The following is a 57671-nucleotide window of genomic DNA, read 5'->3' as shown; positions in this document are numbered from 1 at the left end:
CACCGTAAACCAGGCCATCTTCTCCGCTCTGCATCCCGGCACGGCGGTCATGCTGGATGTGGCCATTACGGTCGCCAACAACGGCGGAGGATCTTACACGATCAGTTGGACGCCGCCGGCTGGCGTCACGAAATACCGGCTGAAACATTTCAACGGAAAACAGATTGTTGACGACCTGGGCTGGAACGCGCAGACGCAGACTTCAACCTTCGCGCAGACCAGCTTCAATCCGTTCTGGTCGTCCCCGGCGACGCGCCAGCAACCGGCGGCGGGAGCCAGCAGCATCACAGTAACGCTGGACGATCTCACCGGCGCAGCCCTTAGCGCGACGGGCGAAAACTTTGCACTCAAAGCGGTAACGACTTCAGGCACGGCTGATACCACGCCGCCAACAATTTCCATTACGGCGCCGGTGAATGCGGCCACCGTATCGGGGACGGTAACGGTATCAGCGACAGCGGCGGACAACGTGGGCGTGCTAGGTGTTCAGTTCCTTTTGGACGGCGCAAACCTGGGCGTGGAAGACACCACCTCGCCTTACAGCGTGACCTGGAATACCACCACCGCCACACCCGGCGCACACACGCTGACGGCGAGGGCCCGCGACGCCGCGGGAAACACCGGATCATCGTCGGTGACGGTCACCGTAAACAACCCAGACACCACGCCGCCGACGGTATCCATCTCAGGTCCGGCCAGCGGCGCCACGGTTTCGGGGTCGGTAACCATCTCCGCCAGCGCGTCGGACAACGTAGGCGTGGCTGGCGTGCAGTTCCAGTTGGATAGCGTGAACCTGGGCGCGGAAGATACGGCTGGACCGTACAGCACAGTCTGGGACACCACCAAAACTACGAATGGCACGCACACGCTGGGCGCCATCGCCCGGGATGCAGCCGGCAACAAGACCACGGCCACACTTAGCGTGACAGTCGCCAACAGCCTGACTCCGCCGGGGACCGCCGGAGGAGTGGGTGTGGACGTGAACACCAAATATTCGGTGGAGTTGAAAGAACTGGCTCCGCTGGTGTCCTGTGCGACCTGCTGGTTTGCAACCGCCAATGATTTGATGGCCGGTCAAACGCTGGAAATCCGCGTGCGTCCGGCAACCAACCCGCAAGTAGCGGACCAGGTAATCCTGAAGCAAGGCACGGTGGATGGGACGGTAGCCAGCGTGGGCACCAACCAATTCGTGCTAACGCCGGCGGCAGGAAACCTGTGGCCGGCGTCGGTAGCGGTGGTTACCAGCAGCACGGTGACTCAGTTCGTGGGCTTTGCCTCTTCCAACGGACCTATCACGGCGGGCCAAAAAGTTTCCGTGCGCGGATTGTTGTTCAAGTCCACTCCCACGGGTGTGCAGCTGATCGCGAGCGCGGTGGAACTGAGGCCGTAAAACAAATTGTGGGTCGGTGCATCGCACAGCGTTGGACTGCTGAGCGTTGAACCAAAGATCGTTGAATTAGAGATCGTCAACTTGCAGAACAAGTCATAAGGGGTGTACAGATGGGAAGCTTTGCAAAGTGGATTTCAGGCGCAAGTTTACTGGGGATGGCGCTTATTCTCGGCGGGTGCGGTTCAACGGGCTCCAATTCTTCGACACCGCCGCCGACGCCTACCCCCGGCGCCTCCAACCTGACCGTTTTCATGAAAGACGCAGCCGCGGACAACGTCCTGGCGTTCAAAGTTGACGTGACCTCGGTCAGCGTTACGGATTCCACGGGAAAAAGCACCACGCTTTCCACAACCCCCATGACCTTTGAACTGCGCCACCTGGAGCTGGCGCCAACGCTGATGGTGGAAACCGGAAACCTGGCGCCGGGCGCCTACAGCAGCGTAAATCTCACGCTGGCCAACCCTGGACTGGTGGTGAATTCCGCCGGCACGCCCACGCAGGTGAGCAATCCGCAAATGACCAGTACTTCGGTTTCCATCCCATTGAGTAATGTTTCTCTGCCCTCGGGCGGAACGCAGGGGCTGGCGCTGGACTTCAGCCTGCAAAAATCCATCACCCAGAATGCTGCTGGAGGCTGGGTAATCACGCCGAGCATCACCGGGGCCGCCGTGTCCCCCGGTTCCTCCGGCTTGCAAATGGTGGATACGGTCGGAAAGATCTCCGCGCTGCCGGGAAGCCCCGCCAATTCGTTCGATTTCCAGGCGACCAATGGCTCCGGCAGCGTGCGCATTATGACGGATGCCAGCACAGTGTTCGACGCCACCATCGGCAAGTTCTCAGCTTTGACGACCGGGGAGTTTGTGGAAGTTGAGGGAGTGCTGCAAAACGATGGCACTTTCCTGGCAAAATACATTGAGCTGAGCGCACCCAATCAGTTGCTCAGGCTGGGCGGGGTTGTCTCCGCGGTGCAGAAAGACGCGGCTGGCAATCCAACTTCCATCAACCTGGTGGTACAGAACTAGTGGTGAACATGAAGCGCATAGCAGTAACACTCGCAATTCTAGTGGCCGCGTTGGCGGCCAACGGCCAGAGCTGGCAGTCCATCCCTCCCACCGGCAACCCGCTGCCTTTCTACACCTTGTGGACCAGATCAGTTTACGATTACCAGCACAAAACGCTCTTGCTCACGCAGGGCGATAACGGGCACGGCTCAGGAATCTACGCTGATTCGGTGTGGGGTTTTAATCCCACCAATGGCGCATGGACGCAATTGTGGGTGAGCGATGCCCCCACGCAGCTCTGCCCCGGAGACACAGCCACGCGTCCGAATCACCGGCACACCTACAACCAACTCACCTGGGACACCTTGCGCAACCAGTTGAACGTCTCGTCGGGCTCCTGCCAGGGCGCATTGGGCTATGACTGGTATTCATTCACGCATAGCGGAACTGCGAATTCCGGCTCCTGGACGGCAGCAGCTGGGACTACTCCTAATCCCACGAACCGGCAGGAAGCAGCGATGGTCTACATGGCAAATGTCGATCGAGTGCTGCTTTATGGAGGATTCGCGGGCGCTAACGCCACCACGTCTGACGACACGTGGGAATACAATCCGGCCACCAATACCTGGACGCAGATCTGCACAGGCTGCGCGCCCGGCGCGCGCCATGCTCACATCCTGGTGTATGACGACACTACGGGTAAAGCCATCCTTTACGGCGGACAGCGCAGTTCCGGCGGCGCGAACATTGCCGCAACCTTCATTTACGATCCAACCAAGCCCGCAGCCAGCCGGTGGACGGCCGCCAGCCCAACGGTGGAAGCGCCTGCCTCCGCTTACACCTGCCATGGGTATGACAAGCAGCGCGGCCGCGTCCTGATCTACCCGACGCAGGGCCACGTTTACTCATACACCATTGCTTCCAACACCTGGGTTGACCTGGGCATCGTGGGCGGGCCCAATCCCGATCCCGGCGCCGGCGACGGCACGGCAGATACATTCTGCGGCTACGATTTTGATCACGACTACTTCGTGTTCTTCTCTTATCCAGGACCCGGGGGCGGTCCGCTGCTGACTTCGGGCATCAACTTTGGACATCCCACGAACTCTCCGCCGGACACGACTCCGCCTACGGTCTCCATGACCGCGCCGGCCAGCGGAGCCAGCGTGTCTGGATCGGTGACGGTTTCAGCGACCGCGGCCGACAACGTGGGCGTGGCGGGCGTGCAGTTCCAGTTGGATGGAGTCAACCTGGGCGCGGAGGATCCGGCGTCACCGTACAGCATTACGTGGAACACCACCAGCGCCACCAACGGGCCGCACACCCTCACGGCAATTGCGCGGGATGCAGCGGGCAACAAGACGACTTCTGCAGCGGTTTCAGTCACGGTAAACAACGTGGCGCCTCCGCCGGACACCACGCCGCCTACCGTTTCCGTGACGGCTCCGTCCAATGCCGCTACGGTGTCCGGATCGGTAACAGTTTCCGCGACCGCGTCTGACAACGTGGGCGTGGTGGGAGTCCAGTTCCAACTTGATGGCGTTGCTCTGGGCGCGGAAGATCTAACGTCGCCTTACAGCGTTGCTTGGGACACAACGAAAACAGCGAACGGCACGCACACGGTGAGCGCTGTGGCACGCGATGCTGCGGGGAACAAAACGACTTCATCGGTCACGATCACGGTGGCCAACACCACAACACCTCCGGGCTCAGCCGCCGGAGTGGGTGTGGACGTGAACACCAAGTACGTGGTGGAACTCAAGGAACTAGCGCCGCTGGTGGCGTGCGCGAGTTGCTGGTTCGCCACGGCGAACGATTTGATAGCAGGACAGACGCTGGAAATTCGCGTGCGTCCTGCGACCAATCCGGCCGTCGCAGACCAGGTCATTCTCAAACAAGGCACGCTGGATGGCACGGTAAGCAGCGTCGGCGCAAACCAGTTCGTTATAGCGCCGGCTGCGGGAAATCTGTGGCCCGCGACGGTGACGGTAACCACCGGGTCGGTGACCATCTTCAGCGGATTTGCCGGGCCCACGGGTCCGGTGCAGGCCGGACAGAAGGTTTCTGTCCGGGGACTGCTGTTCAAGTCCACGCCCAGCGGAGTTCAGCTTGTCGCCAGCGGCGTGGAGCTGCGGCCATAGTCACCCTCTGCGCGAGTCAACAGCGGCATGCATTTTGGAGTTGAAGTTGTCCATGAAAAGAAATCTGCTTGGTTCCCTTGTCATCCTCGCGCTGACAATTCTCTCTCAAACCGCTAGTGCGGCCACGCGCCAGGTGGGTCCAGGAAAGACCTTTGCCACGCCGTGCGCCGCGATTGCCGCCGCCGTGGCGGGCGACATCATTGAGATTGATTCCAGCGTGACGTATGTGGGAGACGTATGCGCCTGGAGCACGCCCAATCTCACCATCCGCGGCGTGGGCGGACAGCGCGCGCACATTGACGCCGGCGGGCAAAACTCCCAGGGCAAAGGAATCTGGGTGATTTCCGGCGCCAATACCACAGTGGAGAACATCGAGTTCAGCGGCGCCACCGTGGTGGACCAGAACGGCGCCGGCATCCGCCAGCAGGCTGATAACCTGACGGTCCGCAACTGCTATTTTCACGACAACGAAGAAGGCATCCTCACGGACTCCTCACTCACCAGCACCATCATCATTGAGTTTTCAGAGTTCGCGTTCAACGGTTTTGGCGATGGGCAGAGCCACAACGTCTACATCGGCAACATAGGAACGCTGATCTTTCGCTACAACTATTCGCACCACGCCAAGATTGGGCATCTGCTGAAGACCCGCGCGGCGCAGAATTTTGTGCTCTACAACCGTCTCAGTGACGAAGCCACCGGCACGTCCAGCTACCAGATTGATATTCCGAACGGCGGACTGTCCTACATCATCGGCAACGTTATTGAGCAAGGTCCGCTGAACGACAACTCCACGCTGGTGGCGTATCTGGAAGAAGGCACCAACCCAGGCAACCCCAGCAATCAGATGTTCGTGATCAACAATACCTTCGCCAATGACGCAGCCAGCGGGACATTCATTTCACCCGCCCTGGCGGCTGCCCCGGTGGTGATCAAGAACAATATTTTCTTCGGCCCGGGGACGCTGACCAATCAAGCGTCAGCGATCAAAGCCAACAATTTTGTGGGAAACCCAAACTTTGTGAATGCCGCCGGGTTTGATTACCACCTGCTGACAGGGTCGCCGGCAATCAACGCCGGCGTAGACCCCGGAGCGGACGGCGCAAACTCGCTGGTTCCGGTGTTTCAGTATGTCCATCCGGCGTGCGCCGAAGGGCGTGTAGCCCAGAGCACGATTGATATTGGCGCGTATGAATTTGGCGGCGGCACAGGCATTGCGCCGCCCAACGGAACTTGCAGCACGGCCACGGGGCCGCTGGTGTCATTGTCCGCGGCAAGCCTGATTTTTTCCGCCCAGCTTCTGAATACTTCGAGCGCAGCCAAAAGCTTCTCCATCACCAATAGCGGAAATGCGCCGCTGAGCATCTCGAGCGTCGCCGCCTCCGGCGATTTCTCACAAACCAATAATTGTGTTTCAGTGGCGGCGGGATCGAGCTGCACAGTGAACGTCACGTTCAAGCCGACTGCGGCGGGGACGCGCACCGGGTCGGTGACCATCACCGACAACGCCGCTGGAAGCCCGCATTCGGTGAGTCTCTCCGGCACAGGCACTACCACGGCTCCGCCTCCGGACTTCTCCCTTTCGGCCCCATCAGCCTCAAGCACCGTCACGGCCGGGCAGCCGGCCACCTACAGCCTGACGATTTCCGCCAGCGGCGGGTTCAATCAAGCAATCGCGCTCTCATGCTCGGGCGCTCCCACCGGAAGCAATTGCAGCCTGTCGCCAACGTCCGTCAATCCCAATGGCGCAACGGCGACGGTGAACGTTACCGTGACCACTACGGCGCGGGCCGCTACGGCGTTCCGCATCCAAGATTTTCCCGGCAACTTGCCTGCGTCGCCTTTGTGGCTGCCCGCGTTGCTGGGACTCGTTGCGATTCTTGCCTTTGCGGGAAAAAGCAAACGCCGGTTTGTTTTCGCGGCGCCTGCTTTTGCCCTCTTCTTATTCACCGTAGGTTGCGGATCAACTTCCAGCAACACAGTTTCAGCTGGCGCGCAGGGCACGCCGGCGGGCACTTACACGCTCACCATCACCGGCACGGCCGGGGCCCAGAGCCACAGCATGACGGTGACCATGGTAGTGAAGTAACACCCACAACACGCATGGACACGCGAATCGCTAGACGCTGATGCGGGTAGTGGGTCAGTCCAACTGACCCACTATCTGGACACGGAGCTTTCCTTTCCCCGCGATGCACTCCAGTCGCAAGTATTTGGCCAAATCTCACTTCTGCGGAAACCATCAGAGAAGGCCTACTTTACCTCCGCTCCCACTGCAGCGATTTGCACTTTCACGTGCTAACCTCATTGCTTCATTTGCCCGGCGCTGTATCTGACAAAGAGTACACATTTATCGAATACTAAACATTTACTTCTCTTACAACTAGACGCTACCTCATTACTCTTTTTGCGAGACCTTACGGCTCACTAAGCCCTTATGAAACTCAATTGCACCTACACCGCAGAGATTAGAGTTAGTTAATCTATGAGATGAACTTCTAGATAGAACGGTTTTTTGAATATTTTGCCCCACAACTTGTGCAGGCAAGGCTTCATTTACTTTCTCGGCAGGCACACTTGTCACATCTTGCCTATCTAACATAATGAAGGTGTGGTAGCTGAATCAGATGCGCCTTGCCCAGTTAGCACGGGCAACCTCACACTCCCACGGTTCGTGCAGCACGGCTCCGCATTACCAGCTTTCCGTTGCTCATATTGCAGCGAATCGTCACGCTGCTTGAAAACTCGTAAAGAAAGGAAAGTGCCATGCTGGTATCCACTTCAAGACTACAACCGATATGTAAATATTTGATGGCGGCGTTGGCGATCATGTTCGCTGCCACCGCTGTTTTGGGCCAATCGTGGCAAACGATAAGCCAGACAGGGTTTCCCAAGCCTTCCTATACTATCTGGACAAACACCGTTTACGACTATCAAAACAAGACTCTTCTACTCACTCAAGATGATTCAGCAGCCGGCTCCTGGATTTGGGCGGACGCAATGTTCAGCTTCAATCCCACCAATGGTCTGTGGACCCAACTATGGGTCAGTGATGTACCCAACCAGATGTGCCCTGGGAACACGGTTGTGCGGCCTAATCATCGTGAAACCTACAATCAGATCACCTACGACACACTTCGAAACAAGACATACATAACTTCGGGCTCTTGCGATGGAGGACTCGAGTATGACTGGTATTCGTTTACCCACAACGGGATTATGGGTTCCGGAAGCTGGTTCCAGTCAACTACAGCAGTTCCTAACCCCAACATCCGGCAAGAATCGGCCATGGTCTATATGCCCAACGTGGATCGCGTTCTGCTTTATGGGGGATATAAGGGAGTCGCCGGAGTCACCTCGGCGGAAGCGTGGGAATATAGCCCGGCCAACAATACCTGGACACGAGTGTGCAGCACTTGTGCTCCCGGAGCGCGTCACGCCCACATCATGGTCTATGACTATGCCAGCGGCAAGGTAGTCCTGTACGGCGGAGAACGCAGTTACAACGGTGCAGACATTGCCCAAACATATCTCTATGACCCAACCCAGCCGGTTGCCAGCCGGTGGACCGCCGCGAATCCCCATCCGGAGGCGCCCGCGTCAGCTTACACCTGCCATGCCTACGATAAGCAGCGTAACCGCATTCTGATTTACCCAGCGCGAGGCCACGTGTACGCATACACGGTTGCGTCAAACGCCTGGACAGACCTGGGCATCACGGGAGGCCCGAATCCAGCTCCCAGCCCAGGTGGGAGCGTTGACACCTTCTGCGGCTACGATTACGACAATGATTGGCTTGTTCTGTTTTCCTACCCCGGGGTGGGTGGCGGGCCGCCTTTGACCTACGGCATTAACTTTGGCCATCCTCCCAACACGGGCGGCCAATGATGCGAATCTGAATCTTGGAAGCGAGTCGCGGACTCACAGCCGAGCAGATCGAGAGCGCAATCCTTGAGCTGCTCTTACTTTTTCAGCCTTTCACCCCCGCCGCCTGTATGCTTGGGAAGACAGAAGGCAGCCCAAGTGAGCATTCTTGATGCAGTCTCCAATGTTCTGATTGCCAATGAGGTGCCGGGCCCGTGTGATCTGATCTTTGTGCTGGCCGGCAGGCCGGAGAGAAAAGATTACGGACTGGAACTCTTCCAACGCGGGCTTGCGCCGCGATTGATTCTCAGCGTGGGCCGGTTTGAAGTTCGCCAGACGGCCGCAGCCTTCGAACTTCCTGAATTGATCAGCATGCGGGACAAAACGCAGCCCTTCCAGCGGCATTTCTGGATGGATTTCACCAAGGGAAGCCGCCAGGTCCGTCTGGCAGGGCTCAAGCGGCACAACACATTCTGGGAGTTGTCCGCCCTTGCCGGCTATCTGGCTCCGGAGCCGCCGCGCAGCATTGCGCTGGTGAGCACTTCAATCCATCTTCGCCGCATACGATTCTGCTGCCGGCGAATTCCGTTCTTCCAAGAGAGGACCGTTTTCTTTTTGGCTGTCCCGGAAGAGGCCAGCTCGTTTCAGCGTGACACTTGGTGGAAACGGAAAGGCCACTGGTCTTATGTGGCGCAAGAATACGTCAAGCTGGCAGGATACCACCTACTCTACTGAAGCGGGAGGGCGTAGACCAAGACACTGGCCTGGACAGGACTGCCTTTCTCCAGCCACAACCTTCATGAAAAGGCCTTGCCATTGCATCCCCTCATGACAATGGCAAGGCGCTCAGAACAAACTAACTCGTACAGTCGTTACTAACAATCACGTAACCGACAATCAGGGTGTAACAACAAAGATGTCGTCGAATTGCATGTGCTGGTTGCTCACATCCAGAGCGACGGCGCCGCTGGTCAGGTTTGAGTCGGTGGCCTGGATGATGGTGAGACCATCGTAGATCACCGAAATGGACGATCCGCTGAAGCTCAACTTCAGGCTGTGGAACACATTGGGATCCATGTTGGCCACGGTAAATGATCCGAGCGCGGTCAGACCGGGCGAGTCAATGGACCATCCGCCAGTGCGATACAGGACGATGGTCTTGGAGCCCGGCAGGATCCACGCTTCGTAACCGGCGCCGGTGGCGGTGTTCACGCGCCCGCGCAGGCCGCCCGGATAGTTATTGATGGAGAACACGTTGAATCGCGCCTCCACGGTGTAGTCGGTCCAGGCGTTGCTGCCAGCATAGAGCTGGGTGTGGCCGCCGCCATTGTAGTCGGCAATGTCCGTGGCCGCCGTCCAGTTACCAAGCAGGCCGAGCGGAGAGATGGACCAATTGTTCAGGGACGCGAGGTTGAATGAATCCTGGAACAGAATCGAAGACGGATTCACGTAAGTGTATCCCCCCGCCATGGTTGTGCTGCCGGTGGCCGGGTTGGAGACAACCACGTCCGCGCTGCCAGCGGCGCCCGCTGGAACGGTGACGGTGATCATGCTGCCGTCCGCCAAGCCAGACAGAACGGAAGCAGCATGGCCCTGAATGGTTACGCTGGTATTTACGCTCAGACTGGCGCCGTAAATATCCATGCGGTCGCCGCCCGCGGTGCTGCCGTGAGTGGGGCTCACGCGCGTGATGGTGGGTGCGGTGATCGCAACGTTCACGCTGGACGTCGCGCTCAACCCGCTGTTTGACGCGGTGATGGTGGCGTTGCCGCTGGCCACGGCTGTTACCAGTCCAGTGGAACTCACCGTGGCTGCCGCGGTGTTGCTTGAGGTGTAAGTTGATCCCGGGCTGCTGGTGACGTTCTGCGTGGACCCGTCAGACATGTTGGCGGTGAGAGTGAGCTGTTGCGTGGCGCCGGCGGATGTCAAAGCAATACTGGTGGGCGATACGCTCACGCTGGTGGGGAATGGTCCGGAAGCGATGGTCCCGGTGACCAGCGCGTCTTCGAACTGAATGTGCTGGTTGGATACGTCAAAAGCCACCACGCCGGTCAGGTTGGTGGAATCCACGGCGCTCATAACCAGCGTCCCATCCCAGAAAACCTGAATGGTGCTTCCCTGGAAGCCGAGCCGCAGAGTATGGAACGACGTGGCGTCGTAGGTGAGTGAAGCTGAGGCCAAGGTGGTTAGACCAGACGAATCAATGTTCCATCCGCCGGTGCGGAACAGGCGGATGGCATTGGTTCCGGGATACAACCAGATGGCGTATCCAACTCCGTTCGCGGGGTTGATGCGTCCGCGGATGCCGCCGGGGAAATTCTGCAGGCTGAACAAGCGGACTTTGGCTTCAAAAACGTAATTGTTCCAGTTGGTGCTGCCGGAATACTGCTGGGTGTGGCCGATGCCGGAGAAGTCAAAGGCCCCGCCCACGCGCGTCCAGCCGCTGGCCAGCCCCAGAGGCGAAGCCGTCCAGGTGGCGCTGCTGTCTCCATTGAAGCTGTCCTGCAGCAGAATGGATGCCGGATCAAGATAGCTGTAAGCGCCAGCCGATGAAGCCGAACCAAACGAGCTGGTGACGGCTACGGTCGCGTTCGTGCCGATGGCTCCTGGCGGCACCGTTGCCGAGAGCCGGGTGCTGTCAATCAAAGTAATGTTGCCGGCCGTTACGCCACCAATGGTGACTTGAGTACCGGTGGTGAACGATGTTCCGTGAATGTTGATGATGTTGCCACCGGTGCTGGGACCGGACGACGGGCTGACCCGGCTGATCGCCGGCGGACCAATAAACGTAAAGCTTGACTTCAGCGTGCCTGAGCCGTTGGCCGTAGTCACGGTTACATCAACCGTGCCTTGCGCGCCCGCGGGAGTGTTGGCGATGAGAGTTGAACTGTTGACGAAGCTGACGGCGGTGGCGTTGGCCCCGCCGATGGTCACCGTTGATCCAGCCGTGAAACTCGCTCCGGAGATGGTGACGCTGGTCCCACCCGCGATGCTGCCGGCGTTAGGCGTGATGGCAACCACGGTGGGTGGAGCGGGAGGCGGCGCCAGTGTGGCGACCAGGCCGTTGGTGAAACCGGCTACGGTTTGCCACGCTCCTTCGTTATCACCGCTGAACACCAGAACCTGTGTGGGAACCAGAACGCCGTCTGGATCGGCGGCTTTTCCGGTGAAGGTGTAAGTAATGTTCGTCCCGTCAAAGCTGGCCTGCGTCAGCGTGGACTTGGTGCGCGCGTACATATACTGCGACATGTCCTGCATGAAAACCTGGCGGGCTTTCTGCTGGTTCAGCCACGCAGAAACGTCAGTGATGATTTGCTTGCGCGCCGTATCCTGGCAATTGGAGTAGGCGTCGTCATGGGTAAACACTTCCACCGGCGCCAGGCTGGTGAAAAGCCGCCATGTATACCATTCATATTTGCCGGTGCTGAACCCGGCGCCGTTGCCCACGCCGTCACACCAGCCGATGTCAGGATCAACGCCGGCAAGGTTGTGATCGAGCGCTCGTGAGCCCACCAGAAAGAAGTTCTGTGATGGCAGGCCCGCGCGGCTGCCGATGGTCAAATCGTCGGCGAACAAGAATGAGTACGATTCGTCGGACGCAAAATCATTGGCCGGCTTGGGCGGCAGCTGGTATTTCCAGTAGGGGAATACTTTGAGTCGCTCGGTCTGATAGCCGGCCTGCGTGGGGTCTGTGGTGTACACAAAACCCGGGAGGTCGGTGGTGCCGACGTAGCGGAACCCGAAGGTGTTCCAGAAATCGTAGCCCACGTTGTTGGAGATGTCATAGAAGTGGCCCAGGACCCACTTGGAGAGAGAAGGAATGGTGTCATTCCCTCCGTTGCCCTGCACCCACTGCTGGATTGCAGTGACGTTGGCCTGCCACTGGGAGTCCGTCAAGGGCCCAGGCGGCGTGTTGGGACCGCCGAAAAACAGATCGCCGTAAGTCTCGCTCTGGAACCCGTGGGGGCTGAGCTGAATCTTGCCCGCCTTCATGTCCTGGATGATGGCAGCGCGGCCGGGATCGCCCGGCGGCAAGAAGTTCAGATAGACAGAGCCGGTCACTTTCCAGGGGCCGCCGGTGCCGTCAGCAGCGACGTTGCCGGTGAGCGTGGGATTGTACATTTCCTTGATGCGCGTGGGCCAGTCAGTGTCCACGTTGTGGTCCATGCGCAGGGCCCAGAAGCGGGGATAGCCGCGAAGGGCAAACGGTTTGCGCGCGGCCCACACCAGGCTGCGCCAAAAAATATCGTCCACACCCATCATGAAGCCGAAACGGTCGGCCTGAAGATAATCCAGGGTACCGAAGTTCACGGCGCGTCCAGAACCGAAAGTGGTGGCCAGGACAAGAGGATCTGTGCCGATTTTGGCGATGACCGTTCCACCGGCGTTCTGCAGGACGGTTGCGGTAGCAGTTTGTTGCGCGCCGTTTTGATCAACATGAAAGCTGTAAACAAAGTCGCCGGCAAATTCCAGCGGGGACTTCCACTGCAATCCAGCGATGTAGTGGGGCGTCGCTCCGCCCGGCGCCAGAGCGGCAGGCACGGTGATGGAAGTGCTGGCGGCGCCCAGCGTGGAACCGGTGGCGCCAAAAATCGTCTGGATATGGGTGTTGGCGCCGATGGTTGAAGCTGAGTCCAAGTTAACGAAGCCGGTCCCGCCCTGCACGGCGGTAACGATGGCATTCTGCCAGGTGGCGGACAGTGAGAGCCCGCGGTGGCCTGCAATGATCAACTGGCGGCTGTTCAGATCAGCCAGAGGATTTGCCGAGGAGACATCAAACACCTGATAGGGCACCTGAAAATTCTGCAGGTAGCGTTCCGCGTAGCGCTGATATTCCCCGGGAGTGGTTTGGCTGGTGTTGTAAGCAGTTGTATTGGTGGAATTGACCAGCACAGCAACCGTCAGATTGCGGTTTTGGGCCACAGCGGGGGCGGCAACGGCAATCAGCAGGCACATCAAGATAGTCAGACAGATCATTCGCGAACGCATTTTATTTTCCTCCTCCGGGGTTGACCTCAACTGGCCGGCACGATACGAAACCTGGGTTGTCTTCATGCTTGCGATCCATCCTCCGGCTACCGCTCCAACCCACACTACTTCCTGGGGCTGTGTTGATGCTGTAGGTGCAAGCGAGATGCCGAACGCCGGGCTACGGAATCGCCGGTTGGGCAGGCAACCAGCACGCTGCTATCTTTTTGTCAATAAACGACTTGGAGATGGAAATGGCTGCTGTTGCACAACGCTATGGAGCACTGCCTTGCAGTACCTGAAAGCCACGGTGAAAGCGATTGCATATTCGAGTGGGCGATTTTCATATCCTGCCAACAAATTGCCAGACGCTGAACCAGCCAAGGCAGCGAACGACTGGCGCCTACGGCCACGAACGCAGGGATTTTCATTCGAATTCGCGTCGCGTGATTGGGATGGAGCGCGAATGCGAGTTGTTAGCGCACTCGACACCCTGAGTCCGGCACCTCCGAGGGTTCCTGATACCATGCTGGAGAGATTCCGCGATGCCCATGAACAAGATGCCAACTGAAAAACAAATCGCGATGAGCAGAGTCCTGGTCACTGGAGCAGCAGGCTTCATTGGTTTCCACGTCTGCCAGCGCCTTCTGCAGATGGGCCAACCGGTACTGGGAATTGATAATCTCAATTCCTTCTACAACGAAGGCCTGAAGGACGCCCGCGTAGCGATTCTTGGGCAGCACCAGAATTTTCAATTTGTGCGGGGCGACATCAGCGATCTGGGCTGGGTCCAGCAACTGTTCCGCCAGGATTTTGGTCCGGTAGTGCACCTGGCAGCGCAGGCGGGCGTGCGCTACTCTCTGGAAAATCCGCACCTCTATGTGCAGAGCAACGTTGTGGGATTCGTGAACCTGCTGGAGGAGGCCTACAAGAAGCATGTTCCGCATTTTGTTTTTGCTTCCTCGAGTTCGGTCTACGGGGCCAACAAGAAGATCCCTTTTTCCGAACGGGACAACGTTGACCATCCGGTGAGCCTGTATGCCGCCACCAAGAAGAGCGATGAACTGATCGCGCACGTTTACGCGCATCTTTACGGCTTGCCCCTGACCGGCCTGCGGTTTTTCACAGTGTACGGGCCGTGGGGCAGGCCGGACATGGCGCTGTTCAAGTTCTGCAAAGCCATCATCGAGGGCAAGCCGATTGACGTGTTCAATCACGGCAAGATGCTGCGCGATTTCACCTACGTTGACGACGTAGTAGAAGGCGTGGTCCGCACCATGGCCAAGCCGCCGGGGCCGGACGCGTCGCACACAGCGAACGACGAAGTTTCACCGCGTTATCGCATTTACAACATCGGCAACAACCAGCCGGTGGAGCTGACGCGGCTGATTGAGGTCCTGGAAGAGAAGATCGGCAAGAAGGCGGTGATCAACTCGCTGCCCATGCAGCCGGGAGACGTGCCCACCACGTATGCCGATATCGACGAGCTCTCGCGGGCCACCGGCTACCGCCCGCACACTCCGATTGAACTGGGCGTGGGCCGCTTTGTGGATTGGTACCGGCAATACTACAAAGTGTGAGCACGCAACGGGAGCGCACGCCAAGCAACGGCCCGCGACGTGGCGCTACTTGGCGGCGGCGGCGCGTTCTTCAGCCACCGCTTTCTCAAAATAACTCAGGGAAAGCTTTAGCCCTTCACGCAGGCTGACGACGGGCGACCAGCCAAGCAATTTTTTCGCTTTGCTGATGTCCGGGCAGCGCTGCTTGGGATCGTCTTGCGGCAGCGGAGCGAAAGTGATCTTGCTCTTTGATCCAGTCACCGCCAGCACCTCGGCGGCGCACTCCAGCATGGTGAATTCATCCGGGTTGCCGATGTTCACCGGCAAATGCTCTTCCGACCGGGACAATCGCAAAATGCCTTCAATTTCGTCGCTCACGTAGCAAAAGCTGCGGGTCTGGCGGCCGTCGCCGTAAACGGTAAGGTCCTCGCCGCGCAGGGCCTGCTTCATGAAGTTGGAGATGACCCGCCCATCGTTCAACTGCAGCCGTGGACCGTAGGTATTGAAGATGCGAACAATCCGCGTGTTCACCTGGTGATAGCGGTGATAGGCCATGGTCATGGCTTCAGCGAAGCGCTTGGCCTCGTCATAAACCGAACGCGGCCCGATGGGATTGACGTGACCCCAGTAAGTTTCCGTCTGCGGATGCTCCAAGGGATCGCCGTAACACTCGCTGGTGGAAGCCAGGAGAAAGCCGGCGCGATGCTTGCGCGCGACTTCCAGGGCATTCACAGTTCCGTAGCTGCCGGCTTTCAGGGTGGCGATGCCGTGCAGCATGTAATCCACCGGGCTGGCCGGCGAGGCGAAGTCGAATACAAAATCTACCGCACCAACGTCAAACGGCTCCGAGACATCTTGCTCAACGAATTCGAAACGCGGGTCATTCTTTAGTTGGGACAAATTGGAAGTGCGTCCGGTGAGAAGGTTGTCCACGCAGACCACGGACCAGCCGCCCGCGATCAGCGCGTCGCATAAGTGGGAGCCGAGGAACCCGGCGCCTCCGGTTACAAGTGCTCGCATTTTTCCTGTCAGCCCCAATCAGTGCGCCTCCGGCGCCATATTCGAGAATACACGATGGCTTGCTTGCACGAGCCAAATCGCGACTCGCGCCGCCCTCTGATCATTTTTAGCAGTTGCAGGGCCAGCCCAGGGACAGGCGTTGGCACATCTGCTGCAATCGTTTGCACATGTGTATCGGGTTTCCTCACTGTTGTGTTCTTTGGAGACAGTTACAATGGTTAAGCCTTTTATTTATAGTAGTTAAGCAAGGGCAATATTGGTAGTCAACGTGCATATCCTAAATCGGACTCCTGCGTTCAGCGGGAGAGAAGATTTGAAGTAGGAACCAGGATCGCAAACGGGCCTACGGAGGATGAAAGTGAACAGAATTGCAGTTGTTGGTTCCGGCTACGTCGGGTTGGTAGCGGCAGCGTGCTTCGCCGAGCTCGGTTATCAAGTGGTCTGCGTGGACAACGACCTGGAAAGAGTGGCTGCGCTGAACCGCGGGGAAGTCCCGATTCATGAGCAGTTCCTGCCCGAGTTACTGGAACGCCACCGCAACGTTGGCCTGAAGTTTTCCAGTTCGTTGGCGGAAGCAATCAAGTCATGTTCGGTCATTTTTATCGCTGTGGGAACGCCGCCCAAAGACAACGGCGAGGCTGACCTTTCTTACGTGGAGTCGGTGGCGCGGGAAATCGCCCACAATATTGATGGATATAAAGTCATCATCGAAAAAAGCACTGTCCCTGTTTATACCAGTGATTGGATCCGGCGGGTGATGCAGTTGACCACCGGAGCAGAATGCGAGTTTGACGTGGTGTCCAACCCGGAATTCCTGCGGGAAGGCACGGCGGTGACCGATTTCCTGTACCCCGACCGCATTGTGGTGGGCGCAGACACTCCGCGTGCAGCCGCCATTCTGTGTGACGTCTATTCGCCGCTGACCAGCGGCCGTTACTACGAATCGCTGAACAAAATACCGGAGCCGGACGGAGTCACCATTCCGCCGCCCATCATTGTGACCACGGCCAAGAGCGCGGAGCTGATTAAACATGCTTCCAATGCATTCCTGGCGATGAAGATCTCGTTTATCAATGCAGTGGCCAATATCTGCGAAGAGGTTGACGCCGACATTGAACAGGTGGCGCTGGGCGTGGGCAGCGATTCCCGCATCGGACCGCGCTTTCTGCGCGCCGGCATCGGCTACGGCGGGTCTTGCTTCCCCAAAGATGTAGCCGCTTTCTGCGCTGTGGCCCGGGAATGCGGATATGACTTCGGGCTTCTGAATGAAGTCATGCAGATCAACGAAGACCAGCGGCACCGCTTCATGAAGAAAATCCGCACGGCCCTGTGGACGCTCAAGGGCAAGAAGCTGGCGGTGCTGGGTCTGGCCTTCAAGGGCCGCACTGACGATATTCGCGAGTCTCCAGCCATCGCGCTGGTGGAAGATCTGCTGGCCGAAGGAGCACGCATTACCGCCTACGATCCGGCGGCCATGCCACGCTCGAAAGAAGTCTTCCAGGACCGGATCACCTTTGCCGAAGGGCCTTACCAGGCCGCCGCGGGCGCCGACGCCCTGTTGATCCTCACCGATTGGGACGAGTTCTCTGCCCTGGATTTGAAGCGTATTCGCCAGCAATTGACCTATCCCATTGTTCTGGATGGCCGCAACCTCTACTCCCTGGAGGAAATGGAGGCCCACGGGCTGTTGTACGTGAGCGTGGGAAGAAGGCCATCTACGCTGAAACAGATGGCGAAGGTCAGCTAAAACTGCGGACTGCCGCATCTGGCAGCTTAGACGAGCGCGTATTCATCGCTACCGCGAGGAACGTCTACCAGCTTGAGGGCATTGAAGGGAAAGTAATCAAATGTGCAGAGGTTTGCACTTCTGCACCTCGCTTATCCTTGATTATCTCTATCTATTTGATTCTAAACATGCTTACTAGCCAGCAGTTTGGCCCGGAAGTTGCACTTTCACCCTGACGAAAGCAACTTCTACCCCGCCCCCCTGCAGGGAGATGCCGTGGCGCCGGGTAACAGCAAGGCAGAGAAGAAATGTATTCAGCCTTTTATGGTTTAACGCAGGAACCGTTTCGGCTTACTCCCGATCCCCGGTTTCTTCATCTGGCAGAGCCCCATCGCAACACGTTGCGGGCCCTGCTGGAAGGTGTTTCGCTGCGCAAAGGCCTCCAGGTTTCCGTGGGTCCCATCGGCACCGGCAAGACGACGTTGCTCTACTGCCTGCAGCACATTCTCATGCATGAATCGTCGTCCAAGGTGCCGATCCGTTCGGCGTTCGTGGTGAACCCGACTCTTAGCCCGGACGAGCTTTTGGAATCACTGCTGGACGAACTGGAGATCAGCGCTGCTTCGGCAACCAAGCCGGCGCGACTGCGGGCCTTACATGAGCTGTTGCTCTCCTGCCAGCGCCAAAGCGGTGTGGTGCTGATCATCATTGATGAAGCCCATCTACTCTCGCCGGAACTGTTGGAAGAGGTGCGGTTGCTGCTGAACACCGACAACTATCCTGTGCCGGTCCTGCAAGTGATCCTCTGCGGGCAGCCGGAGCTGGTGCCGCTGCTGATGAAACCGCAATTCGCGGCGCTGCGCGGACGCGTGGCCGTGGTCTCCAAGCTGCGCACGCTGACGCTGCCGGAGACACGTGCCTATATCGCGGAACGCCTGCACGTGGCCGGACTTTCCAAAGAGAACCCGTTCACTCCGCCGGCGCTGGAAGACATCTATCGGCGGGCCCGGGGCACGCCGCGCCTGATCAACCTGCTGTGCGACCGTGCGCTGGCGGCCGGGTTCCGCCGGCAAGAGCGCAGGATTACGCCTGATCTGGTCATGGAAGCGGTGGATGATCTCACCCTTACCGATGACCTGCTGGAAGTTCCTGAAACTCCGCCACGCGCGGCGCCGGAACCTTCCGCAGCGACGGCCAAATAAGAACCGGGGCCTGGACCTTGTTGTGGGCCAGAAAGAGCGAAGAACGAAGAGATTATGAGCAGATTTTTCAACGAAACTCGCAAACCTGCCAACGTGGGAAGCAGCACGCCAGCCTATACCGCAGTAGACGTCCAGGACGCTGTGGACGCGATCAAGAAAGGCATTCACGTTACCAACGGCGCGGGCCCGGCGAACGGCAAAGATGTGGAGCCGCTGTTCGGCACGCTGCCGCTTTCGGATGAAATTGTCTCGCAGGTGGCTGCGGGCCGGCTGGAAAACTGCCGGAAGATTTCCTTGCGTCGCGACAATGAGAAATCATTCCTGGCGGCGCAATACAATCCCGCCATGCAACTGGCGGTGGAAGGCTACCGCATGCTGCGCACGCGCCTGGTGAAGCGGCAAACCGAGCTGGGAACGCGCTCCATGGTGATCAGCAGCGCCGAACAAGGCGAAGGCAAGACGCTCACGTCGCTGAATCTGGCGCTGTGCTATGCCAACATACAGAACTGGCCGGTCCTGCTCGTAGATACTGATCTGCGCACCCGCGGACTCTCGCGCTTGCTGGGGGACCCCGCATCGCCGGGCCTGGCCAAGATACTGGAGCATGGAATTGCGAACTCCTCGGCGATCCTGGCCACAGATTCGCCGAACCTGTTCTTCTTGCCCGCCGGCACGGCGGTCACGCCGGCGCCGGAGTTGTTCTCCCAGGACCGCTGGAAGGAATTCGTGGGCTGGTGCGCTGAGTCTTTCCGCTTGGTCATTATTGATGCGCCGCCGGTGCTGGGCCTGACCGATTTCGAAGTGATCTCCGCGCCGTGCGAAAGCGTGCTGCTGGTGGTCCGCTCGCGCAAGAGCAACCGCGAGGCCCTGGCCAAGATACGTCCGCAGCTGGACCCGCAGAAATTGGTGGGCGTGGTGCTGAACTGCTCCACCGACCCCAGCAACAAGCGATACAACCGTTACGGCTATGGCTATGGCGAGGGATACGGGGCCAAGGACACGGTGGAAACGCCGATCTAGCGATCGAACGACCTAGACACTCGGTTTGCAGCAGACAATCAGGACCCAGTCGCGCGCGAATGCGCGTGGAGTGATCGCCACAGCGGGAACGTTCCGGCGTCCATCCGGCGAACGTCGCGAAAAAGGACAATGCCCGAATAATTCCGTCCCCGCCGCCCGTCCGGGCGCATATCATACACGGGTACTCCTATTCTGATGTAAATGGCGCTGACACGCCGGGCACTCACTCGAACCAACGCAGAAACTCAAACCGTTTTTCAATCGCAGACATCGCGCGCCTTCGCCCGGGCGAGCGGAAACACGCAGCCCAGAATCCAACCGGCAACCTTCAACTGCAACGCACACAAGAAAGGAAGGAAATTCCATGCCATATATTGAAGTCGGCAAAGAAAACTCGGGCACCATTGATATCTACTATGAGGACCAGGGCAAAGGTAAGCCGGTGGTGCTGGTTCACGGCTGGCCGCTGAGCGGACGCTCCTGGGAAAAGCAGACAGCGGCGCTGCTGGATGCGGGTTATCGGGTGATCGCCTATGACCGCCGGGGATTCGGCTACTCGAGCAGGCCGGCTTCGGGCTACGACTATGACACTTTCGCCGAGGACCTGGACAAGCTGCTGGACAAGATCAACCTGCATGACGTAACGCTGGTCGGCTTTTCCATGGGCGGCGGCGAAGTGGCGCGCTTTCTCGGCAATTACGGAAGCGTGCGCGTAAGCAAAGCGGTTTTCATCGCGTCCATTCCGCCATTCCTGCTCAAGACGCCGGACAACCCTGAAGGCGTGGACGGCAGCGTGTTCGAGGGAATCAGGAAAGGGATCATCGCCGACCGTCCGGCGTTCCTCTCTCAGTTCCTGGCAAACTTCTACAACGTGGACGTGTTGGGCGGCAAGCGCATCAGCGACCAGGTGGTGCAGATGAGTTGGAACGTCGCCGCCGGCGCTTCCCCTATCGGCACCCTGGAATGCGTTTCCGCGTGGCTGACCGACTTCCGCAACGATCTCAAGCGCATCGAGATTCCAACGCTGGTCATTCACGGCGACTCAGACCGGATTCTGCCGCTCGCGGCCACGGGCAAACGCACCGCCGAACTGGTGAAAGGCAGCAAGCTGGTGGTGATCGAAGGCGGCCCGCACGGCCTGACGTGGACCCATGCGGATGAAGTGAACGCCGCGTTGCTGGAGTTCATCGGGCAAAAAGCCAGCAAGGGACAGGTGGCGTAAGCGGGTAACTGAGAATTAATGAACGAGAGGGGCCGCGGAGAGGCGGCCCCTGTTCTTGATCAGACTCAGCCGTCCCCTGCGGGGACTCGCCTTATTTCTCCCAGCTTTCCCGCCGTTGAAACGGCTCGTTTCGCCTTCGGCTCAGGCAGGCTTAAAAGCCTGCCCTACCAACCGTCCCCTGCGGGGACTAGACGGGCATGCCTTCCCCTTATGCGCAACGTATTCCTGGAGTTTGAGACGTAGCGGTGCTACGTCTCTACGCACAGATTTTCGTTTGATCCTCGTTCATCCGCGCTTGTACTCCAGATTATCCTTTTGTTTCAGTAGCCGGCGGGCATTCGCGGTTATGTGCGCGATAAGCGGGCAGTCGAGCAGCACCTTCGCAAAGAAACTTTCACTGTTGATTAGAGCTTTCTTGGAGGATATAGTTCTTCGTCTTTCTTAAAAGCTCCAAGGAACCACAATGAGTGCGACACAACCGCCGACAAATCAGAAAATGTCACCGGCGTCAGAACAGGCTACTTCGATGCCTAATACTCCTCAAACTCCGTCAGAGCCCAATGGGTTTAAGGACAAGGTGGACACGATAAACAAACTGGCTCAAATCTTTGCGCTAGCGATTGCGGGCATATGGGCGTGGAGCGTTTTCCAACAGACTGTGCGGCCCGGCCTTGAGGCTAAGTCTCCTGTTGACACGGAGCTCCATTGGGCAAGTATTCCGAACTCGAATGTTTGCCAAGTAAGGTTTGAAATTAAAATCACGAACGAAGGTCAAGTTCCTTTCGACATTAATGACGTCAGAGTCAACGGCTGGATAGTTGACTTAGAAGAGGAGAACCTACCGGAAGACAGCGCGTCCAGCCCCACTTTTTTTAATCCTGCAGTCTTGGCAATTGGGGGCAACAGACTTTGGGACGGAAAGTGTAACGACCTGCCGCCAAAAGATGCCAGAATTGCTCCGTTTGATACGGGGGACGACAACTCTATTCGCGATGATTTGATTGACCATTTCCCACCAGGAGCGAAAACCACCGCCTCCAGTACCTATTTTTTTAGGCGTCGGGAAAAGGCCATTGTTGTGCTGCGTGCCGATGTGAAGGGAGACCTCCTGCCCTTTAGCCTTGTGCCATTCAGACATAGACAGAAATGCTTCACAAACTATTCTTATGCTGTCGATCAAATCTGCGGCGGCAAGTGGGATGCAAACCTGAGGGAAAAGGGATCGAGCGACGAAGGCACGCCAAAAGTGAGGGCAAAACCACCCAGGCAGCAATAAGGGTTCCTACTTCCCGCCTTTGCCGGTCAGCACCACTTTCACCGTCTCCAGGATGATGGTGAGGTCGAACATGAACGACAGGTGCTTGATGTAGAAGAGGTCATATTCGAACTTGGTCTTGGCCTGTTCCAGGCTGGCGCCATACTGGTACTTCACCTGGGCCCAGCCGGTGAGTCCGGGACGCACGCTGTGGCGCTGGTTGAAGAACGGGATCTCGCGCTCCAGCAGTTCGCAGAAAAACGGGACCTCCGGACGCGGGCCGACCACGCTCATTTCGCCGCGCAGGATGTTGAAGAGCTGCGGCAGTTCGTCCAGGCGGAACTTGCGGATGAAATTGCCCACGCGGGTGATGCGGGGATCGCCGTCGGCGGTCCAACTGGGCGCGGCTTTCTCCGAGCCTTTGCGCATGGAGCGGAACTTGAAGACTTTGAAGCTGTGTCCGCCCAGGCCCACGCGGTCCTGCTTGAAGACTACCGGCCAGCCGTCTTCGATGGCGATGGCCAGCGCCACGGCTACCATGAGGGGAAACGTCAGCAAAATGGCCAGCAACGAAACCACAATGTCGGAGATGCGTTTGGCGGCGCGGACTATGCGCGACTTGCGGAAGCCATCGCCCATGATCAGCCAGCTGGGTTGGAGCTGCTCCAGCGAGATGCGTCCGGTGAGACGCTCGTAAAGCGACAGGCAATCTTCAATGGGCAGGCCTTGCAGCTTGAGCGTGGCCAGTTGGCGGAAGGGCATGACGCCGCGGCGCTCGCCCAGCGAGATGACGACGCGGTCCACGTCTTCGCGGGCAACAACTTCTTCCACGTCATTCACCGTGCCGAGAATGCCCGGGGTGACAAAGATCCGGCTTTCGCCGGTGGCGCGCTCGTCGAGAAACCCCACAACTTTGTATTGCAACTCGGGACGGCGCAGGATCTCAGCGGCCAGATTGATTCCGCTGCGTCCCGTGCCCAGGACCAGGATGCGTTCCAGCGGACGGGTGAAGACCTTGCTCTTGTCCAGGCTCAGTCGCCAAACCACCAGCAACGGCAGTGCGACGGCCGCAGCCAGCATGGCGATTCCGCGCTCCAGCCGGACGGCGGGAATCAGGTAATAGAGGAATGACAGCACCAGGAGCGCGATGCCCATGGCGGCAAAGGCCCGCACCAGCCGCAGGCCGCGCGTGCTGACCGCGCGGGTCTCATAGAGGTCGTTGTAGTAGAGCGAGAGCTGGCAGACCACGGTGACCAGGGCAAAGCGCAGCCAGTTCTCCGGCTGGGAAAGGTACTCGAGAGCGGTGCGCAGGTTGACGAACCGCAAGGCGGTGGCTGCGGCCAGGGCGAACATGATCAGGAAACTTTCACTGGCCGCCAGGATCAGGCTGCGCCGCGGCACGTGATGCGCGCCGATGCGCACCAGGGTGCTGCCGTAGCTGCGGTTGAGCAACTTGAATTTTTCCCGCACGTACGGAGCCGCAGTTGTTCCTTGATTCATTTCACCGCCCAGGTTGAGTCCAGTTTCAGCCACAGAGTTTCTCGTCTCTTGTCGTTTATCCTTCAAGCGCGCGCGCCAAGGCGTTGCTCACGTATTCGCTCTGCTCCGGCGTGAGTTCAGGGAACATGGGCAGCGAAAATACCTTTTTGCAGACCGCTTCGGTCACCGGAAGGTCGCCTTCGCGATAGCCCAGGGACGCGTAGATCGGCTGCAGGTGAATTGCATGCGGGTAATAGACCATGGTAGTGACGCCGGCTTCCGCCAGGCGTTTCTGCATCTGGTCACGCTGCGGAACCTGCACGGTGTACTGATGGAAAACGTGGTCGCCGAAGCCGTTGCGCTTGGGCGTGACGACACTGGGCAGCCCTTGCAGCAGCGCGTCATAGCGGCGGGCGGCTTCGCGGCGCTGAATGCTCCACTGGTCAAGATGGCGGAGTTTCACGCGCAGAATGGCGGCTTGCAGTTCGTCCAGACGGCTGTTCCAACCCTGTTCGTCACTGAGATATTTTTTGGTGCTGCCGTGCGCGCGCAGCGAAGCCAGATGCCGGGCAACTTCCTCAGAGTTGGTGACGACCATGCCGCCGTCGCCGTAACCACCCAGGTTCTTGCTGGGGAAGAAGCTGATGCAGCCTACGTCGCCCATGGAGGCGGTCTTGCGTCCTTTATAGGTGGCGCCGATGGCCTGCGCGGTATCTTCCACCACTTTCAGGTGATGGGCTTTGGCTAGGTCCAGGATGGGGTCCATGTCCGCCGACTGGCCGTAAAGATGGACGGGGACAATGGCTTTGGTCCTGCGGGTGATGCGCCGCTCCACGGCCTTGGGATCAAGATTGTAGGTGTCGGGATCAATATCGGCAAAGACCGGCTCGCCGCCCAGCAGGCTGACTGCATCGGCGGTGGCGATGAAAGTAAACGATGGAACAATGACTTCATCGCCGGGGCCCACGCCGCAAGCGCGCAGACCGAGGATGAGGGCGTCAGTCCCTGAGGCCACACCCACGGCATACTTGGCGCCGCAATACTCGGCAATCTCTTTTTCCAGGGCCTTTACTTCCGGGCCCAGGATGAAATGCTGGTTTTCAAGGACGCTGTTGATCGCAGCCTGGATTTCATCCTTAATGGTGGCGTATTGCGCCTTCAGGTCCAGGATGGGCACTGTCATCTGAGCAACTGCTGCCGTAGCCATGATTTATGAGAACCTTCCCCTCGATTAGTTTTGTATCCACCTCTCTGATAAGCATTCTGCTCTCCAAACATCATTGGGGGCCGATGTCCGGAACTGAGCTAAGTGCTGTGGTTTCAAGCGATACGGCAAGTTGGGGCAAGGCGCCGCATGACGATAGGTGAAAACACTTTCACTATGCGGGGAAGTCGCAGGAACTCACGGGGATGCGAGGAGGGCCAGATGGTCCCCAAAGCCGCAAACAGTTGCACATCGCGACGCTGTGGCCACTTGAGGGCCGTATGTCGCTGGCCCAGATGCCTCGTGATGGCAAGCTGTATACTATTGAAAGCACTGGGCTTCAGGATGGTTATCTGCGCATCTTTGAGGCCCCCGGCGCTGGCACCTAAAATGCACTCCTAAAGGCTGCTATGACTACTACTACTCATTCATCGTTACAGGGCACGTCGTTTCAAGGCAGTGCGGCGCTGCTTAAGAGCAAAGTCGAAAACCGCAGCGCGAAGATCGGGATCATTGGACAGGGCTACGTGGGTCTGCCGCTGGCGTTGTTGTTCAGCGAGCAGAAGTTCGCCATCACCGGGTTTGACGTGGACCAGGAAAAGGTCAAGACCCTGAACAGCGGCGGAAGCTACATCGTCCGCATTCCGGCCACGGAGATCCAGGCCGCGCAAGCCAACGGTTACAAAGCTACGGCCGATTTCGCCGGCATCGCGCAGATGGACGTTGTCATCATCGCCGTGCCCACGCCGCTCAATGACCATCATGAGCCGGACCTGAGCTACATCATCAAAACGGCGGAGAACATTGCTCCTTATATCCATGCCGGGCAGATGATCATCCTGGAAAGCACCACGTATCCCGGGACGACGGAAGAACTGCTGATCCCGATCCTGGAGAAGAATCCCAGCGGCCTGAAGGCTTGCCGCAACGGCCATGCGTCCGACAAAGAATTCTATGTGGCGTTCTCGCCGGAGCGCGAAGATCCGGGCAACGACACGGTAGCGCGCCGCGATATTCCGAAGGTTGTGGGCGGGTTCGGCGCCACAGCCACGGAGATTGCGTGCGGCGTGTACGGGACTATCTTCAACAAGACCGTGCCGGTGTCCAAACCGGCAGTGGCGGAGATGACCAAGCTGCTGGAAAACATCTATCGCTGCGTGAACATTGCGCTGGTGAACGAACTCAAGCTGCTGTGCATGCGCATGGACATCAACATCTGGGACGTGATCGCCGCGGCTTCCACCAAGCCGTTCGGCTTCCAGCCGTTCTATCCCGGGCCGGGCATCGGCGGGCACTGCATTCCGCTCGACCCGTTCTATCTCTCATGGAAAGCCAAGGAGTACGACTTCCGCACGCGCTTCATCGAACTGGCGGGCGAAATCAACCTGAGTATGCCCTACCACGTGGTGAGCACCACGCTGGAAGCCCTGAACAAGCAGAAGAAGACGCTCAACGGCTCCAAGGTGCTGGTGCTGGGCGTGTCATATAAAAAAGACATTGACGATCTGCGCGAATCACCTTCGCTCACCGTGATTGAGCTGCTGCAAAAAGAAGGTGCGGAAGTTTTCTACAACGATCCTTACTTCGAATATGTGGGACGCGGCCGCAAATACGATCTGCAGATGCACAACACGCCGCTCGATAACCTGGCGCAGTATGCCGCGGTGCTGATCGTGACCGACCACTCGGACTACGACTACGCGAAGATCGTCCGCGAAGCCAGCCTGGTGGTGGACACGCGCAACGCGACGAAAGGAATTGAGGCGGAGAACATCGTCCGCTGCTGATGTTCACAGCTGCTGATTTTTCAAGGTTTCGTTTTTCAAGGCCCCCAGCGAAACTGCCCAGGGCTCTGAAACAAAAGCCGGCCATCACTCGCGCAACCACACGAGGATGGCCGGCGTGGTGTTTACCACAATCGTGCTGCAGAAACTACTCGGATCTTTCTCTTCGAGCCAGGACGAGTTCGGCGGGGCGTCCCCGAAAAGTCAGGTCCCAACTGGTGATCGCTACCGGAAAGACCGCTCCGCGCTTGCTCCTGTGGCGCCATTGCGCTCCTGTGGTTGGGCCGGTGTTTCGCAGAACGCGGGTTCGCCGAAGTAACTCCGGTACATCTTCCGGCGGACGGATCTCGATGATCTTCATGGTCAGGAATTCGCTGCGGGAATAGCCATACTGCAGGACTGCAGCATCATTTACTTCAAGAAAGGCAAGGGTTTCCTTGTCGAAAACCCACATGGGATATACATTCCTGGCAAAGGGAATGCCCTCTATCTGGGCCTCACACACGCTGTCTATCTCCACGTTCATGCTGCTCCGTGAGCAAGTTTGCATTCTCGAGGGAAGAGGGAATTTTCCACCAATTATAGAAAAAGTGATGAAGGTTTGAGTCAAGGTAACTACTCAACCAAGATGACTAAGGTCATAGCGGGTTGCGATCCTAGCAGACCAAGAAAAGAGGAACAGGAATACCAAGTTGGGGCCGGTTCGAACAGTGTTCGGACTAACGCGGCTGCGCTTTCCACCTTTTCGCTCTGAAGCTGAAAATCGCTTCTTTGCAACAAGATGGGGCACCGCGCCCCTCACGCAACGCGTCCTTCCCATCGAATCTTATTGCTATCGCCCGTCCAGAAGACTAGGCTTAAAGAGTCTCTTCCGCATCTCTCTGTCGCGTTGCCGACCCCTCTTCACGCGATGGTCCCTGCGAAACCGATAGAAATTTGAAGGGTCCATTCGAATGAGCCCATCGAATACTTCTCTGCATTGGTGTGCGTGCTGCAAGCGTGCACACGGCAAGCCGGGCGCACGGGCGCCGGGCAGGACCAGGAAGGCGAGCCGTTTATGAACGCAATTATCAACTCTTCGATGTTGTATGCCGGTCTGTTCATCATGTTCGTGCTGGCCGCGCTGATGCTCTACAATCGGTCGCGCGGGCTCAGGCCACAGATCGCCAGCTACGGATCACAAAGAATGTGCCCGTCTTGCGGGCTGATTACATCCAAGTCAAAGAGCAGGTGCCTGGAGTGCGGCAAGCCGTTCGCCGGACCGGTGTAACGCGGACGCCAGCAATGCACTCTGGTTTTTGTTGGAGAACAGAGCTGTCGGTGATAACTCACCGTCGCGGCATGGTAAGGGACAGATTCTCGGGGTCCTTCGGAGCTCCCTCGGCTGCGCTCGGGATTTCGCCTGCGGGCTCAAACGATCAACCCATCACGTGCAAGAACGGCACGCGCTGGGGGCCCCGACCAACGCCCGCAAAACGGCTCAACTTCGACTTCGCGACGCCATGCTGCGCAGCGTCGCTATGCTCAGGACGACATACTTAAGTGCGTGGTTGAACCCTCGGAACCGCCCATCCATGAGTTCGAATGTACGCCGGTGATCTCCGCTTTCTTCTAACCGCCGCCACCGAATCCCTTTACCAGCAGCACCACTGCTGTTGAACCGCCTTTGCGGTCTTTGGAGATTTCCTGATAATCAGGCGATTCCGCCCACTCGCGAAACGCTGCTTCATCGGGGAACGAGAGCAGCACGACCTTCTCGCGGTCCCACGTGCCTTCAATGACTTGAGGATGCTCGTCGGCGGCGAGCACGCGTCCTTGGTAGCGGCTCATCACGCCCATGAAGCGCGACTGGTAGCGGTCGTAGACGGCGCGGTCAGTGATGGTCAACTGGGCGATGGCGTAGACGGGCATGTGCGCTCTCCTCATGGCGGCGTGAACTATCAAGATGGCGTGAACGGTGAAAAGAAGCAAGCCATGATCTCCTGCGACCACGGGCCGGTCTCCTGCGACCACGGGCCGGATAGAAAATGAGCGTAACATCGAAAGGCCGTGTGGGTCAGTTGGATAAGGGTTCATCGCTGGCGCGATGAACGTCTGCCTAAAGGCCCGCGATTCGCGAGCGAATCGCTAGACGCTGATACAGGCGAGTGGGTCAGTTTTCAATAAACTGACCCACTACCGATCCAACGATGGCATTACACTCATGCCATGAGCTCCCAAGAACCTGCCATCACTTTCCGCGAATTGCTGGCCTACACCGATTACCTGGCGCAGCGCTGGCTCAACTATTTTGAGCAAAACCCCAAGGCTTTGGATGTGGACGTGGGCGGGAAGACCGGGACGCTGCGCGATCTGGTGGCGCATGTGTTCCTGGTCGAGCAGTTTTTTGCGAACCGAGTGTTGGGTGATCCTACGCCGCCACCGAAGGAGAAGCCGCAAGCCCCGCCGCTGGAAATGCTGCGCGGCCTCCATCATGACGCCCAGCAGAAATTGGCGAAGTACATCGCATCGGCCACCGACGAAAGTCTGCGCCAGAAGCAGGCGTTTGGGCCGGTGTCGGCGTCAAACCGCAAGCTGTTGGCGCAGGCGATGTTGCACAGCGTCCACCACTGGGCGCAGGTGGCCATGGAAGTTCGCCAGGCCGGATTCCCCACGGAAAAGCCGCAGGACATCATCATCAGCCCGGTGATGGACTAAGGAGATCGCCGGGATCGCTCGAAATCGCGCGACATCGCCGCGATCGGAAAGAAAAACCGTAACAGCGTATCGGGGAGGCGAACCACAAAGCTCTTCGATGCCAGGAGCTTCGCATGCCTACTCGACCGCGCCAGGTGCGACCTGCAAGCGGCTGTGTTCTTGGGACGCGCTGAGTGGGCTGCCGCGTCCGCACAGCCAGTCATAAGACAGCCACAGACAAGCAGAGAAGACCGCGGCGAAGAACACCCATCCGGCGCCGAAGTGAAGACGGATGACCAGATCAGGCGAGAGCCGGTTGCCGAGGACCACCAGCAGCACGATCCGGACCAAGTTCGCAGAGAGCGCGATCGCCCAACCCGCCGCGTAGCCAACGAGAGCACGGCGGCGGTTGAGCCTTGTCCAGTCCACGATCAGCACCAGCGCAAACAGGATCTGAAACAGCTTGATGGCTTGCAGGCCGCTGCAGCCGAATAGAATCGTTACGTCCAGGCTGGGGCCAGCCAGAGTGGGCGTTGCGCCCGGCACGTATTGCAGGAAGGCGACGAACGGGCGCGAGAGAAAATACACCGCGTGTCCCAGCGCCTGGGAATACTGCGGCCATGCGGCCATGAAGGCGCGATGCGGGAAGAACGTGAGCAACGCCAGCAACGCCGCCAGACATTCAGCGCGATACGCGCGCACCGAGCGCAACCATGCAGGCCACGGCAGCAAGACCAGCGGAGGCAGCAGGACGGCATAGCGGGCCGCGGCAGAAACAAATCCCGGCTCATGTGCGGCAGACGAGCTGGGCAGGAACCATATCCCCAGGAAGACGGCGGCTTCGAGAAACAAGAAAAGAAAAACCCGCCAGCGGCTGATGATGGAAGCCGGCAGAAGAGCAGGCGCGTCTTCGACGGGTGCAACACCTACGGGCTCTGGGATAGGAGCACTGCGCAGCCGCTGGACAAGAAGCGTCAGCAGAAATGCGCAGGCCAGCAGAGGCGTTAGGTTGCTCAATCCGGGGACAATCAGGTAAGCGATGCTCAGCGCAGCCAGGGTAAGGGCCATCGCGAGCAGAAACGGCTCGGCCCGGAGCCGCGCCACGAGCGAAGCAGCCGGGCGCTCCCTCGAGTCCCGTGGAGCTCCCGGCCCCGAGGGTGGAGAGTACGGATGCATCAGAGCGTTCTTGTTCTCAGCCCAGGCAAATTACTGGCGACGACGACGCAGCAGGTACACGCCCGCGCCCGTCACCGAGGCGGCAACCAGCCCTATCGCGCCCATTTCCAGAGCATTGGTTCTGTGATGACTATCGTCGTCCGCCCACACCCTGGGCGTAGCCAGGCAAACCATAAATGCCAGTAGCAAGAGGAATCCAAACCTTTTCATGGTGGTGCTCCTGAGCTAGAACTAGGGGCAATTGAGCATCCAAACCCCGGAGTCACCGCACGGCTGTGACAATTGCAACTTAATGCAGCCTTTTCAGTCTGTTAAACGCGGCATTGGTTTAGTGATTAATAAAGGTTCCAGGTCCCGATGATGCAAGGTTTTGCATATGCCATGGAGCGCCTTTGCCAGCTTTTTGCCCAATTAGCGATCTCTCACTTTTGCATGCTCGAACCGCGTAGGTGGTCTTTTATCGCTTCACGACATTTGTCCGCACAGCCTCATTTCGCTTTGGTCTTCACTTTACGACCAACGTCAGCGTGGTGGACTTGCTTTGCGTTCCTGAAGTGCCAGTAACGATCAGGCTGAACGTCCCGGGAGGTGTGCCGCCTCCGCCGCCCGACGTAACCGTATTGCTGCTGCCGCCTCCACAACCCAGCATCAGGCACAAAGCAGCCAGCCCGAGAGAAGCCAGCGCGAGTCGCGGCCGGCGAATCCGCGTGAACTTCAACGCAAAGCCCAGACCCAGCAAGCCAATGCCGGCCAGCACAACGACGACCGTCGGCCACAAGTTCCGCGGAGCCGGCGGCAGCCAAACCGACGCGGTGCGTGCCGTAGACGTAATCGAAACCTGCGCTGTGGCGCTGCCGCCGTTGGGGTTCACCGAAGCCGGCGAGACTCCGCACGTGGCTCCGGCGGGCGCGCCGGTACAACTCAGCGCGACCGTCTGATTGAAGCCTCCGCTGGCGCCGATGGTCAGCGTCATGTTCGCGCCCTGTCCCGCGGTGATGGAGACGGAACCCGAGAGCAGAGTCAAAGCAAACGTCGAACCCGGAGGCGGAGTCGGTGTCGGCGTGGGAGTGGGTGTAGGCGTTGGAGTTGGCGTTGGCGGCGGAGGCGCAGTTCCGCTCACCGCGCCGTGCAAGTAATAAGTCACGCCGTAGTGGTTGCCGGACGCATCCACGCCGGATTCATCCATGTTCACCCAATCCACATGCGCGGTGTTTCCCGGCCACAACATGTCCCAGCGGACGGACGCGCTGCCATCGCGCGTGGGCGGACTGGTGGCCAGAATGGAGTACGCGCCCCACGCGCCCGCGGCGGACCGTATCTCCACGGAAGGTTGAATGGCCGTGAGGTCGTGGCCTTCCATGGCGTAAAGATTGTCGGCCACGTCAATGTAAACGCCGGGAGAGTGCCCGGCCACCGCCGCCGTGGGACTGATGTCGGTCCAAGTGTTGGCCGCGGTGCGTCGCGCCAGTTGATAGTGGAAGGTGAAATCGCCGTTGATGTACGCGACCACAATCCTTCCCGTGGAATCTATCGCCAGCGAAGGCGATTCGTCCGACTGGCTGTTGGAAGCGGTGGCGGTGATCGTCTCCGTGGCGCTCCACGTTCCGGCGGCCGAGCGGTTGCGGTAGAACATGCTGGAGGCAAAGTCATAGAACGCGACATGCAGCACGCCCGCGGTGTCGAACGCCATGGAAGGATGCTCCCACGCGCTGCTGCCGCCCACCACCAGCGGCGCTGACCACGCGCCGCTCGTCCGGTTGGTGTAATACACGGCTTCATTGGTGCCGCCGGTGATCACGTGCGGCAGGCCGGCGGCGTCCAGCGCCAGCCCGGTCTTTTCGTGGTAGCGATTCAGCGTGTTCTGCCCGTTCAGCGGGCCCACAACTTCCGGAGTCCCCCACAGGTCCGTGGTGGTATCAAACTTCACGTACTTGGTCTGCGACGCGCTGATGTCTTCATAAACGATCTGTATGAAGTGGTCAGCGCCGACAAGCTTGGCTTCCACCCCGCCGATTCTGGTTCCGTTGTTGGGACGATGCGCCGCGTCCATCTCGGTGAAGCTCGTCGACACGCCCGCGGGCGAACCTTTATATACGCGGACGGACGACAGCGCCGTGCCACCATCAAATCCGCTGGCGTTGGTGACCACGTAGACTACGTCGCCCGCCGTGCGGACGACCTGGCGGGTGGAGCTGTCCACGTAGCCCGGACCCACAGTGACGATGGGGCTCCATGTGGCTTGGGCGAGAAGCTGCGGAGCGAGACCGAGCGAAATACAACTGAGTGAGAGGACGACGGCTGAGACAAAACTCAAGCTCCGCGAACGCAACATGCTGTGAGTACTCCAACTGGACGTGAAAGATCCGTCAAAACCCGAGCGGCGTGGATTCATCATAGCTTGGGATGCTGTCAGGTTGTTGGAACGCGCTGAAAAAGTTTTGCGGTGTGCAAAGGGTTGCACATGCGTCGGGAGAGATAACCACGGAGGGCACAGAGGAGCACGGACGGCAGGGGTTCAGCGCGGAGGTTTCTTGATCCCGCGTTTCTTGAGCAGGCGGCGAGTCTGCAACAGCAGCTTGGCCTTTAGCAGCTCCTGCTCTGGATGTGGGAGTCCCAAGTCGGCAAAGACATTTCCGCTGCTCTTTTCTGATCGGATCTCCTTACATCTTGGGTTTCATATCAGATACGCCTTATCAATGAATTAAGTTTCCATGCGCCGCAGGCCTGCGCGCAGCGAAGCGGAGCGCAAGAAGAGAACTCTTCAGTTCAAGTTAGACTCATCTTTCCAAAACGTGCAACATCGCCGAGACTGCTGGCGATACCTTCTTCGAACGATCCCTTATTCCTTGCAACCGTTGCACTTGCGAAAATTCAATAGCCAAGTCTGCAACCGCTTTGGTCTCGCCAGGCTTTCGCACTGGTGCATTTAGCCATTCTGAAAACCAATGCGCGCCTTCCCTTGCACGACCGGGCCATTCCGTTGGATCGGCAGAACCGAAGAGCAGAAGAATCAGCGCGGTGACCGACCCGGCGCGCGTGTTCACAAATTCAGCTAGCGCCAGATTGTGGTGCAGACTCCCCTTTGTTGCCAACGTCTGCAGCATTTTGATTGCTGCCGGATCCGAGTTGGTGAGTACCAGCGCGGCCTCGAGCGAAGCTTGGTATCCGACCTGGAGGAAATTGTTATTTGTATTGCTGAATATTGACTCGATCGCCTCTATGACTGGTTGCCACAACAAATGCATGGAATGCGAGGACAGGATCGCAACCATTTGAGGAAAGTCTTTGGTTACTTGGATACTGCGCACCATCTCTCCCAATACATCAGTAATCTCATCAGGGTTTTGCGCTCTTATTCGTGGGGCAATGGTATAGAACTGATCACGTAGGACTGCTTTTCCTGCGATCAACAGATTTACATACGTGCGTCCCGATCCGCCTACAATTAATTCGGCATTCTCGGGTAGACGCGGCAGAAATTCGAGGATGGGTTTCATGTCCGAAACATACTTCCTGAGAGCCGAGTCAGAGTTATCAACAGCGCCCTCTGATGTGCGAGGAATAGTCCTACCTGCCGATTTCAGCAGATTTCCAATTTGGACTGTATCTTTTGATCTCTTGATAAGAACTGAAAGAGCGTTCCCAGTTTGGGCAGTCACAGGTGCCCACTTTTCCATTCGAGAAGCCGCGTCGGTCCACCATCGCCACGCAGTCTTGATGCCCTCGTCGTTTTCGTCGACTGTCACCGAGTTGAGCGCCAGCACAGCATTGGTAAGATTCTGAGTTTGCCCACTGTTGAGCCAAAGGGCTGAATTGCGGATGACAACATCCGACAAAATGCGGCTGAATCCTCTAATGCTGGCTAGTTGTGAAAGCTTCGTAACATCACCTGTGGTCAGGCTGCTTAACCAGTGGCCCTGACATGAACACATGGGCGGCATCGGCTATAGGCACGCTGAAGTGGATTGCCGCGAGGGCGTCGCGCCAGTCAGTCCCGACAATTTCCTCGGGACTCTCAGGAGGTGCGGCAGCGGCGGTGAGAACATTTGTGACATCGGCACCGTCGCTGGCGCTGGCAGCTATGACGTATTGGGCTTGTTGCACCAAGGGGATATCGTCGAACCATTGCCGGTGAATAGAGCCAACAGAATTGACGAAGTTGGTGATTTCTCTCGGAGTTGAGACTTCACCAATGTGTTCCAGACCGTACAACAGAATCACTTTCTGGAATTGCGGGTCGTTGTGGAATGGAAACGCTGCCCTGAGCTGTTTCAGAAGAAAGTCATCTCGTTTGAGTAGCACTAAAGGCGGCACAGCAAAAGAGATTTGAAATGTCTTTTTGACGAAGGCTTCAGCTGAACCGTCAGAGCTTGGCCAAAGTCGGCGGAGGGCATTTACATCAAAAGCCGCTAGAAGCCAGATACACCTAGCCCAGGGGTTGTCATCGAAATCAAACTCGAAAAATGTTCGCATCGTAGACCAAAGCTGGAGTGCCATGCCAGGATCTACGCGATCCAAGTTATCAATCGCTATCACAAGCCGGTTGGTCTTGCTGCTGCGTTTGTAGATGTCCACGATAGAAGCAAACCAGCGCTGAAACTCTACAGAAGAAGGATCTACGGATTCGACTGATTCTGATCGACTTGTAGTGACAGTTCGGTTAAGTAAAAGCGGAAATATATTTGCAAAAGTGGCCGTCGACCGTAAGATTGCGGACATGATGACCGCAAGAGCTGCCAACATGCATATCAATCCGATTGCCCAGTGCGATAAAAGCAACCTGAGGACTGAAATCAGGGGACCTCTATTCCGGTAGGCAATCACCCCGAGGATTGCAACGGCCGTACTTGTCAGCGGGACCAGGAACCGCCATGAGATTCGTACCTTTAGAGACAGCACAACCGAGCGAAGACCCGCCCCAAGAGTCAATAGCACTAATATGACTATCGGCAGCAGGGCTAGTAATAGGCCCAGGCTTAGGTAATCCCACGATACCTTCTGTATCCTAACCATCGCCGCGAACATCGCGAGCCCTGCCGGTACCATAAGCAATGAAAGACCCACGACTTTAGCTTCCATTGTCAGGACGGGAGTCGCCGTATCATCCTTCGTTTTCTTACGTAGCAGGAGATCTTTCTTAAGTTGCTCAACTTCTTGATCAGGTTTATCGGGCCATAAAAAGTCAATCAGCCGCTCCAGAAACGTTCGCCGTAAAGGATCCCCTTCGTGCGCCCAGGCGTCAAAGATAAAGACGTCAGCAACTTGGCTCAAATCCTGTCGAACCATACGCAGCACACTGGATTTGCCGCAACCCCAGGAGCCAGTAATAGCTACCGTTTTCCCAACTTTCTCAGACTTGATCAACTCCGCAATCGCGGAGGCAACGCGCTGGTGAGAACCGAACACGTCATGCGTAGTGGGGTCGTCCGGCAGTAGATGGGTGACACAACGATCTGTCATTGCTTGTTGGGCGGGTAGGACGCGCACCCACACGATGAGTATATCGAGAACAGCCGCTTTCACAATACGTATTCACCATGATCCGCTGTGCGCTCCGCTTCGCTGCGCGCGGGCCTGCGGCAGAGAGGGAGAGGTCTTTTCTTAGCTTTCCCGCCGTTGAAACGGCGGGCTACTACCAATCGTCCCCTTTTGGGGACTGGCACACCGCGTCGCCTTTGATCGCTGTTCTCTCGTCGATTCTCTAGACTATCGGGCGTCCTGGCGGGACTGGTGTTCGTCCCGCGGGTACGATGAGCCACTCTTCCACTGTGAACAGCCGAGGCGCGAAGATGGCCGTTTACAGTCAATGAAACAAAAAGCCGCAGCCGAGGGCGGCTGCGCTCCACGAGTTTCGGTGACCCGAAAGGGAGCTGCGCCAGACGAGTTTCGGTGACTCGAAAACGGTACATCGTCCTATTTCGCCATTGATTCATAGGCGAACAAATTATATAATAGTAGTTTTATCTAAAGTGCTACTGGCGGTGAGCGATTGATAGTCCCAGGTGGTGAGTCAACCATCAGCCAAGGGCAGAAACCATAAACCCGAAGGTTTACCGCAAAGGACGCTAAGTACGCAAAGAATCAGTTGGTTAAGAGGAGAATTTATCAGTTAGTTAACACTTGGGTGACCGTTGGGTCGAATGACGGAACTGTCTTTGTTTGCAACAAACGAGTATGGGGAGGGGTGGGGGTGGGATGACGATTTAGTTGTTAACGAGAGAGTTCATAGATCGCCGGAATCGCCGACATCGCGCGACATCGCCGGAATCGGAAGGGCAAAGACCTTACCGCTGATCCACGGCACCCACGGCAAGCCGGGGCGAGCGCCGGGACAGGTGAACGCTGATGGCACTGATCGGAAAAGACAGAACCTCACCGCCGAGGGCGGCGGCGCCACACGGGCGTGGCCAGCCACGGGGCGGCGGGATATCGCCGGAATCGGAAGGGCAAAAACCTTACCGCTGATCCACGGCACCCACGGCAAGCCGGGGCGAGCGCCGGGACAGGTGAACGCTGATGACACGGATCGGAGAAGATTGCCAAAATTGCCATGATTGCCAAAATCGCCGGGATTGGGAGAGACAAAGAAAAATGCAGGAGCGAAGTGCACCGATCACCAGTCGCTTTTGTGTATCCTAGTGGACAGTATTTCCTGGGGTGGATCGTTAGTGTCTGTGGCGGCGTCGGCGGACGGAGATGGCAGCAAAGCCGGTCCGAATGAATCGTAAACGGGCCCAAAACTGGCCGAAATACGCCGGAATAAGAGGAAACTCCCGGCCTGAGGCTTTCATCTTAAGTTGCAGGCTGTAAGATTAAGACAGTGACGGAGAGCGAATGACCAAGACCCTTGCCGTGGCCGCTTTTGTGGTCGCTGGTTTTATGGCAGTAAGTGTGACCGGGCTTGCGGCCCAGCCGCAGAGTGCCCGGCAGCAGCCGGTCGCAGCGGCCCAGCCTGCGCAGCCGGGATCGTCGCCACGCGGCGCGGCGTCGTCAACTCAGCCGCCATCATCTCAGCCGCCGTCAACTCAGCCGTCGTCGTCGCAAACAGCGTCTTCGCAACCGCCGTCTCAACCCGCGGGCTCCCTGGCAGCGACGTCGGCCAAGGCGCCGCCCAAGCTGGAAACGGTGATCGGCCAGATCCAAAAAGCCACGCTGTCCATGAACGCCAACATCGCCCGGCTGCGCATTGAAAAATGGCGCACCGACGCCGACCAGAAAGAGCAGCTGCAGAAGCTGGCCAGCTCTTTGCAGCGCAACGTCACCTACGCGGTGCCCGGCTTGATCAGTGACGTGCAGAACAGCCGGGGCAGCGTGTCGTCGGCGTTCAAGCTCTACCATGACGTGAACGTGGTGTACGAATACTTGAGTTCCCTGGCCGACGCCGCCGGCAGCCTGGGCCGCAAAGAAGAATATGACCCGCTGGCCGAAGACGCAGCGGCGCTGGACTCGGCGCGCGAAGGCCTCTCCAGCTACATTGAGCAGACGGCGCTGGTGCTGGAGACGCCGCCCAAGCCGTCGCCCAACGCGGTTTCCTCGGCCGAGGGCGAGTCCGCCGGCGGAGGCCGCAAGATCATCGTAGAGGAAGTCTCGGGCAAGCCCGCAAAACCAACAAAGAAAAAGACTTCCACGTCGCCTGCCAAGCCCGCGGCGACCCCCGCTCCGGGCAAGCATGGGGCAGCTTCGGGCAAGGCAAACCCGCCTTCGGCTACGGGCAAGCCCAGCGCGGCTTCGGCGTCAGGCAAGCCGAGTCCGGCGTCAGCTTCACTTAAGGCAAGCCCGCCTGCGGCGGGGGCCAAAACGGCATCAGCCAAACCGGCATCAACCAAGACAGCTTCAGTCAAGCCGGCTTCAACCAAAACAACGGCGGCTACGGCTTCGGCGGCGGTTCCCACGCCGGCGCCCAAATAGCGTACCCAGGTATCCGAACAATGCCGCTTTCCGGGAACCTTTGCCTCAAATTGGGGTCTATCTCTTACAGGATTGCCCTATCTCCAGAAGGTTAAGTTACTGGGGTTACGGCGGTTACTTTGCGAAAGTGTTGTAGCGGTACCCTAATCCTGTTAACGTTGGGGTGACGCCATGAGGAAAATGGCGGGAGCAGCAACATCAGTGGGTGATCTGGCCAGTGCGATTGCCGTGCGAACGGCAGAAGCTTCTATTGTCGCGGAACTCAAAGCGGGTTCCGAGGAGGCATACAACTGGCTGGTCAACCACTATCACCAGCCCATCTACAGCCTGGTGTATCGCATCCTCACTGACCCGGCGGACGCCGCGGACACCACGCAAGAAGTTTTCCTGAAAGTTTTTCGCGGCATCCGTCATTTCAACGGTGCCTGCAGCCTGAAGACCTGGCTGTACCGCATCGCCATTCATGAGGCGTCCAACAAGCGGCGCTGGTGGTTCCGTCACAAGAGCAAGGAAACCTCCATGGAATCGCGCGTGGACGACGAAGGCAACTCCTTCGGCCTGGGCGACGTGCTGGCCGATCCCGGCGAATCTCCGTTGGAACACCTGGCCCATCGTGAAATCCAGTTGCGCGTGGAGCAGGAATTGAAGCAGGTGCCGGAGCCGTATCGCACCACGCTGGTGCTGCGCGATATCGAAGGCCTGGCCTACGAAGAGATTGCTGAAGTACTGCAGATTTCCCTGGGAACCGTAAAGTCGCGTCTGATTCGCGGGCGCGACGCGCTGAAGAAGCGTTTGGAACCTTTTGTTCGCGAACTGGGCGCAGAACACGCTGGCAGCGGCCGCGCGCGGGAGAAACAATCCTCCGCCGGTTTCACAGTCCAGCCGGAAGTGGAGATGTAACTATGAAATGCGCAGAAACACGCCCCCGGTTCTCCCCCTACCTGGATGGCGCCATGAGCGGCGCGGAGATGCAAGAGCTGTCGGGACACATGCGCGAGTGCGCCGGGTGTTCGCAGGAATTCGCCAAGCTGGAGCAGACGCGGTCTCTGGTTTCCTCTCTCGGCCCCAAGCAGGCGCCGGCGGACCTGGCGCGCAGGATCAAGATCGCTGCGGCCAGCGAACGCTCGCGCCGCAACAGCAGCCCATGGGGCGGATACTGGGTCCACGTGGAAAACCTGTTCAGCGCCTTTATGTTTCCCGCAACCGCCGGTATTTTTACGGCCATCATCTTCTTTGCCATGCTGTTTGGCGCATTGGTGCCGTCGCAAGTCGCTGCGGAAACTGACGTCCCAACCTTGCTGTACACTCCGCCGCGACTGGAGATGTCAGACGCGGAAAACCAGTTGGTCCTGGATACTCCGCTGGTGGTGGAAACTTATGTGGACGCCTACGGCCGGGTGGAGAACTTCCGCATCCTCTCCGGGCGCGACGATGAGCAAATGCACCAGCAGTTGAACCGGGCGCTGTTGTTCACCGTCTTCGCACCCGCGCAGTCCTTCGGACGTCCGGTGGCCGGCAGGGTCATCATCTCCTTCTCGCATATCAACGTGAAGGGATAGCGATACCCGCGCCTCGCCGCGAAAAATTGCCGACGCTCTGCCGCAGCGACCGGGGCCGCATGATTGGAAGTCGCCGAATTGACCCCAAGCCTTGTCCGGCCTAAACTTGAATTTTCCCGCACATCTGGAGGGGAGTCCTGAAGGCAAATCGTCCACGGCTGATCGCTTGTCTGATGGTCCTGGCCACTGCGGCGGCGTGTTCGGCGCAGACGACCAAAGCCCAACTCGAAGTGAGCGAGACCTTCTTCACCGTGGCCACGGCGCTCAATGCCTGCGCCTATGACGCTGGTCTGGACAATTCCCTGCCCTTGCGCCGCACGGTGCGCGCGGAGGTGCAAGCCGCGCTGGAGAAATCGCCGGAAGCCGCGCGCGCGCGCGACGCCATCTGCTTCTTCCAGCGCGAGCATCAGGCCGGCAACACGCAAAGTGACGTCACGCAGTACATCTCGCTGGCGCTGAACTTGAGCGGGCCGCCAACGTTCATCACCACCATCCCGGAAGCCGACCTTTCCCCCGACGCGGCACATGTTCTCGGCGTAATTCCATTGCTCAAGAAGTTTTATGCGGCGGCCGGCATTCACGACCTGTGGACCAAGCACGAAGCCGAGTACAAAGCGCTGGTGGAGCAGTTGCATGCTCCCGTCGCCGACGTGCTGACGCAGGCTGATTCTTACCTCAAGCTGCCTTTCGCCAACTATCCCGGACAGCGGTTTGTGGTTTACCTGGAGCCTATGCTGGCGCCCTCGCATGTGGATTCGCGCAATTACGGCAGCAATTACTACGTGGTGATCTCCCTGGCCAAAGACAGCCCGGTGCGGCTGGCGGAAATCCGCCACACCTATCTTCATTTTGTGCTGGAGCCCATGGCCCTGCGGCACGGGCTGGCGATGAAGCGCATTGAGCCGCTGCTGCAAGCGGTGGAAGGCGCGCCCATGGGCGTTTCCTTCAAAGAAGATGTGTCGTTGTTCGTGACCGAATGCCTGATCCGGGCGATTGAGACGCGCACGGTGATTCCCCGGTCCAACGAGCGAGGTCGCAATGAGACGGTGCAGCGGTCGGTGGAAGAGGGCTTTGTGCTGACCCGCTATTTTTATGATGCGCTCGCCGATTTTGAAAAAGGCTCCACCGGCATGAAAGACGCTTATGGCGGCATGCTCAGCCAAATGGACGTGCCGCAGGAGAGGAAGCGCGCGCGTGATGTGGTGTTCGCGTCGCGGGCCACGCCTGAGGTGATCAGCGCGACCCGCGTGATTTCCCAATCCAAGCTGCTGGACGACGCGGAGCAGAGACTCGCCTCCGGTGATGTGGAAGGCGCCAGGAAGCTGGCGGAGCAGGTCCTGCGCAACAATCGCGGCGGCGAGGAGCCGGCCCGCGCAACCTTCATCCTGGCCCGCGTGGCCACCCGCGCCGGCAACATGGAAGAAGCGCGCCTGGCCTTCGAACAGACGGTGCAGTCGGCGCACGATCCCCGCACCCTGGCCTGGAGCCATATCTACCTGGGCCGGATCTATGACTTCCAGGACAACCGGCCGGTGGCTGTGGAACACTATCGCGCTGCTCTGAACGCGGGCGATCCCGCCGCCGATACCAAGTCCGCCGCCGAAAAGGGCCTCAACGCGCCCTACGCCCCGGAGCGCAAGCCACCTCGCTGAGCGCAGCAACGTTGGCACGAGCCAGAAGCCGAAAGGAACTACGTATTGATGATTCGATTGCCATTCATTATTCTTCTTGGAGTTGCCCTCGCGGCGTTCGCGCCGGCGCAGCCGCCGTCCACGTCCTTCAGCAGCCAGACGCAACCCGCGGGCCGGAAGCCGCCGGAGGCCAAGACCCAGGCCGAATTCAAGGACTACAACGCCGCCTACGCCGTCACGGGCGGGGCGGCCATGGAAAAAACCGCCGCGGACTTTGCCGCCAAGTATCCTGCCAGCGAACTCCGCCCTTATCTCTACTCCAAGGCCATGCACGAATACCAGACGGAGAACAACGCGGCGAAGACGGTGGCCATGGGAGAACAAGTTCTGGCCCTGGATCCCAACGATCCCGTAGCGCTGGCGCTGACCGCCACCGTGTTGTCGGACAACTTGAGTGACGCCGATCCTGACCGCCCGAAGAAAATCGCCGAAATCAGGAAAAACGCCGCCCATGCCTTGGAGACCATTGACACCGGGTTGGCTACGCCCGCCAATTCGAGTCCCGAGCAGATCGCGGCGTACAAGAACACCTTGCGGTCCATGGCGCATGCGGCGCTGGGCATTACCGCCTTGAAGACCGGCGACGATGCGGGAGCGGAAAAGGAACTCAAAGCGGCCACCGAGCTGAACAAGAACCAGCCTGACCCGTATCTCTGGTATCACCTGGCGCTGTCCCAGGACCACCAGAAGAAATTCGCGGACGCGCTGGCATCGGTCAAAGAAGCTCAGCGCTATGCCAAGCCGGAAGAGGAGCTGGGCAAGCTGGCCCAGGGCGAGCGCGAGCGGCTGGAACTGCTGCTGAAGCCGGTCATCGACGACCGTGTCAAATAACTCGCAGTCTCCCAGGTAAATGCAGTATTTTGTATGTAGCAGATGTGCATGCATCATCTGCAGACATACCTGCCGGACCACATCTTTAGTCCAGTAAGCTTGAGGTAAGTAAGCCCTAGCAAGAGATTCGTTCGCCAATGAAGACCATAACGTCCATCGTCGCTGTTTTGTTGGCTGTCACCGCGGGCGCAGCCTGGGGTCAGGGGACCGGTCCTGCAAACCCGGCGCGTCAGGTCCACGCCCGCAGCCAGCAAGAAGCCGATGACTACAACGCCGCCTTCGCCGCCCGGGGCGGAGCCGCCATGGAAAAGGCCGCTGACGACTTTGCCGGCGTCTATCCCGGCAGTGAGCTGCTGCCTTCGCTTTATACCGCCGCCATGCGCGCTTACCAGGCGGAAGAAAATCCCGCGCGGGTGCTGCTGATGGGCCAAAAAGCCCTGGCGCTGGATCCCGACAACACCGCGGCCCTGGTGATCACCGCTTATGTGGTCGCCGACAATTTCAACCCGGCCGACCATGATCGTTCGCGCAAAGTGGACGAGATCAAGAAGAACGCCAACCGCGCCCTGCAGACCATGGACAGCGCGTACGTGCCTCCGGCGGCAGCCAACCGGGACCAGATCGCCGCCTATAAAGCGGCGTTGCGTTCCATGGCTTATTCCGCTTTGGGAATCATGAAACTGAAGACCGGCGACGACGCCGGCGCGGAGAAAGACTTGAAGGCCGCGGCTGAACTCAATCGCGTCCAGCCCGACCCTTATATCTGGTACCATCTGGCGCTGGCCCAGGACCATCGCAAACAGTACTCGGCCGCCCTGCACTCCGTGGAGCAGGCACTGCAACTGGCCAGCACCAACCCCGAGTTGCAGCGTCTGGCGGAAGCGGAGCATGAAAAGCTCCTGGGCTTGACCAGCAAACCGGGCCGCGCACCCGCTAGCGCCGGAACTTCGCCGCAGTAGTCACACCGCATGGAAATGAATTCGGATTTGCAAGACTTGGAAACCGTGCTGGGACATCACTTCCGCCGTCCTGAACTGCTGGAGCGCGCCCTTACCCACAGCTCGCACGCGCACGAAGAGTCCAAGGCCGCCGGCGCCGAAACCGAGACCCAGGACAACGAGCAATTTGAATTTCTCGGCGACGCCGTGCTGGGTCTGGTGGCCAGCCAGCTCCTGTTTGAGCGCTTTCCTTCTTTCCATGAAGGCCAGCTCTCCAAGCTCAAGGCCCATCTGGTCAGCGCCGGGCACCTGGTGAGCGTGGCCACACGCCTGGACCTGGGACGGTATCTGCGGCTGGGCAAGGGCGAAGAGCGCAGCGGGGGACGCAGCAAGTCCACCTTGCTTTCGGACGCGCTGGAAGCGGTCATCGCCGCCATGTACCTGGACGCCGGCATGGACAAAACCCGGGAGTTCATCATCGGACAGATTCTGGGACCGGAACTGGAACTCATCAGCACGGAAAGCGAGAGCGAGTTCATCCTGGCCGACCACAAGTCCGCCCTGCAGGAGCTGTTGCAATCCAGCGGGCGCCTGCAGCCGGTTTACGCCACGGTGAAGGAAGAGGGTCCGGACCACCGCAAGATGTTCACCGTGGAAGCGCGCATCTTCCATCTGGGCCACAGCAAGCCGGAATTTGTCTTTCGCGCCATGGGAGCGACCAAGAAAAAAGCGGAACAACTGGCCGCCAAACAGGCCCTGGAACATCTAAAAGGGCAGACCCAGAGCATATGACCCAGCTACCAGAAGCGCCGAAGGAACCCGTGGCCCTGGCCGCCCCGGACGCCACGCAGCCTCACCATGATGCTGACGTTGACCATGTCCAGCCCGCCGGGAGTGTGCCTGCCACACAGCCGCCTACGGAGACTGAGGCTGCTTCGCTGCCGGTGGTTGCGCCGAGTGCCCCCGCCGCTCGTCCCTCGCCAGCCGATGGCGCCGCGGGTCTCAAGTTTGCCACTTCCGTCCTGGTGATTGTGGTGTTCATGATCACCTTTGTGGTGCAGGCCTTCCGCGTGCCGTCGGAGTCCATGGAAAACACGCTTTTGGTGGGCGACTTCCTGCTGGCCGACAAAGTGCACTTTGCCAGCGACGGCGGCTGGTGGGGCCGATTGCTTCCATATCGCCCGGTCCATCGCGGCGATATTGTGGTGTTCCGCTATCCCGTGGACCCCACGCAGTATTTCGTCAAACGCGTGGTCGGGCTGCCCGGCGACCACGTCCGCATGCAGAACAAAGCGGTCTACGTCAACGGCCAGCTCCTGCACGAAAGCTACGCGATTCACAGCTTGCCCGGTTACGACGTCTATCGTGACAGTTTCCCCGCGCCCCGGCGCTTTACCAGTGAGGTGGACCGCCGCTGGCGGATGAATTTGGATCGCTACGTCAACAGCGGTGAGTTGGTCGTCCCGCCGGACCAGTATTTTGTGATGGGTGACAATCGCGACCGCAGCCTGGACAGCCGCTACTGGGGCTTTGTCCCCCGCGCCGCCATCATGGGCCGCCCCCTGCTGATCTACCTTTCCGTGGATGGCCCTCCGGAGCCCGAAGGCGCCTCGGCCAATGATAGACTTCTGCACTCAGGGCAAATGCTGGCCCACTTTCTGGAACTGGCCCGCTGGGACCGCATGTTCCGTCTGGTGCGCTGACCCGCGTTCGGCAGACACCGCTGATTCAGGCATAGACGACTGACTAAATAGACGGTTGACACGAAAACGACTGACAAAAAATGGCTGACTCAAAAAAGACAGGCAAAGAGAAGAACGCCAGCGCGCCCCCGCCGGAGCCGCGCAAGGAGACCCTGCCGGAGTCCATCGCCAGCATTGCTTCCGTGCTGGTGTCCGGCCTGTTCATCATCACTTTTGTGTTCCAGGCGTTTGAGATTCCTTCCGGCTCCATGGAAGACACCCTGCTGATTGGCGACCACGTTTTCGTGGACCGGCTGGGTCCCACGGCCAAAGCCGCTTACACCGGCCCCTTGATGGCCTACCGCGAAATCCACCGCGGCGACATCATCGTCTTCCTCCATCCCAGTCATGAGGAACCGGGGACGTATTTGGTGAAACGCATCATGGGCCTGCCCGGTGACCGCATCCACCTGGAGGCCGGGAAGCTGTTTATCAACGGCGTGCCGCAAAACGAGCCGTATCTGAACCCCAAGGCCGGTTTCGTGCCCTACGTGGATAACTTCCCCGCGGTCTCTCCCGACGAGATCGGGGGCGTGACCCTGGACTGGCGGCTGGAGCTGCCCACCCAAATCCAGAAGGGTGAACTGGTAGTCCCAAAGGACCACTACTTTGGAATGGGGGACCATCGCGATAACAGCCGAGATAGCCGGTTCTGGGGCTTCATTCCAAGAGAAAATATTATCGGCAGACCGTTGTTCATTTACTGGTCCTTCAAGACGCCTCCGGACCAGGTGAACAAGACGGAATTGAAGGACCGCGTGGCGTTCATGCTGCACATCGTCATTCATTTTTTTGACGAGACGCGCTGGAGCCGCATGTTTCATCGGGTAGGCTAAGAACCGGACCCAAGATTTTTCCAAGGAAAGCGGCCAGGAACCATTCTTGTTGACAGAAACCGAGCAGGAAGCGAAAACCGAAGAGACCGGGAAGCAGGAAGAGCACCGGGAGACCGTGCCTGAGGCCGTTGCCGGCTTTGCCTCAGTGTTTGTGGTCGGGCTGTTCATCATCACCTTTGTCATCCAGCATTTTGAAATTCCTTCCGGCTCCATGAAGAACACCCTGTTGATCGGTGACCACGTTTTTGTGGACCGGCTTACGCCCACCGGGAACCACGGCTTGCCCGCCCCGCTGCTGCCCTATCGCCCATTGCGGCGCAAGGAGATTGCGGTTTTTGTTCATCCCGCCGAACCGGGGGTCTACCTAGTCAAACGCATCATCGGCGTTCCCGGAGACCGCATCCATCTGCGCGACGGCAAAGTGTATCTGAACGGAGCGCTGCAGGCGGAGCCTTACGTGATTCGCGACGGTTCACAGGACTTCTACCGCGACAATTTCCCGTCGGTGAGTCCTCTCAGCTACGTTGGGGTAACCGATACCGGCAGACGCACTCTGGGGCCCAATATTGCCGCGGATGACGTGGTGGTCCCGCGCAATTATTACTTTGCCATGGGCGACAACCGCGACAACAGCAATGACAGCCGCTATTGGGGCCTGGTTCCGGCCGAAAACGTTGTCGGCCGACCATTGTTCATTGCCTGGTCGCTCGACCAGACGGAATCGGACTTTGAAGCCAAGCCCATGGGCGAGCGCGTTGCCGCGTTCCTGAACACCGCTTTTCACTTCTTTGGCAAAACGCGCTGGAACCGCGTCCTACGGTTGGTGCCTTAATGGAGAGGTCCACGCGCACCAAGATCGTCATCGCCGCAGTGGTCGTGCTGGCGCTGGGGATCTTTCTGCCACCGAACATCAACGGAGTCCGCTTCAAAGACAGCCTGGCCCAGACCTTGACCGGGGCCATGGGCCGCGAAGTCAAAATCGGCCAGGTCAAGTTTCGCGCGCTGCCTCGTCCCGGTTTCGATCTCTACAACTTCCAGGTGATGGACGACCCCGCCTTCAGCGCGGAACCCCTGCTGCTGTGCGGAAAAGTTACCGCCGACTTGCGTTTGACGTCGCTGTGGCAGGGCCGGCTGGAAATCGCCAACCTCAAGCTGACTGACGATAGCGCGCCCCCCAGCCTCAACCTGGTCTATGCCAACGGCCACTGGAACCTGGAGTCGCTGCTGCTGCGCGTCGGCCAGGTGCCCAGCGCGCCTACCTCATACCGCCGCGCCGAACAGCGCGCCCGCTTCCCTTACATTGAAGCCAGCGGCGGCCGCATCAATTTGAAGATTGGCCCGGAGAAAAAGCCTTACGCCCTGACCAACACCGACTTCGCTTTCTGGCTGGCTTCTGAAGACGTATGGCACGCGCGCCTGGACGGCCATCCCGTGCGCGCGGACATGAACCTGAACGATACCGGCACGGTCAAGCTGGAAGGCGATCTGCGACGCTCCCGTGACGTAGGCGACATGCCGGTCAACATGGAACTCTCGTGGGAAAAGGCCCAGCTCGGCCAGTTCACCAGCCTGGTTTCCGGCCACGACATGGGCTGGCGCGGCGGTCTCAACGGAACCGCGCAGCTCAAAGGCACGCCCTCCAACCTGCATGTAACCGCGTCCGCTGATTTGAGCGGATTCCACCGCTATGACATCAACCGCAACCAGATGCCGCAGTTGCGCACCCGCTGCCTGGGAGACATGCTCCACGGCATTCTGGACATGAAGTGTGACACGCCGCTGGAACCCGGCGGGCTGGTGTTCAACTTCAAGTGGTCCACGGCCACGCCGCGCAACTACGACATGTCCATGACCGCTACGCGCGTGCCCATGTCGTTTGTCGCCACGGTTGCGCGGCACGCCCGCGGCACGCTGCCCAACGATCTCACCGCCACGGGCGATCTCAACGCGGCCTTCGGCTTCCATTCCCGTGACGGTGTGCGTGATTGGCACGGCACCGGCATGACTTCAGGCTTCCTGCTGCAGTCGTCGCTGGCGGAAAAGCCGTTCCCGGTCAGTCCCATTCGCTTCCACGCCGGCATTGCGGAGTCGCCATCAGTGCTGCTGACCAGAAAAGTAAAGCAGGGCGCCGTGGCCGCGCAAAGTTCCCTGCCGCAGCCCGATTCCTTCACCATTGACTCTTTCTCCGTCCAACTGGGCCCGTCCACCACGCTGGAAGTTCAGGGCAATATGGACTCCAACGGCTATTGGATCGGCGCCAAAGGAATGGTCCCACTGGAACGGCTGTTGCTGCTGGGCAAGGTGGGCGGCTTCCCCTCGGACGTCACCAACACCACCGCGTCGGCGATTGTTGACTTGAACATCAGCGGCCCCTGGGCCAACTTTGCTCCGCCCAAGCTGCGCGGCACCGCCCATCTGCAGAACGTGGCGTCATGGATCACCGGCGTCAAAGACCGCCTGCTCATCTCTGAAGCGGACGCCCAGATCACAGACACCGAACTCGCGCTGAAGAACATCAACGCTAAGTTTGAGCACTCGCCCGTAGCTTTTACCGGGACCATCAGCAGTCCCTGGGGATGCCAGGGCGCGCCGCCCTGCCCCCTGCAGTTTGATCTGCATGCGGAGACGCTTTCGCTCGCCGACGCCGGCCAGCTCCTGGACGCCGGCGAAAAAGGCTGGAACTTGCCGTTCTTCTCTTCTGACCCCACCGGCAAGCTCCCGGCTTTCCGCGCCAACGGCACATTGTCCTTCGCCCAGTTCACCGTGGCTGAGCTTCCGCTGGAGAAATTCACCGCCAAAGTGGATGTCAGCGAGAAAGCCCTGGTGATCAACCATATCTCCGCCGGGCTGGCCGGCGGCAGCGTGGAGGGCGACTGGCGGCTGGACTGGAGCAGCAACCTGCCCCGCTACACCGCCACAGGGACGATGAGCGGCGTGGCTCTCGATCGCTTGAACAATGACCGCACAACTAGCGATCACGCAACAGGCGACCGCGCAAACGCTGACCACTCACCCAACGGCGACGCCTCCAACGTGGCCCTGGCCACTTCCTGGGTCACCGGCCGGGCTGACGTTAAGTACTCCTTTCATTTTGAAGGCACAGCGTCCAAAGATTTGCTCTCCAGCGCCGCTGGACGGCTGGAATATTCAATCACCAACGGAACTTCGAAAGCCCTGCTGCTGGAATCCGCGAAACCTCTGAAGTTTCAAAGCTTGCAGGGAGCTGTGGAACTGGAAAAACAGACTTTGAAGGTCCTACCAAGCAAATTCCGGGCGGAAAACCGCATCTATGAAGTGAGCGGGACCGTTTCCCTAGCGGACCAGCAGGCCAAACTGAGAGTCACCAGCAACACGGCGCGCTGGGACATCACCGGCGCGCTGGATCAGCCGAACATCGCGGGACAGCCCACGCCGGCCCGTGCAGCCCGCTCGCGATAGAAGATCAGCGCTACCACGACAAGAAAAATGAAAACCATCCGCCGCATGCTCAACGTTCTGTTGCTGATCAGCATTGCATTTCTGATCAGCCGTCGTGAGGCATTCTTTGCGGTACCATCGGCCGCCAACCCTCAACCGGAAGGAACCCGGCGCGTCTCCACGGCAACCGGCTCTGCGCATCGCCTGGCGGAGAGCCTGCAGAGCAAGCTCGACCGCATACAGGAAAACGGCGCCAAGCCCCACCCACTGCAAACCCCCACCATCATGACCGAAGAAGAAATCAACGACTATCTGGCGTCCGACTACGTGGAATTGCCCAAAGGCATTGAGAAGGTCACCTTCCAGGGACGCTCCGGCCTGGTCACGGCTTTCCTGAAAGTTGATTTTGACAAGGTCCGTGAAGGCCAGCGGTCATCGAACCCGCTGCTGGCGATGTTCAGCGGCACGCACAATGTTGTGGTGGAGTCAGACGCTGCAGGCAGCGGCGGCCAGGGCAAAACCCACGTCCGCACCGTCACCCTGGACGGCGTGGAAGTCCCGCGCATGGCCCTGCAATTTTTTGCCGACAGGTACATCACGTCCAAGCATCCCGATCTGGGACTGGACTCGCAATTTCAATTGCCGGACAGGATTGACGCCGCGACGGTGGGCTACCACAAATTGACGGTCACGCAGAGATAAGTTCAGAACTTAAGAGCTGGCTTGGACTTCGCGCGTGTGCCTCTACTTGTCTTCTTCGATTTTCTGGATATGGATGGTGTGGGTCTTGGCATCCAGGATGCCAGTGACTTTTGCTTTGGCGCCGGCAAATTTTTCGGGCAGGGTCTGGTCGTCAAGCCGGTAGACATCCTTCTTGGCCACCAGCACGTATTTCCCGCCCATTTCCTTCACGCAGCGGAGAGTGCAGCTCTTGTCATCGCCGGCGCCTTACACGCCTTTTTTGATCATCCAGTCATGGGAGCGGCTGTCAGAATGGACGTTAAAAGCACACTGGCTGTCAGAGATGGCGCCGCTCACGGTGATGGAGTCGCCGCCCGCCGCAACCGCTCTCTCTTGTTAGCGTCGCCGGCAACATGCTCCGCGGGCCGAGGGCGGCAGCGCGTCGTTCACCGCGGAAACCTCTTGAGGAACCACCAGCACTTTCATGCGCATGCCTTCGTGGTCGCCGCTGCAGATCACCGTGCACAAAACTTCGTACTCGCCCGCTTCTGCCGGCGCGGTCAGGGAATACTCGTGCATGCCGGCCGTCAGTTCAAAGTCCCAGCCGGGAACGCGGGCGCGGTCTTTCATGCGCAGCATGGTAAAGCCGTGCACCACTCCGTCACGGTTCCAGGTGCGTCCCTTGCGGGCGTCAATGCGCAGGACGATCTGTTCGCCCGCCTTGACGGTGAGCTGCGCTTTGCTCTGGCCGCCCACTTTGAAGTGGCTGTCTTTGTCCGCCAGTACGTCAATCACGCGGGGCTGGGCCAGGGCCGCAAACGGAATCGTTAGAGATCCAAGTGTTACTACGCCGGCCAGGGCGAGCGAGGAGAACCGAGTTCTGTTTTTCTTCATGTCTTTCATGGCTATTTCGTCATGTAGGCGAGGATCAGTCGCCGGTCTTGATCTGTAATGTTGGCGCGCACGCGCATGTGGCGGACGATGGTGGCCATCATGCGTGGCGGAAACTTGGGCGGCGCGGCGTGGCAGCGCGCGCAGTTGGCGCGATAGCGCTTTTCGCCTTCCAGCCGCATGGCATCATTGTTGTGCGCCGCCGGCGCCGAGGCTACCGGCGCCGTCGTATCTTTGCTCTTGCTGTCTTCCGTCCGGGCCGCGCCCGACAGAGCCAGAAACAGCGCCATGGTCATGAATGCTGCTGAAACCGCTGATGTCCACTTCACATGGCACCTCCGCCGGGCCACATCGGCGTGACAAAGCGATACGTCATGCCGATGGTCCAGAGATTGGCATTTTTGCCCAGGATGAACTGCCGGCCATAACTGGCGGAAGCTCGCACGTCAGAACTGAAGTAGTAGTTCATGCCAAAGTCGGCGACCTTGGTGTCCAGGCCGAGCGCGCCCAGCTTCTTGATAGTCGCCGCGGGAAGGTTTGCGGCGGCGAAGAATTGCTGTCCCCGGGCCACCAACTCGACCCGCTTCATGTTGGGAATCTGGCTGAGGCGGTACACCGATTCAATCCAGTAGCCGCTGCCCTTGGTCCCTGACTGCCGCACGTACTCCGAGCGCAGGCTCAGAGGGACCCGGCTCGGCTGCCAGATAAAATGCACGCCCGCCGAGTGCGGCCGGTCAGCCTGCAGGACCTGCTGGAACGATGCTCCAAATTCCAACCTTTGGTTCGGCAGGAAAAACCCGATGCGCCCGCCCGACGACCGGTCCGTTGCCAGGATGTGGTTGGTGTTGTTACTGGAAAAATAAAAAGCGTAGTTGAAATTGACCTTGTCCGTGCCGACAGGGATGCCGCCGCGCAACATGCCGCCCAGACTGGCGCCGCTGGTCACCGGGGAAATCACCGGCGTTCCCTGCAGGGCCCTGATCCAGTTGGGCGCGAGCCGCTCACCGTAAATTCCAAAGGGCGTGGTGAAGCGTCCCGCCGTCATGGTGACGTACTTGGTGATGTAGTGCATCTGCGCGTAGGCCACGCCGTAGGTAACTGTGCCATTGAAATCGCCCAGCGCGTTCTTCGCGTAGGTATCGGACAGGGCGCCCTTAGCTTCAATGAGAAAATTCTCGCCGATGGGTATCAGCAGCAGTGGACTCAAGCTGGGTGCGTCCTGTACCTGTCCGGCGGTGACGCGCGTGAAGTATGCGCCGGAGCCGGTCAGCACGGGCACGGCCTTGAAGCCGTGCGGCTGTTCAAGCGCCTGATCTTGGCTTGGATTTGGGTTTAGGGCAGGGTTTGACCCTTCGTCCTGGCCGAACATCCCAATGGCGAGCAACAGGAAGAGACCGGGAAGGAAGGCAAACTTTGCCCTCTTGCATGCAAAGCTAGTCATACACTTTCTTTCTAGGCACTAAAACTTTCTAGGCACTAAAAACTGACCTTTTTCCTTATTCCCGGAGCATTGGTGGAGTTATATCGGCAAAGGGCCATTGCCTCAAGAGTACTGAGGTAACCCACAGATGAATTAGGGGATTACCGGCAATTTCGCTTGCCCTGCCCTAAGGCAACCTTAGTCCTGGTGGCCTGCAAGGCTGCTGCCGTTTACAGGAATTGGCCCGCGGTCCGCAGGCTAACGGTCGCCAAACCCCGTCGGCGCGATCAATCCGGCCGTCGCCTCTGAAAGAAAATATTCTTCAACGAACTCCGAAGGCATTAGGATTTTGGCGGGTTCTTTCGTTTATTACTTGTAGAAAGTGAGGAATACCTGCAAATGCCCAGCTTTCGGTTTGGCAAGCACCCACCGAAGAGCGACTATCGTACGTTGCGCTTCAAGACCTATCTAACGCCTGCACTTCCGCCCCCACCGGCTTCGTATAACGTGCTAACCGGCATCTACCAGAACCTGAAGACCACTGACCCCGCCAAGCTGTTCCCCATGGATGCCAATGACACGCTGGGAGACTGCACCATCGCGGCCCTGGCCCACGCCATGACCATTTACCACGGCCTGCTCGGCAAGCACTCCATCATGTCCAGGGCGGCTGTGGTCAAACTCTACCAGCACCTGACGGGCGGCCCGGATACCGGCCTGAACGAGCTTGACGTGCTGAACTATTGGCGGCAGAACAAGGTCTCAGGCGATGAGATCCTGGCCTACGCCAGCATCAAAACTAAGGACCACACCAGCGTTCAGCAGGCCATCAAGCTCTTCGGCGGTGTCTACGTCGGGTTCCAGGTCCAGGAGAACTGCGTTGAGGAATTCAACGCCCACCAACCGTGGACGCCCGGCCCGTTGACCAATGACGGCCACGCGGTCTTCGCCGTGGGCTACGATCAAAACAACCTTACCGTCCTGACCTGGGGCAACACCCAGCTGGCCACCTGGGATTGGTGGGATGAATGCGTTGACGAAGCCTATGCCATTCTTCCGCCGGAAGCCAAAGACCCGAAGTTTGCTCCCGGCTACAACCTGGCTCAATTGCAAACCGACCTCAACGCCGTGGCCAACGGTTAATATCCGGCCCGTTGCTGAGCGGCAGCCTGTTGCCTTGTTCAGCTGCGGCTACTTAACTCAAGGGGAGGCCTTCATGGCCTCCCTTAAACACCATCATCCGGCAAGAGATTCAATCTGCTTCACATCGTCCGGCGAAAGCGGCACGGCCTTGCTGGCCAGGTCTTGCTTCATGTGCTCCGCGTTGGTGGTCCCAGTAAGCGGCAGCATCCCCACGGCACGCGCGAAGGCAAAGACAATTTGCGCCGGGGTTGCGTTGGCTCGCGCCGCCAGGCTCGTAACCAGAGGATGGCCCAGCACTTCGGCATTGGCCGTAAGCAAGGAAAAGCCCTGGTAAGTGATGTTGCGATGGCGGCAGAATTCGCGGACTTTGCGTTCCCAGCCGAAACGCGCGTAACAGCGGTTCTGCACAAAGGCCGGCGCTTCGTGGTGCGCGTCCGCCATCTGCTGCAGATGCCGCAGGGACACGTTGCTTACGCCCAGCAGGCGCGCGCGCCCGGCGTCGCGCTCTTCCTTCATGGCCTCCCAGACTTCCACATCGGCCTCCGTCCATCCCTGGCCGGACAGAGGGCCGTGAAGCACCAAGCTGTCCACGTAGTCGGTCCCCAAATGTCCAAGCGAACTGGCCATGGACTGCGCCACCTGTACGGCGAACGGCGCCGCAGGATCGTAGGGCAACCGGTGGTCCTGCCCAGGCTGGTAAGTGAACTTGGTCTGCAAAAAAATATCCGCGCGCGTGACTACGCCGGCGCGGTAGGCAGCAGCCAAGCCTTCGCCGACTCCTTGTTCAAAGTAATGCCGGCGCTGGTTGGCGGTGTCTATACCGCGAAACCCCGCGCGCAGCGCCATCTCGACCAGTCCGGCGGTGCGGTCTTCTTTCCAGGCGGTGCCATAAAGAAAATCTGGAACCGGCCGAGGTAGCGTGGTTGGCATGGCGCTATTCTGACATAGGCGTTCACGCCAGCCGGTTTCTACACAAAAATTGCCTCCCTTCGCGGCCAGCCGGAATCCAATTCTCACGCAGCGGATCGGGGCGAAAATACCGCCGTTCCGCGCGCCGTTATATCATTACTTTCAGTGCTTAACCCAACAGCAAGGGGCTCCACCATGCCGCGTTTCGAGTACCGCAACCTGCAACCGCTGCCCGCAGCGGAGAAGGCGTTTCTGGACTGGATCCAGAAGCTCGATGAGCAGTTCACCAACCGTGACATCGAGCATCGCTGTACCGTCGTGCGCAACACCCTGCATGAAATCTATCTGGGGCGGCCGTACGCCGCGCCCGGCCCTGACGCGCCGCTGGCCGAGCAGGCGCTGGTGCATAACTTTGATCCCCGCAACGCCACGCTGGAACCGGAATACTACGGTGACGTGGACGCCGCCAAGTACGCTGAGCGCAAGCCGCTGATCTGGTTCTGGATGATGTTTGACCAGTCGCCCCTGGGCCTGAACCACTGGCTGGGGTTCCGCGTGCGTGCCATGCTGGCCAAGCACATCTTCAAGCACATCGGCAACAACGTGAAGATATTCCATCGCGTGGAGTTTTCTTACGGCTACAACCTCACGGTGGAAGATAATTGCGTGATCCACAAATACACGCTACTGGACGACCGCGGCGAAATCGTGATTCGCCAGGGTTCCTCCATCTCCGACTACGCCAACGTCTATTCCCATGACCATGATTTGAATGACGGCATGATCGTGACCAACCGCAAGACGGAGATCGGCCCCAAGGCGCGCATCACCTACCACGCCACGGTGATGAGCGGCGTCCACGTGCATGAGCACGGCCTGCTGGGCTCCATGGGCGTGGCCACCAAGGACATTGAGCCGTTTACCATCGCGGTGGGCATCCCCGCCAAGCCGGTCAAGGTGAAGTCGATTGCTCCGCAGCCGGCGGGGGCGGGCAAGGAATCCAAGTGAGCGACGCGTGGTAACATCAAAACTCAAGCAAGTGGCACCTAGCAGCTAGCTTTTGGCTTTTGGCTTTTGGCTTTTGGCTTTTGGCTTTTGGCTTTTGGCTAGTTGCCAGATGCCAGGTGCCAGCTGCTATCCTCAGACTTCAATTTCCATGTCCACCGAACCCACCGACCCCCGTCCCCGCGTGCTGAGCGGCATGCGCCCCACCGGCAAGCTCCATCTGGGCAACTACGTGGGCGCGCTGCAGAATTGGGTGAAGCTGCAACACACGCACAAGTGTTTCTTCTTTGTCGCTGACTGGCACGCGCTGACCACCGACTATGACGACACCTCGCGCGTCGCCGACCACACGCTGGAAGTGATACTGGACTGGCTGGGCGCGGGACTCGACCCCCAACAGTGCACCATGTTTGTCCAGTCGCACATCAAGCAGCATGCGGAGTTGCACGTGCTCTTCTCCATGGTCACGCCGCTGGGCTGGCTAGAGCGCGTCCCCAGCTTCAAGGACCAGCAACAGAACCTGCCCAACAAAGACCTGAGCACCTACGGCTTTCTCGGATACCCGCTGCTCCAGGCCGCCGACATCTTGATCTATCAGGCGGACTTTGTCCCCGTGGGCGAAGACCAGGTTGCGCATGTGGAACTCACGCGCGAGGTGGCCCGGCGCTTCAACCATGTTTTTTCTCGCGGCCACGCAGAAGATGCCTCTTCTGTCGCCCGCGCAGCGCATGCCGCGCCTTTGATCCGCGCGGCCAATACCGCGCCTTTGATCAAAGAACCGCAAGTCCTGCTCACCAAAACACCGAAGCTGCTGGGCATGGACGGCCGCAAGATGTCCAAGTCTTACGGCAATTCCATCTTGCTGAGCGAAGAACCCGAGCAGCTGGCCGAAAAGATCAAAAACAGCGTCACCGACCGGCCCAAGCTCACCGACAAAGGCAGCCCTGACCGCTGCCCCGTGGGCAATCTGCACCAGATCTTCAGCGACGCCGACCGCTTGGCCTTCATCACCCGCGGCTGCACCCAGGCAACCATCAAGTGCGTGGAATGCAAAGCCCTGGCGGTGGAAAGCACGGAGGCGCACTTGAAGCCCATTCGCGAGCGGCGCAAGCAGTTTGCGGCGCAGCCTGATCTGTTGCGCAAGATTGTCGCGGAAGGCGACCAGCAAGCCTACAACGCAGCCGAAGAAACCATGCGCGCAGTGCGTGACGCGGTTGGGCTGTTCAGCCTGGGGTCGCTGGAGCAACACATTCCTAAAGCAGAGTCCAAGGAGCGGATTCGCGTGCCGGAATCCATCCACGCGGCACAGACCCATGACGAACGCTGGGAACTTCGTACAGCCGAATGGCTGGCAAGAGTCTCAAAACTCCACCCTTTGAGAAAAGACAAACCCAAAACCTTCATCACCACCAAAGGCCGCAAAGTCGGCGTACACACCGCAGGTGAAAGCGACGGCAGGTGGACGTTCGAGGTGGAAGACCGCTCGCTGAACGTGCTGGCCTTGCTGGCCCAGGACGCTGACCGCTATCTGCACGACTATATCCTGCCTCCCAAACTTGTGCAGGAACATTGGAAGCAATTCCCCCGCGACGACGGCAAAGTGGTCATCGAGCTGACGAAGTCCGCCGGCGGCGTGCTGCTATCCACCAGCCAGGGCGACGTCGCCATTCAACAGTACGAAGGGGACTTGAGTTCGCTGCAATAGCCGCCGCAGTGCAAGCAGAAAAAAGCCACGTAATCCACAGGCCGGACGTTCGTCTGGGCGCGGAAAGCATTTAGAATTGAGTAACCAGATTTTGTAATTGAGTAATTTGGTAATCGGGTAATTTGTTTCGCCGAAATCCCGAGGAACCTACGCGATTGTCGTGTTCCGGCAATTACCAAATTACGAAATTACCCAATTACCAAATGGCAGAATCTACCCAATCCGCCCGTCCCCAGACCAGCGAGTTCCCTTTCGCCGTCACCGTGGGCCAGATTTACGATGGGCCGCTGGACCTGTTGCTGGACCTG

Annotated in this window: 48 protein-coding genes (2 of these 48 running past the window's edge); 31 read left to right on the top strand and 17 right to left on the bottom strand. The window is 59.0% G+C overall.

The window, feature by feature from the left end; genetic code table 11:
- The 4 genes from LAO20_08635 to LAO20_08620 all read left to right on the top strand — a co-directional run.
- Positions 1-1390, top strand: partial view of a hypothetical protein gene (locus LAO20_08635; protein ID MBZ5531485.1) — the final stretch only. The gene continues 2609 nt to the left of window position 1, outside the view; 1390 of the gene's 3999 nt are visible here — the last part of the coding sequence; its start codon lies off the left edge, out of view; its stop codon occupies positions 1388-1390.
- 155 nt (positions 1391-1545) lie between these two features.
- A complete protein-coding gene (locus LAO20_08630) occupies positions 1546-2412 on the top strand; it encodes a DUF4382 domain-containing protein (GenBank protein ID MBZ5531484.1) in 867 nt (288 codons plus the stop codon).
- A gap of 8 nt (positions 2413-2420) precedes the next feature.
- The gene (locus LAO20_08625) at positions 2421-4532 is read left to right on the top strand and encodes a hypothetical protein (GenBank protein MBZ5531483.1); all 2112 of its coding nucleotides are present in this window, start codon (positions 2421-2423) and stop codon (positions 4530-4532) included.
- Positions 4533-4584: 52 nt separating this feature from the next.
- Positions 4585-6621, top strand: coding sequence for a choice-of-anchor D domain-containing protein (locus LAO20_08620; protein MBZ5531482.1), 2037 nt, complete (start codon positions 4585-4587; stop codon positions 6619-6621).
- Between the two features lie 568 nt (positions 6622-7189).
- Here LAO20_08620 and LAO20_08615 read toward each other — a convergent pair.
- Entirely contained in the window at positions 7190-7363 is a 174-nt protein-coding gene (locus tag LAO20_08615) for a hypothetical protein (protein MBZ5531481.1), read from the bottom strand.
- 457 nt (positions 7364-7820) lie between these two features.
- Between LAO20_08615 and LAO20_08610 the strand changes: the two genes are divergently transcribed.
- Positions 7821-8420, top strand: a complete 600-nt coding sequence (locus tag LAO20_08610; protein MBZ5531480.1) for a hypothetical protein — start codon at positions 7821-7823, stop codon at positions 8418-8420.
- Positions 8421-8555: 135 nt separating this feature from the next.
- Positions 8556-9131: a YdcF family protein gene (locus tag LAO20_08605; protein MBZ5531479.1), complete on the top strand. Its 576-nt coding sequence runs from the start codon at positions 8556-8558 to the stop codon at positions 9129-9131.
- Between the two features lie 162 nt (positions 9132-9293).
- Here the strand turns inward: LAO20_08605 and LAO20_08600 are convergent, their stop codons facing one another.
- A complete protein-coding gene (locus LAO20_08600) occupies positions 9294-13385 on the bottom strand; it encodes an IPT/TIG domain-containing protein (protein ID MBZ5531478.1) in 4092 nt (1363 codons plus the stop codon).
- Between the two features lie 563 nt (positions 13386-13948).
- On the opposite strand from LAO20_08600, the gene LAO20_08595 reads away from it, so the two are divergent.
- Entirely contained in the window at positions 13949-14944 is a 996-nt protein-coding gene (locus LAO20_08595) for an NAD-dependent epimerase (GenBank protein ID MBZ5531477.1), read from the top strand.
- Positions 14945-14989: 45 nt separating this feature from the next.
- Here LAO20_08595 and LAO20_08590 read toward each other — a convergent pair whose 3' ends face one another.
- The gene (locus tag LAO20_08590; protein ID MBZ5531476.1) at positions 14990-15943 is read right to left on the bottom strand and encodes an SDR family oxidoreductase; all 954 of its coding nucleotides are present in this window, start codon (positions 15941-15943) and stop codon (positions 14990-14992) included.
- Positions 15944-16295: 352 nt separating this feature from the next.
- Here LAO20_08590 and LAO20_08585 point away from each other — a divergent pair, with 352 nt between their 5' ends.
- The 5 genes from LAO20_08585 to LAO20_08565 all read left to right on the top strand — a co-directional run bounded on the left by LAO20_08585 (position 16296) and on the right by LAO20_08565 (position 22389).
- Complete coding sequence (locus LAO20_08585) at positions 16296-17690, top strand: UDP-glucose/GDP-mannose dehydrogenase family protein (GenBank protein MBZ5531475.1); 1395 nt, start codon at positions 16296-16298, stop codon at positions 17688-17690.
- A 287-nt stretch (positions 17691-17977) separates the two neighbouring features.
- Complete coding sequence (locus LAO20_08580) at positions 17978-18871, top strand: AAA family ATPase (protein ID MBZ5531474.1); 894 nt, start codon at positions 17978-17980, stop codon at positions 18869-18871.
- A 54-nt stretch (positions 18872-18925) separates the two neighbouring features.
- Positions 18926-19891 carry a CpsD/CapB family tyrosine-protein kinase gene (locus LAO20_08575; GenBank protein MBZ5531473.1) on the top strand — a complete coding sequence of 322 codons (966 nt, stop codon included), beginning with the start codon at positions 18926-18928 and terminating at the stop codon, positions 19889-19891.
- Between the two features lie 364 nt (positions 19892-20255).
- Positions 20256-21113, top strand: coding sequence for an alpha/beta hydrolase (locus LAO20_08570; protein MBZ5531472.1), 858 nt, complete (start codon positions 20256-20258; stop codon positions 21111-21113).
- Positions 21114-21576: 463 nt separating this feature from the next.
- Positions 21577-22389: a hypothetical protein gene (locus LAO20_08565; GenBank protein MBZ5531471.1), complete on the top strand. Its 813-nt coding sequence runs from the start codon at positions 21577-21579 to the stop codon at positions 22387-22389.
- 6 nt (positions 22390-22395) lie between these two features.
- Here LAO20_08565 and LAO20_08560 read toward each other — a convergent pair whose 3' ends face one another.
- Complete coding sequence (locus tag LAO20_08560; GenBank protein ID MBZ5531470.1) at positions 22396-23901, bottom strand: TIGR03013 family PEP-CTERM/XrtA system glycosyltransferase; 1506 nt, start codon at positions 23899-23901, stop codon at positions 22396-22398.
- A gap of 22 nt (positions 23902-23923) precedes the next feature.
- Positions 23924-25030: a DegT/DnrJ/EryC1/StrS family aminotransferase gene (locus tag LAO20_08555; protein ID MBZ5531469.1), complete on the bottom strand. Its 1107-nt coding sequence runs from the start codon at positions 25028-25030 to the stop codon at positions 23924-23926.
- A 431-nt stretch (positions 25031-25461) separates the two neighbouring features.
- Between LAO20_08555 and LAO20_08550 the strand changes: the two genes are divergently transcribed.
- Positions 25462-26838 carry a nucleotide sugar dehydrogenase gene (locus LAO20_08550; GenBank protein MBZ5531468.1) on the top strand — a complete coding sequence of 459 codons (1377 nt, stop codon included), beginning with the start codon at positions 25462-25464 and terminating at the stop codon, positions 26836-26838.
- Positions 26839-26983: 145 nt separating this feature from the next.
- On the opposite strand, the gene LAO20_08545 is transcribed toward LAO20_08550, so the two are convergent.
- On the bottom strand, positions 26984-27355 hold the full coding sequence (locus LAO20_08545) for a PAS domain-containing protein (GenBank protein MBZ5531467.1): 372 nt from the start codon (positions 27353-27355) through the stop codon (positions 26984-26986).
- Between the two features lie 537 nt (positions 27356-27892).
- Between LAO20_08545 and LAO20_08540 the strand changes: the two genes are divergently transcribed.
- Positions 27893-28105, top strand: coding sequence for a hypothetical protein (locus LAO20_08540; GenBank protein MBZ5531466.1), 213 nt, complete (start codon positions 27893-27895; stop codon positions 28103-28105).
- A gap of 341 nt (positions 28106-28446) precedes the next feature.
- On the opposite strand, the gene LAO20_08535 is transcribed toward LAO20_08540, so the two are convergent.
- Positions 28447-28746, bottom strand: a complete 300-nt coding sequence (locus LAO20_08535) for a DUF1330 domain-containing protein (protein ID MBZ5531465.1) — start codon at positions 28744-28746, stop codon at positions 28447-28449.
- 297 nt (positions 28747-29043) lie between these two features.
- On the opposite strand from LAO20_08535, the gene LAO20_08530 reads away from it, so the two are divergent.
- Positions 29044-29532: a DinB family protein gene (locus LAO20_08530; GenBank protein MBZ5531464.1), complete on the top strand. Its 489-nt coding sequence runs from the start codon at positions 29044-29046 to the stop codon at positions 29530-29532.
- Between the two features lie 117 nt (positions 29533-29649).
- On the opposite strand, the gene LAO20_08525 is transcribed toward LAO20_08530, so the two are convergent.
- The 5 genes from LAO20_08525 to LAO20_08505 all read right to left on the bottom strand — a co-directional run bounded on the left by LAO20_08525 (position 29650) and on the right by LAO20_08505 (position 36210).
- Positions 29650-30615 (bottom strand): exosortase/archaeosortase family protein, encoded by a 966-nt coding sequence (locus LAO20_08525; GenBank protein MBZ5531463.1) that lies wholly within the window; start codon positions 30613-30615, stop codon positions 29650-29652.
- 102 nt (positions 30616-30717) lie between these two features.
- The gene (locus LAO20_08520; protein MBZ5531462.1) at positions 30718-30897 is read right to left on the bottom strand and encodes a hypothetical protein; all 180 of its coding nucleotides are present in this window, start codon (positions 30895-30897) and stop codon (positions 30718-30720) included.
- Between the two features lie 295 nt (positions 30898-31192).
- The gene (locus tag LAO20_08515; GenBank protein ID MBZ5531461.1) at positions 31193-33019 is read right to left on the bottom strand and encodes a hypothetical protein; all 1827 of its coding nucleotides are present in this window, start codon (positions 33017-33019) and stop codon (positions 31193-31195) included.
- 445 nt (positions 33020-33464) lie between these two features.
- Positions 33465-34523, bottom strand: coding sequence for a hypothetical protein (locus tag LAO20_08510; protein MBZ5531460.1), 1059 nt, complete (start codon positions 34521-34523; stop codon positions 33465-33467).
- Positions 34524-34572: 49 nt separating this feature from the next.
- On the bottom strand, positions 34573-36210 hold the full coding sequence (locus LAO20_08505; protein ID MBZ5531459.1) for a KAP family NTPase: 1638 nt from the start codon (positions 36208-36210) through the stop codon (positions 34573-34575).
- Positions 36211-37521: 1311 nt separating this feature from the next.
- Here LAO20_08505 and LAO20_08500 point away from each other — a divergent pair.
- The 12 genes from LAO20_08500 (at position 37522) to LAO20_08445 (ending at position 50311) form a co-directional block, all read left to right on the top strand.
- Positions 37522-38595 carry a hypothetical protein gene (locus LAO20_08500; protein ID MBZ5531458.1) on the top strand — a complete coding sequence of 358 codons (1074 nt, stop codon included), beginning with the start codon at positions 37522-37524 and terminating at the stop codon, positions 38593-38595.
- Between the two features lie 180 nt (positions 38596-38775).
- Entirely contained in the window at positions 38776-39495 is a 720-nt protein-coding gene (locus tag LAO20_08495; protein ID MBZ5531457.1) for a sigma-70 family RNA polymerase sigma factor, read from the top strand.
- A gap of 2 nt (positions 39496-39497) precedes the next feature.
- Positions 39498-40154: a zf-HC2 domain-containing protein gene (locus LAO20_08490; protein ID MBZ5531456.1), complete on the top strand. Its 657-nt coding sequence runs from the start codon at positions 39498-39500 to the stop codon at positions 40152-40154.
- A 173-nt stretch (positions 40155-40327) separates the two neighbouring features.
- The gene (locus LAO20_08485) at positions 40328-41806 is read left to right on the top strand and encodes a tetratricopeptide repeat protein (protein ID MBZ5531455.1); all 1479 of its coding nucleotides are present in this window, start codon (positions 40328-40330) and stop codon (positions 41804-41806) included.
- Positions 41807-41854: 48 nt separating this feature from the next.
- Positions 41855-42676, top strand: coding sequence for a hypothetical protein (locus LAO20_08480; protein MBZ5531454.1), 822 nt, complete (start codon positions 41855-41857; stop codon positions 42674-42676).
- A gap of 137 nt (positions 42677-42813) precedes the next feature.
- On the top strand, positions 42814-43635 hold the full coding sequence (locus LAO20_08475) for a hypothetical protein (GenBank protein MBZ5531453.1): 822 nt from the start codon (positions 42814-42816) through the stop codon (positions 43633-43635).
- Positions 43636-43644: 9 nt separating this feature from the next.
- Positions 43645-44406 (top strand): ribonuclease III, encoded by a 762-nt coding sequence (gene rnc / locus LAO20_08470; protein MBZ5531452.1) that lies wholly within the window; start codon positions 43645-43647, stop codon positions 44404-44406.
- Complete coding sequence (gene lepB, locus LAO20_08465; GenBank protein ID MBZ5531451.1) at positions 44403-45317, top strand: signal peptidase I; 915 nt, start codon at positions 44403-44405, stop codon at positions 45315-45317. The genes rnc and lepB (LAO20_08465) overlap by 4 nt, the downstream gene beginning before the upstream one ends.
- A gap of 80 nt (positions 45318-45397) precedes the next feature.
- Positions 45398-46192: a signal peptidase I gene (gene lepB, locus LAO20_08460; protein ID MBZ5531450.1), complete on the top strand. Its 795-nt coding sequence runs from the start codon at positions 45398-45400 to the stop codon at positions 46190-46192.
- Positions 46193-46238: 46 nt separating this feature from the next.
- Positions 46239-47024 (top strand): signal peptidase I, encoded by a 786-nt coding sequence (lepB, locus tag LAO20_08455; GenBank protein ID MBZ5531449.1) that lies wholly within the window; start codon positions 46239-46241, stop codon positions 47022-47024.
- Positions 47024-49630, top strand: a complete 2607-nt coding sequence (locus tag LAO20_08450) for an AsmA family protein (protein MBZ5531448.1) — start codon at positions 47024-47026, stop codon at positions 49628-49630. Before lepB (LAO20_08455) ends, LAO20_08450 begins: the two co-directional genes overlap by 1 nt.
- A gap of 27 nt (positions 49631-49657) precedes the next feature.
- Positions 49658-50311, top strand: a complete 654-nt coding sequence (locus tag LAO20_08445; GenBank protein MBZ5531447.1) for a hypothetical protein — start codon at positions 49658-49660, stop codon at positions 50309-50311.
- Between the two features lie 42 nt (positions 50312-50353).
- On the opposite strand, the gene LAO20_08440 is transcribed toward LAO20_08445, so the two are convergent.
- The 4 genes from LAO20_08440 to LAO20_08425 form a co-directional block, all read right to left on the bottom strand.
- A complete protein-coding gene (locus tag LAO20_08440; GenBank protein MBZ5531446.1) occupies positions 50354-50521 on the bottom strand; it encodes a hypothetical protein in 168 nt (55 codons plus the stop codon).
- A gap of 165 nt (positions 50522-50686) precedes the next feature.
- Positions 50687-51184, bottom strand: a complete 498-nt coding sequence (locus LAO20_08435; protein ID MBZ5531445.1) for a hypothetical protein — start codon at positions 51182-51184, stop codon at positions 50687-50689.
- Between the two features lie 11 nt (positions 51185-51195).
- Positions 51196-51510 (bottom strand): cytochrome c, encoded by a 315-nt coding sequence (locus LAO20_08430; protein MBZ5531444.1) that lies wholly within the window; start codon positions 51508-51510, stop codon positions 51196-51198.
- Positions 51507-52622: a hypothetical protein gene (locus tag LAO20_08425; protein ID MBZ5531443.1), complete on the bottom strand. Its 1116-nt coding sequence runs from the start codon at positions 52620-52622 to the stop codon at positions 51507-51509. The genes LAO20_08430 and LAO20_08425 overlap by 4 nt, the downstream gene beginning before the upstream one ends.
- Positions 52623-53000: 378 nt before the next feature.
- On the opposite strand from LAO20_08425, the gene LAO20_08420 reads away from it, so the two are divergent.
- Positions 53001-53744 (top strand): hypothetical protein, encoded by a 744-nt coding sequence (locus LAO20_08420; protein ID MBZ5531442.1) that lies wholly within the window; start codon positions 53001-53003, stop codon positions 53742-53744.
- A 93-nt stretch (positions 53745-53837) separates the two neighbouring features.
- On the opposite strand, the gene LAO20_08415 is transcribed toward LAO20_08420, so the two are convergent.
- Positions 53838-54674, bottom strand: a complete 837-nt coding sequence (locus tag LAO20_08415; protein ID MBZ5531441.1) for an aldo/keto reductase — start codon at positions 54672-54674, stop codon at positions 53838-53840.
- 174 nt (positions 54675-54848) lie between these two features.
- Between LAO20_08415 and LAO20_08410 the strand changes: the two genes are divergently transcribed.
- From LAO20_08410 to LAO20_08400, 3 genes are all read left to right on the top strand, one after another.
- Positions 54849-55661, top strand: a complete 813-nt coding sequence (locus LAO20_08410; GenBank protein MBZ5531440.1) for an acyltransferase — start codon at positions 54849-54851, stop codon at positions 55659-55661.
- Between the two features lie 148 nt (positions 55662-55809).
- Positions 55810-57363 (top strand): tryptophan--tRNA ligase, encoded by a 1554-nt coding sequence (gene trpS / locus LAO20_08405; protein MBZ5531439.1) that lies wholly within the window; start codon positions 55810-55812, stop codon positions 57361-57363.
- 203 nt (positions 57364-57566) lie between these two features.
- Positions 57567-57671 carry the 5' end (the start) of a segregation/condensation protein A gene (locus LAO20_08400; protein MBZ5531438.1) on the top strand. The gene runs 705 nt beyond the window's last position, so only the first 105 of its 810 coding nucleotides appear in the window; its start codon is at positions 57567-57569; the stop codon falls past the right edge of the window.

Source organism: Terriglobia bacterium, from assembly GCA_020072815.1.
Classification (GTDB): Bacteria; Acidobacteriota; Terriglobia; order Terriglobales; family Acidobacteriaceae; genus Angelobacter.
Note: the sequence above shows the minus strand (reverse complement) of the source record. Positions and strands in the feature narration are given on the sequence as shown.

Excerpts from the sequence above, each read along its gene's own strand:
- LAO20_08630 (MBZ5531484.1), top strand. The coding sequence starts at position 1,546 with ATGGCGCTTATTCTCGGCGGGTGCGGTTCAACGGGCTCCAATTCTTCG.
- LAO20_08625 (MBZ5531483.1), top strand. The coding sequence starts at position 2,421 with ATGAAGCGCATAGCAGTAACACTCGCAATTCTAGTGGCCGCGTTGGCG.
- LAO20_08620 (MBZ5531482.1), top strand. The coding sequence starts at position 4,585 with ATGAAAAGAAATCTGCTTGGTTCCCTTGTCATCCTCGCGCTGACAATT.
- LAO20_08615 (MBZ5531481.1), bottom strand. The coding sequence starts at position 7,363 with ATGATCGCCAACGCCGCCATCAAATATTTACATATCGGTTGTAGTCTT.
- LAO20_08610 (MBZ5531480.1), top strand. The coding sequence starts at position 7,821 with ATGGTCTATATGCCCAACGTGGATCGCGTTCTGCTTTATGGGGGATAT.
- LAO20_08600 (MBZ5531478.1), bottom strand. The coding sequence starts at position 13,385 with ATGCGTTCGCGAATGATCTGTCTGACTATCTTGATGTGCCTGCTGATT.
- LAO20_08595 (MBZ5531477.1), top strand. The coding sequence starts at position 13,949 with ATGAGCAGAGTCCTGGTCACTGGAGCAGCAGGCTTCATTGGTTTCCAC.
- LAO20_08590 (MBZ5531476.1), bottom strand. The coding sequence starts at position 15,943 with ATGCGAGCACTTGTAACCGGAGGCGCCGGGTTCCTCGGCTCCCACTTA.
- LAO20_08585 (MBZ5531475.1), top strand. The coding sequence starts at position 16,296 with ATGAAAGTGAACAGAATTGCAGTTGTTGGTTCCGGCTACGTCGGGTTG.
- LAO20_08580 (MBZ5531474.1), top strand. The coding sequence starts at position 17,978 with ATGTATTCAGCCTTTTATGGTTTAACGCAGGAACCGTTTCGGCTTACT.
- LAO20_08575 (MBZ5531473.1), top strand. The coding sequence starts at position 18,926 with ATGAGCAGATTTTTCAACGAAACTCGCAAACCTGCCAACGTGGGAAGC.
- LAO20_08570 (MBZ5531472.1), top strand. The coding sequence starts at position 20,256 with ATGCCATATATTGAAGTCGGCAAAGAAAACTCGGGCACCATTGATATC.
- LAO20_08565 (MBZ5531471.1), top strand. The coding sequence starts at position 21,577 with ATGAGTGCGACACAACCGCCGACAAATCAGAAAATGTCACCGGCGTCA.
- LAO20_08555 (MBZ5531469.1), bottom strand. The coding sequence starts at position 25,030 with ATGACAGTGCCCATCCTGGACCTGAAGGCGCAATACGCCACCATTAAG.
- LAO20_08550 (MBZ5531468.1), top strand. The coding sequence starts at position 25,462 with ATGACTACTACTACTCATTCATCGTTACAGGGCACGTCGTTTCAAGGC.
- LAO20_08540 (MBZ5531466.1), top strand. The coding sequence starts at position 27,893 with ATGAACGCAATTATCAACTCTTCGATGTTGTATGCCGGTCTGTTCATC.
- LAO20_08535 (MBZ5531465.1), bottom strand. The coding sequence starts at position 28,746 with ATGCCCGTCTACGCCATCGCCCAGTTGACCATCACTGACCGCGCCGTC.
- LAO20_08530 (MBZ5531464.1), top strand. The coding sequence starts at position 29,044 with ATGAGCTCCCAAGAACCTGCCATCACTTTCCGCGAATTGCTGGCCTAC.
- LAO20_08520 (MBZ5531462.1), bottom strand. The coding sequence starts at position 30,897 with ATGAAAAGGTTTGGATTCCTCTTGCTACTGGCATTTATGGTTTGCCTG.
- LAO20_08515 (MBZ5531461.1), bottom strand. The coding sequence starts at position 33,019 with ATGTTGCGTTCGCGGAGCTTGAGTTTTGTCTCAGCCGTCGTCCTCTCA.
- LAO20_08500 (MBZ5531458.1), top strand. The coding sequence starts at position 37,522 with ATGACCAAGACCCTTGCCGTGGCCGCTTTTGTGGTCGCTGGTTTTATG.
- LAO20_08495 (MBZ5531457.1), top strand. The coding sequence starts at position 38,776 with ATGGCGGGAGCAGCAACATCAGTGGGTGATCTGGCCAGTGCGATTGCC.
- LAO20_08490 (MBZ5531456.1), top strand. The coding sequence starts at position 39,498 with ATGAAATGCGCAGAAACACGCCCCCGGTTCTCCCCCTACCTGGATGGC.
- LAO20_08485 (MBZ5531455.1), top strand. The coding sequence starts at position 40,328 with ATGGTCCTGGCCACTGCGGCGGCGTGTTCGGCGCAGACGACCAAAGCC.
- LAO20_08480 (MBZ5531454.1), top strand. The coding sequence starts at position 41,855 with ATGATTCGATTGCCATTCATTATTCTTCTTGGAGTTGCCCTCGCGGCG.
- LAO20_08475 (MBZ5531453.1), top strand. The coding sequence starts at position 42,814 with ATGAAGACCATAACGTCCATCGTCGCTGTTTTGTTGGCTGTCACCGCG.
- rnc (MBZ5531452.1), top strand. The coding sequence starts at position 43,645 with ATGGAAATGAATTCGGATTTGCAAGACTTGGAAACCGTGCTGGGACAT.
- lepB (MBZ5531451.1), top strand. The coding sequence starts at position 44,403 with ATGACCCAGCTACCAGAAGCGCCGAAGGAACCCGTGGCCCTGGCCGCC.
- lepB (MBZ5531450.1), top strand. The coding sequence starts at position 45,398 with ATGGCTGACTCAAAAAAGACAGGCAAAGAGAAGAACGCCAGCGCGCCC.
- LAO20_08450 (MBZ5531448.1), top strand. The coding sequence starts at position 47,024 with ATGGAGAGGTCCACGCGCACCAAGATCGTCATCGCCGCAGTGGTCGTG.
- LAO20_08445 (MBZ5531447.1), top strand. The coding sequence starts at position 49,658 with ATGAAAACCATCCGCCGCATGCTCAACGTTCTGTTGCTGATCAGCATT.
- LAO20_08435 (MBZ5531445.1), bottom strand. The coding sequence starts at position 51,184 with ATGAAGAAAAACAGAACTCGGTTCTCCTCGCTCGCCCTGGCCGGCGTA.
- LAO20_08425 (MBZ5531443.1), bottom strand. The coding sequence starts at position 52,622 with ATGACTAGCTTTGCATGCAAGAGGGCAAAGTTTGCCTTCCTTCCCGGT.
- LAO20_08420 (MBZ5531442.1), top strand. The coding sequence starts at position 53,001 with ATGCCCAGCTTTCGGTTTGGCAAGCACCCACCGAAGAGCGACTATCGT.
- LAO20_08415 (MBZ5531441.1), bottom strand. The coding sequence starts at position 54,674 with ATGCCAACCACGCTACCTCGGCCGGTTCCAGATTTTCTTTATGGCACC.
- LAO20_08410 (MBZ5531440.1), top strand. The coding sequence starts at position 54,849 with ATGCCGCGTTTCGAGTACCGCAACCTGCAACCGCTGCCCGCAGCGGAG.
- trpS (MBZ5531439.1), top strand. The coding sequence starts at position 55,810 with ATGTCCACCGAACCCACCGACCCCCGTCCCCGCGTGCTGAGCGGCATG.